This window comes from Alterluteimonas muca, from assembly GCF_021191595.1.
Classification (GTDB): domain Bacteria; phylum Pseudomonadota; class Gammaproteobacteria; order Xanthomonadales; family Xanthomonadaceae; genus Luteimonas; species Luteimonas muca.
Map to the genome: position 1 here is coordinate 55,745 of NZ_JAIWPS010000013.1, position 55,810 is coordinate 111,554.

Genomic DNA, 55,810 nt, shown 5'->3' on the forward strand with positions numbered 1-55,810 from the left:
TCGCCGACACCGCGGCGGCCGAAGGCGACAGCGGCTCCACGCCGTTCTTCTTCAGCGTGCGCCTCGACCGCCCCGCACCCGCCGGTGGCGTGCGCGTCGATTACGCCACCGCAGACGGCAGCGCCACCCTGGCCGACGACGACTACCTGGCCGCATCGGGCACGCTCGAGTTCGCCGAGGGCGACACATCGCAGACCGTGGTGGTGCAGGTGCGCGGCGACACCGTCACCGAGCCCGACGAGACCTTCGTGGTCACCCTGTCCAGCCCGGACGGCGCGCAGCTGCAGCGTGGCGAGGCCACCGGCACCATCCTCAACGACGACGTCACCCGGCTGGCGATCCATGCGATCCAGGGCGCCGGCGCGCGTTCGCCATACGAGAACGTCGCGGTCGCGACCGAAGGCATCGTCACCGCGCGCAGGAACAACGGCTTCTTCCTGCAGACCGCCGACGGCGAGGACGACGGCGACCCGGCCACCTCCGAGGGCGTGTTCGTGTTCACGTCCACCGCGCCGCCGGATGCGGCCGCGGTCGGCAACCGCGTGCTGGTGCAGGGCACGGTGATCGAATATGTGCCGTCTGCCGACCCGTTCCAGCTGCCGCTGACCGAGATCACCGATGCGCGCGTGGTGCAGCTTTCCAGCGGGCATCCGCTTCCCGCACCGGTGCTGCTGACCACCGCGCTGCCGCGTCCGGACGGCGCACTGGACCAGCTCGAACCCTACGAGGGCATGCGGGTCAGCGCGGCCGACTTCACCGTGGTCGCGCCCACCGGCGGCAACGTCAACGAAGCCCAGGCCACGGCCACCAGCAACGGCCGCTTCGCGGTGGTGGTGACCGGCACGCCGCGGCCGTTCCGCGAGCCGGGCCTGCCGCTGATGGACCCCGACCCGCTGGGCAGCAGCGCGCCGGCGATCCCGCGCTGGGACTTCAACCCGGAACTGATCGCCGTCAACAGCAGCACCATCGGTGCGCCGACCGCGAACCTCGCCGCCGGCTGCCGCATCGTCGACGGCAGCCTCGTCGGCCCGCTGGACTACAGCTTCCGCCGCTACACCATCTATCCGGAAGCCGAACTGTCGGTCGCCTGCGATGGCGCCGACCAGCCGCGTCCCGCACTGCTGCCGGGCCCCGACCACGCGACCTTCGCCACCTACAACCTCGAGCGCTTCTTCGACACCGGCAACGACCCGGCGATCGGCGAGCCGGTGCTCACCGCCGAGGCCTTCGAACGGCGCCTGCGCAAAGCCTCGCTGGCGGTGCGCGGCTACCTGCACCTGCCCGACATCCTCGGCGTGACCGAGGTCGAGAACCTGTCCACGCTGCAGGCGCTGGCCACGCGCATCAACGCCGATGCCATCGCCAGCGGCCAGGGCGATCCCGGCTATGTGGCCTACCTCGCAGAGGGCAACGACGTCGGCGGCATCGATGTCGGATTCCTCGTGCGCGTTGCCGACAACGGCGCAGGCGTGCCTCGGGTGGACGTGCACGCGGTGGTCCAGGAGGGCGCCGATGCCGTGCTGGCCAATCCCGATGGCAGCACCAGCCTGCTCAATGACCGCCCGCCGCTGCGACTGGACGCCACGATCCGCTTCGCCGACGGCCGTGCGTTGCCGGTGACCGCGATCGTCGTCCACCAGCGTTCCCTGAGCGGCATCGAGGACGACACCGGCGGTGCCAGCGGCTGGATCAGCACAGGTGCACGCGTGCGCGCCAAGCGCCAGGCGCAGGCGGAATTCCTCGCCGGTCTGGTGCAGGGCATCCAGCAGGCGGATCCGGCGCGCGGGCTGGTGGTGCTGGGCGACTTCAACGCATTCGAGTTCAACGACGGCCATATCCATGCGATGGGCGTGGTCACCGGCCAGCCCAGCCCCGATGGCGAGACCGCGGTGGATGGCGACGGCGTGGACCTGGTCGACCCCGATCTGCGCAACACCACCCTCGATGCCGATGCGGCCCAGCGCTACTCGTTCGTGTTCGACTACCAGGCGCAGACACTCGACCACATCCTGGTCAACCGCGCGCTGCTGGAGTCGCCTGCGGTCGCCGGCCATGCGGTCAGCCACGCGCGCATCAATGCCGACTTCCCGGAGATCGCCCGCAACGAAGCGGACACCCCGACGCGCCTGTCCGACCACGACCCGACGCTGCTGCTGGTGCGGATGGCACCGGTGCAGCACGCCGACCTCGTGGTGACCGCCGAGGCGGACGCGACCGAAACCGCGGTCGGCCGGACCATGGCATTCGCCGCAACGCTCGCCAATGCCGGTCCGGATGCGGCGCAGTTCGCCGGCATCGGGTTCGCGGTCGATGCAGGGCTCGCTGATCTGGAGATCGATGCACCCGCAGGCTGGAGCTGCGACGCCCCGGAACAAGGTGCCACCGGGACCACGCTGGCCTGCACCATCGACAGCCTCGGCGCCGGCGCCGATGCGGTCTTCGGCCTCGCCGCCACCGCACCCGCCGACGCACTCGGCCGCGAGCTGACCCTGGCGGTGGCGGCGACTTCGCAGACCGCGGACCCGGAGGAAGAGAACAACAGCGCCAGCGCGACGACGCGCATCGTCGAGGATCCGCAGGCCGCACCCGGACTCGCCAATGGCGTGCCGGTCACGGGGCTTGCGGGAGATGCGGGCGATTCGCTGCTCTACCGCATCGAACTGCCGCCCGGCGCACGCAACCTGCGGGTGATGAGCTACGGCGGCAGCGGCGACGTGACCCTGCTGCTGCGCCATGGCGAGCCCGCGACCACCCAAGCCTGGGATGCGCGCTCCGCACGGCCGGGCAACAACGAGGCCGTGCAGGTCGCGGCGCCGGCGGCGGGCGTCTGGTATGTCCGCGTCGAAGGCATCCGCGACTTCGCAGGGCTTGCCCTTCGCGCCAGTTGGCAGCAACCGTAGGCCGCCCGAGCAAACCCTGCCCCTCTCCCGCACGCGGGAGAGGGGTCTCGACGCATCAGTCCCGGAACAGTCGCGGCACCCAGCGCAGGTACAGCAGCATCCCCAGCAGTTCCACCAGCGACTGCGTCACCACCACCACCGCCGCGATCGACCAGCCCTGCGGCAGTGCCAGCGCCAGCGGCAGCACCACGAACGAGTTGCGGGTGCCGAGGCTGAAGCACAGCGTGCGGCCGTGGCGGGCGGGCAGGCGCAACATCCGCGCCAGCGCCTTGGCGATCAGCGCTGCACCCAGCAGGTAGGCCGCGAACAGCGGCACCAGCAGAGGCAGGGTGTCGGCCGCGGCCCGCACCGTCGCCGCCTGCGAGGCGGCCACCAGCAGCACCACCACGGCCAGCAGCGGTACCGGCCACCAGGCCAAACGTTCGCGCAAGGATTCGCGCGCCGGTTGCCGGCCGATCCAGCGCTCGGTGGCGAATGCGGCGGCCAGTGGCACCAGCACCACGCCTGCGGCCGACCATGCCGATGCCGCCGGCACCCCCTGCAGCGACGGCACCCCGGGCAGCCCCCACAGGTAGAGCGGCAACAGCAGCAACTGCAGCAGCAGGTTGAGCGGGGTCACCGCGATCGCCCGCGAGGTGTCGCCGCCGCCCATCTGCGCGAAACCGATGAACCAGTCGGTGCAGGGCACCAGCAGCACCAGCGCCACGCCCAGTCGCAGCGCCGGGTCGGCCGGCAGCAGCTGCACCAGCGCGAACACCAGCAGTGGCACCAGCAGGAAGTTGCCGGTCACCACCGCGACCAGGAAGCGCCGGTCGCCGAAGGCCGCCCGCAGCTGCAGCAGCGGCACCTGCGCGAAGGCGGCATACAGCAACAGCACCAGCGCCGGCCACAGCAGCAGTTCGCCGGATGCACGCACTTCCGGGAGCACGCCGCCCAGCACCAGGCCGGTGGCAATGGCGGCCAGATAGATCCACACCTGGTGGCGTTCGAGTTGCAGGCGGGTCATTGGCGCTCCGGTTCTCTGAATGCGTGCCGGCGGGGGCCGGAGGCGCGCCACGCCCGTGCGATGCCATTTCAGGCCGCGCCTGTCATGACGCGTTGCGCAACGCGAGTTTACGGCGCACTGGCTATCATCTCCGGCCCCGTGAAGTGTGCCGAGACCCTTTCGCATGACTGTCGCCGCCACCTTCGAGATCGAGTACCTGCAATACCTGGGCCCGGACGGACGTTTCGTCGCCGAGCCGCCGGCCGATCTCGCCGATCCACAGCGCATCCTCGAGCTGTTCAAGGAAATGCTGTTCGTCCGTACCTTCGACAGCAAGGCCATCGCCCTGCAGCGCACCGGCAAGCTCGGCACCTACGCCGCCTGCCTGGGCCACGAAGCCACCCATATCGGCATCGGCGCCTCGATGCGCCCCGAGGACCTGCTCGCACCCAGCTACCGCGAATATGGCGCGCAGTTCATGCGCGGCGTCAAACCGCGCGACGTGCTGATGTACTGGGGCGGCGACGAGCGCGGCAACGATTTCGAGATCCCGCGCCACGACCTGCCCTGGTGCGTGCCGATCGCCACCCAGTGCCTGCACGCGGCCGGTGCCGCGCTGGCATTCAAGCTCCGCGGCGAGCCGCGCGTGGCGGTGACCTGCTGCGGTGACGGCGGCAGCTCCAAGACCGACACCTACGCCGCGATCAACTCCGCCGGCGCCTACGAACTGCCGTTCGTGCAGTGCATCGTCAACAACGGCTGGGCGATCTCGGTGCCGCGCACCGCGCAGACCGGCGCGAAGACGCTGGCGCAGAAGGGCCTCGCCGGCGGGCTGTACTGCCTACAGGTGGACGGCAACGACCTGTTCGCGGTGCTGGAAGGCATGCGCCGGGCGATGGACCGCGCCCGCAACGGCGAAGGCGGCACCGTCATCGAGTTCATGACCTACCGCCTGCACGACCACACCACTGCCGACGACGCACGCCGCTACCGCGACGACGCCGAGGTCAAGGCCGCGTGGGAGAAGGAGCCCTTCATCCGCCTGCGCAACTGGCTCACCGCGCAGGGCATGTGGGACGAGGCGCAGGAAAAGGCCTGGGCCGAGGAATGCGGCAAACGCGTCGACGCCGAGATCAACGCCTACCTCGAATCGAAAGTCCAACCGGTCGAAGCAATGTTCGATTATCTCTACGCCGATCCACCCGCCGAGCTGCTCGCCCAGCGCGAGGACGCCATTGCCCGGGAGCAGCGTCGATGAGCGCCGCCAACGCGAACGCCGCCGATGCGGCGAACCCGATCACCCTGATCGAGGCGGTCACCCAGGCGTTGGCCTGGGAGATGCGCAACGACGATTCGGTGGTGGTGCTGGGCGAGGACGTCGGCGTCAACGGCGGCGTGTTCCGCGCCACCGCCGGCCTGCATGCGCAGTTCGGTTCCAGCCGGGTGATCGACACCCCGCTCGACGAGACCACCATCGCCGGCCTGACCGTCGGCATGTCGCTGCAGGGCATGAAGCCGGTGGCCGAGGCGCAGTTCGACGGCTTCGTCTACCCGATGCTCGACCACATCATCTGCCACGCCGCGCGGTTCCGTACCCGCACCCGTGGCCGCCTGCACTGCCCGATGGTGCTGCGCGTGCCGTGGGGCGGCGGCATCCGTGCACCGGAGCACCACTCCGAGGCCAACGAGGCGATGTTCACCAACGTCCCCGGCCTGCGCGTGGTGATGCCGTCGTCGCCGGCGCGCGCCTATGGGCTGCTGCTCGCGGCGATCCGCGACCCCGACCCGGTGATCTACTTCGAGCCCAAGCGCATCTACCGCCAGTACAAGGAACTCGTGCCCGACGACGGCGAGGCGCTGCCGCTGGACGTGTGCTACGTGCTGCGCGACGGCACCGACGTCACCCTGGTGACCTGGGGCGCGCAGGTGAAGGAGGCTCTCGAGGCTGCCGACCAGCTGGCTGCCGAAGGCATCAGCGCCGAGGTCATCGACGTCGCCACGCTGAAACCCCTCGACTTCGACACCATCGCCGAATCGGTCACCCGTACCGGCCGCTGCGTGATCGTGCACGAGGCGCCGCGCACCGCGGGCTTCGGCGCCGAGATCGCCGCGCGCCTGGCCGAGGACTGCATGTACGACCTGCTGGCACCGGTCGAGCGCGTCACCGGCTACGACACCCACATCCCGCTGTTCCGGCTGGAAATGAAGTACCTGCCGACGACCGCGCGCGTGGTCGAGGCGGCAAAGCGGGTGATGGCGGCAGGCTGACGCCACACTTGCGGCGCGACGGCCGCGAGCGGTGGCTGCGTTGCGTACCCTTCTCCCGCCCGCGGGAGAAGGTGCCCCCGAAGGGGCGGATGAGGGCAACTGCCGCTCGCTCCTGCCCTCACCCCCTGCCCCTCTCCCGCGCACGGGAGAGGGGTTGTTCTTTCGCGTCACACAATGTTCCTGCGAGGACCGACATGGCTGACACCAAATCCTTCAAGCTTCCCGATCTCGGCGAAGGCCTGCCCGATGCGACCATCGTCGAGTGGGCGGTCAAGGTCGGCGACATCATCCGCCTCGACGAGCCGCTGGTCTCGATGGAGACCGCAAAGGCCGTGGTCGACGTGCCGTCGCCGGTCTCGGGCAAGGTGTTGAAGCTCGCCGGCGCGCCCGGTGACGTGATCGAGACCGGCGCGGTGCTGGCCGAGTTCGAGATCGACCCGAACCTGCCGCAACGCGCGGAAGGCCAGGACACCGGCCACCACCATGGCCCCACCCCCGGCAAGGGCGTCGGCACCCAGGATCCGGCGCCGGACGACCGCGTGGTCGCCTCCAGCGAGGGCGGCGCGATCGAAGCCACCGACGAACCGCAGCCGGAAGCGAAATCCGAGCCGGGCGCGCGCGCCGACAGCGGCACCGTGGTCGGTGCGATGCATTCCTCGGACGCGGTGGTTGCCGAACAGGCGAGCTCGGCCGGCGGCGTCAAGGCAATGCCGGCTGTGCGTGCGATGGCGCGCAAGCTCAAGGTCGACATCAGCCGCGTGCGCGCTACCGGCAGCGACGGCGTGGTGACCATGGCCGACGTCAAGCAGGCCGCCGCCAACGGCAGCGCGCCGATGGGTAGCGCCCGCGCAGCTGAGGGTGAGGGCAATGCCGCGTCGTCGCCCTCATCCGCCCCGCGGGCACCTTCTCCCGCAGGCGGGAGGAGGGACGCCGACCAGCGCACCGCGATGTCCGCCTCCGGCAAGCCGATGCGCACCCAGCCGCCGTCGGTGTCCGCCAGCGGCCAGCCGGAGCAGCTCAAGGGCGTGCGCCGCAACATGGCGCGGGTGATGGCCGATGCCCATGCGAAAGTCGTGCCGACCACGCTGGTGGACGATGCCGATCTGCACGGCTGGATCGGCAAGCAGGACATCACCGCACGCCTGGTGCGCGCGATCTGCGCCGCGTGCAAGGCGGTGCCCGCGCTCAATGCCTGGTTCGACGGCGACAGGCTGGTGCGCACCATGCACCCGCATGTGGATATCGGCATCGCCGTGGACACCGACGACGGCCTGTTCGTGCCGGCGCTGCGCAATGCCGACGTGCTCGACGCCGCCGGCGTGCGTTCGGCGATCCAGCGCCTGCGCGCGCAGGTCGAGGACCGCAGCATCCCGGCCAGCGAGCTGTCGGGCTACACCATCAGCCTGTCCAACTTCGGCATGTTCGCCGGCCGCTACGCGACCCCGGTGGTGGTGCCGCCGACGGTGGCCATCGTCGGTGCCGGCAAGCTGTCGCAGGACGTGGTCGCGGTGATGGGCGGCATCGAGGTGCACCGCCGCATGCCGATCTCTCTGACCTTCGACCACCGCGCCTGCACCGGTGGCGAGGCGGCGCGCTTCCTGCGCGCGCTGCTGGACGACCTCGCCCTGCCGAACTGAGGCCACGGCCGGCTTCCGCCACGCGCGGGGAGCCGGCGCCACCGCCCGTCGCACGCCCATCCGCCCGGTCCCGCGCCGGGCGCATGCTGTGGCTCCATCCATGCGGAACCGCCGTCATGCCGCACCACAGCCGCCTGTCCACGTTCGTGCTCGACTGCGAGGTCGACGACCTCGCGCCCCACGTCGCCTTCTGGTCGCAGGCGCTCGGCAAGCCGGTGCGAAGCGCCGACGAGGATGGCGACGGCCGCTACGCGACGCTGGCCACCGCCGACGACGAGCCGATCCTGCTGCTGCAGAAGGTCGACCACGCATCGCGCATCCACCTCGACATCGAAAGCGACGACATCGACGCCGAGGCCGACCGCCTGGAGGCACTGGGCGCCAAACGGATCGGCTTCGTCAAACGCTGGTGGGTGATGGAGGCCCCGAGCGGCCACCGCTTCTGCGTGATCCGCCCGCAACGCGAGACGTTCGGGCCACACCTCAACCGCTGGGGCTGAGCGCGCTGCGGCCTGCAGCGCATGTCGAGGGCCGCTCCGCCATGGCGGCCGGTACGCATGACCGGCACTGCCTGCGACCTGCCGCGCGATGCGCCGGGCGATGCCTGGCGCACGTCCTGCTCAGGCGGATTGCGCGCTGGCGAGCTGGCGGTCCAGCCAGACCGCCAGGCCCTGGGCGTTGAGTTCGATGTCCATGCCGAGCAGTGCCGGAATCACCTGCGCCGCGTCCTTGACGCCGTGCCGGCGCGCGCGCTCGACGTACAACGCCTCCAGCCCTTCGACCAGCCGCGCCTGGCGGTCGGGCGCCTGCGCCAGCGGGCGTGCCAGCGCGACCATCGCATCGACCTGCGCGATGAGGTCGGTGCCCAGGCGCTGGCAGTCGCCGACGCCGCCGAAGTGCGTCAGGTACACCCGCGCCGGCGCCTCGGCCAGCATGCGGCGCACCGAGGCCTTCATCGCGTCCGGATCGAACTGCACCGGGGAGCTGGTCGGGATCACGAACGCGCCGCGCGCGGTATCCAGTTCGCGGTAGGAGATGCCGAACACGTCGCCGCTGAACCAGCTGCGCGCGCGCGCGTCCCACACCGACAGATGGTGCAGCGCGTGGCCGGGCGTGTGCACGCAGGCCAGCGTGCGCCCGGCCAGCTCGACGCCGTGGCCATCGCCGGCGGCAATCACCCGTTCGGCAGGCACCGGGATCAGCGCGCCATAGCTGCGCTCGAATTCGTCGTCGCCGTAGACGGCACGTGCGCTGGCGGACAGGCGCGCCGGGTCGATCATGTGCGGTGCCCCGCGCGGGTGCACCACGAGGCTGGCATTCGGCAGCTCCCGCATCAGGCCGCCCGCGCCGCCGGCATGGTCGAGATGCACGTGGGTCAGGATCACCACGTCGACCGCCTCGCGCGCAACGCCACGGGCGTCGAGCGCCGCCAGCAGCTGCGGCACGCTGCGGCTGGTGCCGCTGTCGATGAAGGCGGCGCGCCCGGCCTCCACCACCAGGTAGGCCGCGCAGAAGGCGGCGCGCTGGTAGCCGGTATCGATGGTCACGATGCCGTGCGGTTCGCTCATGGCGCACCCTGTCGCAGGAACACGCGGCAAGTGTAGGCAGCCGGGCGCCGCTCCGGGATTGGGCTTTGGTCGCAGGGGATCGCGTCGCCCCCTAACGGCGCCGCCGCAGCCAGGCCGCGCGCACGAAGAACGCCAGTGTCATCACCGCCAGGTACACGCCATACCCCACCGCGGTGGCGAGGATCTGCTGCCAGATGCCGCCATAGGTGGGATCGGCGGTGTGGAACGACCAGTGGATGCTGTAGACGAACGCCACCACCGACAGCGCGATCGCAACGACGTCGAACACCCGCCGCGCAACGCCACGCGGCTGCCGCGGATACGCCCAGAACAGCACGCTCAGGATCAGAAACCACGGCAGGAACAGGATCAGCGCGAGGTTGATCTCGACCAGCGCGTTCATGCCGCGGCCGCCGCCTCGCGCAGGCGTGCCAGCGCATCCTCGAGCGCATCGATGGCAAGGCCCTCGCCCAGCGTGCCGATGACCTGCCCGTCCAGCAGCACCGAGCCGGCGTCAACGCCCGTCGACAGCGCCGCGTCGCCACGCCTGAGCCGCGCGATCAGCTGCCCGGCATCGCGCGGCGCATCGAAACGCGCACCCTGCAGAAGCAGTGCATCCCCGTCGACCAGCTTGAACGAGAAGCCGGTGTCCTCGCGGTACTGCTTGAACACCGGCAGCGCGCGGGCCGTCTCCGCTGCGGGCTCCGCATCGCTGCGCACGGCACCAGCCGACAGGTCACGCAGGCCGACCGCATGGCGCAGCTGGGCCAGCAGCGGTGTCGCGTAGCGCTCGCGCAGGCGTCGCGCGCCATCGCGCAGGATGTCCTCGATATCGCCCGGACGCGCCATCAGCGTGTTGTAGCGCTCGCGCAGGGGTGCGATCTCCGCGTCCACGCGCTCGAACAGGCGCTGCTTCGCATCGCCCCAGCCGATGCCGTCGGCATAGGCCTGCGCGAAGGCGGCGGTTTCCTCTTTCGAGGCGAACGCCTGGTAGAGCTGGAACAGCGCGGAGCCTTCGGTGTCCTTCGGCTCGCCCGGCGCGCGCGAGTCGGTGACGATCGAGAACACCAGCTTGCGCAACTCCTCCCGCGGCACGAACAGCGGGATGGTGTTGCCATAACTCTTGCTCATCTTGCGGCCGTCGAGCCCCGGTAACGTCGCCACCTGCTCGTCGATCACCGCTTCGGGCAGGGTGAACCAGTCGCGGCCATAGACATGGTTGAAGCGCTGGCCGAAATCGCGCGCCATCTCGATGTGCTGGATCTGGTCGCGGCCCACCGGCACCCGGTCGGCATTGAAGATGAGGATATCGGCGGCCATCAGCACCGGGTACATGAAGAGCCCCGCGCTGACGCCGGCATCGTCGTCCTCGCCGTCGGCGCGGTTGCGGTCCACCGCCGCCTTGTAGGCGTGCGCGCGGTTGAGGATGCCCTTGCCGGCCACGCAGGTCAGGAACCAGGTGAGCTCGGTGATCTCGGGAATGTCGCTCTGGCGGTAGAACCACACCGTCTGCGGATCGAGCCCCGCGGCCAGCCAGGTGGCGGCGATTTCCAGCGTCGAGCGCTGCGTCATCGCCGGGTCCTGGGCCTTGATCAGACTGTGCAGGTCGGCGAGGAAATAGAAGCTCTCGGCACCCGGCGCGCGGCTGGCGGCGATCGCGGGGCGGACCGCGCCCACATAGTTGCCCAGATGGGGCGTGCCGGAGGTGGTGATACCGGTAAGGACGCGGGTGGCGCGGATCGCGGACATCGGCGGAAGGCCAGGCATTGCGGAAAGCGGCAAGTCTACCGGCCCCTCCGGCGCCTTGCCCCCGGCGCGGCCGGCACAACGAAAAAGGGACCGGCCGGAGCCGGTCCCTGTTTTGCATGCGGTCGCTTACAGGGTGCGTTCGAAGTCGCGCACTTCGTCCTCTGCGCGCTGTTTCTCCCAGCCGTACTTTTCCTGCAGCTTGCCGGCAAGGTACTTGCCGTCGCCTTCGGCGACGTCGAAGACGTCGTCGGTGAGGTCGCCCCAGCGAGCCTGGGCCTTGCCCTTCAGCTGCGTCCACTTGCCCGAGATGATGTCCTTGTTCATGGCGTTGCCCTTTTCAGTGTTGTGGTGACGCCTCCACATTCGCCCAGTCAGAATTAAATCGGGGTCAACGTTTCGTTCGCTTTCGATCAGGTCGATGAACGTGCAGACAGCAACCCCGGCGCATGAATCGCGGGTTTGAAGCGCTCGGATCGCGCAAATGAAAGAGCCGGCTTGCGCCGGCTCGATCAGTGACACGGTTGCGGGTTCGATCAGTCGCGGCCGGTGCCGCCGGTGTTGTCAGCCGCATCCTCGAGCTTGCCGCCGACCTTCTGGACGTCCTGACCGGCGCCCTTCATGGTGTTGCACGCCGTCATCGTACCGACGGAGAAAAGGGCGAACAGCAGCAGGGCAGTAAAACGCTTCATGGAAGTCTCCTGGCGGAATGGGGTGGGTCGCCGGATGCGGCCCGTGGCGCCAAGTAAGCGCAGGCAGCCGTGAACGCCACGTCGACTCCACCCGATCCGCGCCACTGCGCCGCTATCCTGTTCAGGCTCTCGCCGGCGCCGCGCCCGCCTGGCCCACGAGGATCAGTCGCGCATCAGGGTGGACTTGCCGAACAGGCTCTCCACCAGGTCGACCGCGAGTTCGGCGGTGCGGTTGCGTTCGTCCAGCGCAGGGCTTACCTCGACCACGTCCAGCGAACCCATGCGCCCGGTGTCGGCGATCATTTCCATCACCAGCTGCGCCTCGCGGTAATTCAGTCCGCCCGGCACCCGGGTGCCGGTACCCGGCGCGATGCTGGGGTCGAGCACGTCGACATCGAAACTCACGTGCAGATGGGTATCGTCGTCGAGGTCCGCCAGCGCGGCTTCCATCGTGCGCTTCATGCCGACCTCGTCGATGTAGCGCATGTCGTAGATGTCGAGCCCGTGCTCCTTGACCATGCGCTTCTCCTCCTGGTCGACCGAGCGGATGCCGACCTGGGTGATCTGCGCGGGAGTGATCGCCGGGACATGGCCGCCGATGCCGGTCAGCACGTCCGGGCCGATGCCGCACAGGCAGGACACCGGCATGCCGTGGATGTTGCCCGAGGGGGTGACCTGGCTGGTGTTGAAGTCGGCATGCGCATCGAGCCAGAGCACCCGCAACCGGCGCCCGGTCGCGCGGCAGTGCGCGGCCACCGCGGCAATCGAGCCGATCGCAAGCGAATGGTCGCCGCCCAGCACCACCGGCATCCGCCCGGCCTCGAGTTCGCGCAGCGAGGCCTGCATCAGCGCCTCGTTCCAGACCACCACGCCCGCCAGATGCCGGTAGCCGTCCATCGGCGGTTCCACCGGGTTGGGCGGCCCGGCGAGGTTGCCGCGGTCCTCCACTTCGATCCCGCGCGAGCGCAGCGCCTGCGCCAGTCCGGCAATCCGCAGCGCGTCCGGGCCGAGACGGGCACCGAGGTGGCCGGCGCCGATGTCGGTGGGGACGCCGATCAGTGAAACCGGAGGAAAGGTGCGGCGCATGCGGATCCCCTGTGCGTGGACGGACCCGGAACGGGCGCCCACGCGCCCGCCGGGCGGCGCGAGTCTAGCATCGCCCCCCGGCGCGCCTTCCGACGGTCACGTCGGAGCGCCGCTACGCAGGGCGGGAGAATGGGAACCGGCTGCCCCCTGTGCGGGGGCATGGCCACGTGGAGCGTGACGGCTTCCCCGACCTGAATGGGGGAAACCCCGGCCATCGCCTGCTGCATGCACGCAGCCATGACGGCACGCGTCGCAACGTTGGCCCATGAAATCCCGGTCCCAGATCGATACCGAACTCCGGCACCTGCAGCAGCGGCTGCAGGCACTCCGCGCGGACTTGCCACCCGACGAAGCGCGTGAAGCATTCGCACGCGAGGCCGAACCACTGACGGCCGACCCGCCCGCCGAGCTGGACGCCTACATCCAGGGCCGCATCCACACGATGCTGGTGGAGGCCGGGCTGATCGAGGACGAATCACCGACCGGGTGAGGCCAACCCGCGGCAGATCAGCCCACGTCCGTTGACAGATTTTTAACAGCGCCGTCCCTAGGGTCGGCACCCCTGATGGGGGGTTCCAATGCGGTCCAATGCAGTTTCGCCAGCCGATGAGCTCGGTGACGAGTCACGGCAGTTCGCGCTGTTGCTGGACTCCGTCACCGACTACGCCATCTACATGCTCGATCCGCGCGGCTATATCCGCACCTGGAACCGCGGCGGCAGCCGGATCAAGGGCTACGACGCCGCCGACGTGATCGGCACGCACTTCTCGCGCTTCTATACCGCCCGCGACGTCGAGCAGGGCCTGCCGCTGCGCAACCTCGAGACCGCGCGCCAGGATGGCCGCTTCGAAGCCGAGGCCTGGCGGGCGCGCAAGGACGGGTCGCGCTTCCGCGCCAGTGTGGTGATCGACCCGATCTTCAAGGACGACCAGCTGCTGGGCTACGCCAAGGTCACCCGCGACATCACCGAACGCTACAAGGCCGAGCGGCGGCTGCAGGAGGCGCAGCAGGCGCTGATGCAGGCGCAGAAGATGGAGGCCATCGGCAAGCTGACGCTCGGCCTCGCGCACGACTTCAACAACCTGCTGACCGTGGTCGTCAACAGCCTGGACCTGATCGACGCGCGCACCCGTGACGAGGGCATCGGCCGTTATGTGCTCACCGCGATGCGTGCCGCCGAGCGCGGCGTGCTGCTGACCCGGCAGCTGCTGACCTTCGGCAGCGGCCAGACCCTGGCACTCGAAACCACCGACCTCAACGAACTGCTGCGCGAGAACATCGAACTGCTGCAGCGCGCGGCCGGCGATGGCATCGAGGTGCGGCTGGCACTTGCCGACGAACCGCTGGTGGCCGACATCGACCGTGCGCAGTTCGAAGCCGCGGTGCTGAACCTCGTCAGCAACAGCCGCGACGCGATCCTGCCCTCGCCCGGTATCATCGCGATCAACCTGTCCTGCCGGCAGACCCGCGATCCCGCCTCGAGCCACGCAGGCACGCGCCCGTTCCTGACGGTGGAAGTGGTCGATGACGGCCCCGGCATCCCGGCCGAGCATCACCAGCGCGTGTTCGAGCCGTTCTTCACCACCAAGGAAGTGGGACAGGGCAGCGGCCTGGGGCTGAGCCAGGTCTTCGGTTTCGCGTCGCAGTCCGGCGGTTTCGTCCATCTGCGCAGCGAGCCGGGGCAAGGCACCGCCGTCACCATCCACCTGCCGGCACGAGAACACTGATGACCCGGGGCAAGATCCTGTTCGTCGAGGACGAAGCCGACCTGCGCAACCTGATCGCGGAAGTGCTGGCCGACCTCGGGTTCGATGCCGCCACCGCCGCCGACGGGCATGCGGCGATCGCCCTGCTCGAAGGCGGGCAGCGCTTCGACCATGTGATCTCCGACGTCAGCATGCCCAATGGCATCAGCGGTCTCGATGTCGCCGCCGCCGCGGCGCGCCTGCAGCCGGAGGCCAAGGTCACGCTGGCCTCCGGATACCAGCGCGCGCAGCTGCCGCCACTGCCGGCCGACGTCGGCTTCCTGCCCAAGCCCTACCACGTGCGGCAGCTGCTGCAGGTGCTCGACGCCGGCGGCCCCTGACGCGAGCGCACGAAAAAGGCGACCTTGCGGTCGCCTTTTCATGAGCTGGTGCCGCTTGTCCGAATCGAACGGACGACCTACGGTTTACAAGACCGTTGCTCTACCAACTGAGCTAAAGCGGCGGAAGACGGGCGACGGGCGCAATGCGGCAGCCGGCGCGGCGCGATTCTAGCAGCCGTGGTGGCCAGCGGCCGCGCACCGGTCCCGGATCAGGGCCATGCCGCGCAGTCCAGCGCCGTCGCCTGTTGTGCCGCCGCGGCACGTTGCGCCCGGTCAAGGGCGAAACCGGGTTCCACTTCGATGTCGAGCCAGCGGCGGCCATCGGTACCGCCGAGCGGCTCCGCCTGCGCGGGAAAGCCCGCGGCCTGCAGCGTCGCGGCGTGGCGGCGGGCGCTCTCCTCGCTGCCGAAGCGGCCCAGCGCCACGGCATTGGCATCGTTGCCACCGAGGATGAAGTGATCGGTGAACCCCGCGGCGGCCAGTCGCGCGGTGACCGCCTGCGCCGCGGCCCGGTCGGCCTGCGCGGGCAGCAGCACCCGCCAGCCGCGTGCGCTGCCTGCGGCCGGCACGTGCACGGCGAGCCGGCGCACGTCGGCGGCCAACGCGTCGCGCGCGCGGGCCACGGCCGCCTGGTCGGCGAACGGGCCGAGTCGATGACAGCTGGTCGCTGTCGTGCCCGTGGCGGCGTCGCCACCGGCGCTGTCATCCGAGGCCCGCTCGACCAGCGGTGCGCCGGCAGCCGGTGCCGCGTCGGCGGCCTGCGCCGCGGTTCCGCGAACCTGCGGCGTCGCCTCGGCCAGCAGCTGCAGGCGCGGAACACCGACGGGCGGCTCCGGTGCCGGGTGCGGGGCCGGATCCGGGCGCAACAGCCACCACAGCCCGACGCCGAGGTTGAGGGCGATCAGCAGGACGACAGTTGCGCGCGCGAACATGCGCGGATTCTAGGCCGGATTGCCGCCACGCTGCCGCGTCATTCAGCGCGTGCCCAGCGGGCCATGCCTTCCAGCACCAGGGTCGGCGCGGCGATCGCATCGCCGATGCCCGCGAGCACGGTCGCGGCACCGCCGCCATGCACGAGCACCGTCGGCGTGGTGCCGGCAAGGGCAATGGCGTCACGGCGGCTGGCCTCCACCAGTGCGCACGCCGCACCCTCGCAGCCGGAGGCCAGCGCATCGGCGGTGTCGTCGGCGAATGCGACCGCCTGCCCGCCCTGCAGCGGCAGGTGCGGCGCGCGGCGATGCAGGCTTTCGCGCATCAGTGCCGGCGACGGCGCGATGCGGCCACCGCGGTGGCGGCCATCGCGATCGAGCAGGTCGATGGTGAGCGCGGTGCCGACGCCCACCAGCAGCCACGGCCCCGGGCCACGCGCATGCGCACCGATCAGGGCCAGGAAACGGTCGACGCCCAGGCGCTGCGGGTCCGCGTAGGCGATGCGCATGGCGGCGAACTCCGCCTGCGTCTGCACGCGCGACACCCGCCCGCAGCGGCCGCCCAGCGCCGCCAGCAGCGAGGCGCGTAGCGGCGCCGGTGCGACGCTGGCCAGCACCGCGGAATCGATCCGTGCCGGCAGTGCGGCGGCCCAGTCGTCGCGCAGCGCGCGGCCGTCATGGGCGACCGCGAAACCCTCGCCGACGCGGCCGTCCTCGAGCGGCGCACATTTGAGCCGCGTGTTGCCGAGGTCGAACAGCCACTCAACCATGTGCACGCCTGCGCAGGCTGACTTCACCGGCGTGCAGCTCGCGCTTGCCGGCATCGGTATCCACCCGCAATGCGCCGTCGGCGGCGATGCCCAGCGCGGTGCCGGTGGTCACGCGGCTGCCATCGTGGATCTCGACCGGCATGTCGCGCAGCGCATCGAAGGTACGGTAACGCGGCAGGAACGGCGCCAGGCCCTCGCGGCCGAAGGTCTCCAGCGCCGGCAGCAACCGCGAGATCACGCCGGCGGCAAGCGCGTTGCGCAGCGGCGCGGCCACGCCCAGCCGGCGCAGGTCGGTCCAGGGCTGATCGATGGCCGCAGCGGCGTCATCGGGCATCGCGACATTGACGCCGATGCCGATCACCGCGCGCACCGGGCCGGCATGCTCGCCACCGCCCTCGATCAGCAACCCGCCGAGTTTCCGCAGTCCGTTGCCATCCTCCACCACCAGGTCGTTCGGCCACTTCAGCCGTGCCGGCACGCCCAGCTGCGCCACCGCCTCCGCCACGCAGACACCGGCCACCAGGCTCAGCCCGCCCAGCCGCGCGAGCCCGCCGTCGAAGCCCAGGGCAACCGACAGGTAGAGGTTGGCCGCCAGTGGCGATGCCCATTCGCGCCCGCGCCGGCCGCGGCCGCCGGTCTGGCGCTCGGCAAGCAACACCGCGGCGCCGCGCGCCGGCAGCGGCTGGCGCAGCAGTTCGCTGTTGGTGGAATCCAGCGTCCACGCGACCTCGAGCGTCGCCAGCAGCGCACTGGCCGGCGCGGTCAGGCCGGCACGGATGGCGTCGGCATCCAGCAGGTCGAGCGGCGCGGCGAGCGCGTAGCCGCGGCCGGCCCGGGCGTCGATGCGCAGGCCGGCGGCACGCAGTGCCTCGATGCGTTTCCACACCGCCGCGCGGCTCAGGCCGTACTCGCGCGCGAGCACGTCGCCGGACACGGGTCCTGCGGCGAGGCGTTGGAGAAGTGCACGCTCCAGGCTCAATCCGGCTCCATCGCAGGCCGCGGCGGCGCCACGGTGGCCGGGCAGGATGCCCAGCCTGCACACGCGGCGCAACCGCGCTATAGTCCGGGGTCGACCCTGCCCCGCAACGGCCGCCCCATGCTCCTGCGAATCGCACTGATGCTGCTGATCGCCTCCGCCAGCGTCCCGCTGCTGGCTGCCGAAGGACGCCAGGCTCCCGGCCGTGACGGCTGCCCGGTGGCCGAGGACGATCCCACCAACCCGCGCCCTGCCGCCGAGCGCCTGCCCGCAGGCCCGGCCGACGCCGCCGACCGCGGCGGTGCCGGCAATCGCGGTGGTTCCGAAGGCGGCGCACGCATGCCGCGCTGGCACAGCTTCCTCCCGGGCATGTTCCGCTGACCGGAACGCGGTCGGCACTGCACCGCTGACATTGCTGCAACGCCGATGACACGCTGGCTGCAGCGGCTGCGGCCGCGTCCGGAAGCGCCACCCGCGGCGGCGTGGAACACCGTGCGAAGCCGCGCCACCCTGGTTGCCCGCCTTGACCCGGAACGCGACCAGCGCCTGCGCGAACTTACCGGCGAATTCCTGCATCGCAAGACGATCACGCCGGTGGCCGGCCTGGCCCTGGACGACGGGCAGCGCACGCTGCTTGCCGCGCTGTGCTGCCTGCCGCTGCTGGAGTTCGGCGGCGAAGGCCTGCACGGCTGGTCGCAGCTGATCGTCTACCCGGATGCGTTCCGGGTGAACCGCACCCATGTCGATGCCGCGGGCGTGCTGCACGAATGGGAGGACGAGCTGATCGGCGAGGCCTGGGAAGCCGGCCCGCTGATCCTGTCGTGGGCGGACGTGGAATCCGACCTCGACACTCCCGATGCGGGCTTCTGCGTGGCGGTGCACGAGATGGCCCACAAGCTCGACGCGCTCGATGGCGTGCTCGACGGCACGCCGGCACTGCCGCGTGACTGGCAGCGCGATTGGGCGCGCGATTTCCAGCAGGCCTTCGACGGTTTCGTCGCCCATCTCGATGGTGGCGGCGAGAGCGGGATCGACCCCTACGCCGCCGAAGCGCCGGAAGAGTTCTTCGCGGTATGCAGCGAATACCACTTCAGCGCACCCGCGCTGCTGCGCGAGGAGCTGCCGACGGTGGCCGCGCACCTGCAGCGCTTCTACGGCCCTTCCCCGCTCGCCTGAGCCCGCCTACAGGCCCGGCGGGAACACCACCTCGAAGCGCGTGCCGCCCAGTTCCGGCGACGGGCCGACGCGCAGTTCGCCGCGATAGCTGCCGACGATGTCCTGCACGATCGCCAGGCCGATGCCGTGGCCCTGCACACGCTCGTCGCCGCGCACGCCACGCTGCAGCACATGGGCGATGCGGTCGGGCGCGATACCGGCGCCGTCATCGTCCACCGCCAGGGTGATGCCCGGGCGGCGGTCGGGCTGCGGCTCACCCGACTTCACCGTCAGCAGCACCCGGCCCTTCGCCCACTTGAAGGCGTTCTCCAGCAGGTTGCCCAGCAGTTCCTGCAGGTCGCCCGGCTCGCCGTGGAAGCGCGCCACCGGATCGATGTCGAACTCGCAGATCACCCCCTGCGCCGCGTAGATCTTCTCCAGCCCGCGCACGATCTCCTCGGCGTAGGGCTCGATCTCCACCGGCGCCGCGAACAGCTTGTGGCCGCTGGATGCCGCGCGGCCCAGCTGGTAGCCGACCAGGTCGTTCATCCGCCGCAGCTGGATCTGCAGTTCGTCGCGCAGCTCCTCGTCGCTGGCGCCGGCTTCCAGCCGCGTGCGCAGCACCGCCAGTGGCGTCTTGAGGCTGTGCGCGAGGTCGGACATCGTGTTGCGCTGGTGCTCGAGGTTCTGCCGTTCGCTCTCGATCAGCGCGTTGATGCTGTCGGTCAGCGGTTCGAGTTCGCGCGGGTGCAGTTCGCCCATGCGGTTGGCCTGCCCGCGCTGCACGCGCTTGAGTTCGCTGATGACCTTGCGCAGCGGGCGCAGGCTCCAGCGCAGCACCAGCGCCTGCAGCATCAGCAGCACGATGCCGGCGACGCCGAGATAGCGCCACAGCGCCTGCCGGAACACCTGCACCTGGCGCGGCAGCGTGCCGGCGTCCTCGAGGATGTACACCGTGTAGGGCAGCTCGGTCTCGACGCCACCGCTCTCGCGCACCAGCGCGAAGCCGCGGCCGTAGCGGATCACTTCGCCGGGCTGGTCGGCGCTGTCGCTGATCGGCAGCGGGCCGTCGATCTTTTCCTGCCCCGGTTCCAGCAGCTCGAGTTCCGGCAGCCGCGGCCCGTGCGCGGAGCCGGACATCCACGCGCTGCCCTCGAGCACGATGGCCGCGTAGGTGCCGCTGCCGGGGCGTTCGAAACGCTCGTCGGGCGGTGCGTCGGGCGGGATGATGCTGTTGTCGCGCGCGAACTCGACATCCCCGGCATAGGTGAGTGCGAAGCCGCGCAGGCGGTCGCGCTGGCCCTGGCTTGCGACGTCGACGAAAGCGCTGTCGAGCGCATAGCCGGCCAGCGCAAGGAACGCGACCAGGCCGAGGCTTGCGGCCAGCATCTGCCGCGACTGCAGCGAGCGTGGCCGCCACGCCAGTGCGCGCCGGGGGCGGGTAACAGGACTCATGGATCAGTGCAGGATGCCACGCGGCTCGCGCGCGGCACGGCCCACGCACCGGGACGCGCCCGGTACGCGATCAGCCTTCGTTGCTGCGCGGGATCGCAAACCGGTAACCACGACCACGCACCGTCTCGATCGGCTTGAGGGTGCCGTCCGGGTCGAGCTTCTTGCGCAGGCGGCCGATGAAGACCTCCAGCACGTTGGAGTCGCGGTCGAAGTCCTGCTGGTAGATGTGCTCGGTGAGGTCGGCCTTCGAGACCAGTTCGCCCGCATGCATCATCAGGTACTCGAGCACCTTGTACTCGTAGCTGGTGAGGTCCACGTTCTGCCCATGCACGCTGACGGTCTGCGCGGCGAGGTCCAGCGTGACCGGGCCGCATTCCAGCGTCGGCTTGCTCCAGCCGGCGGCGCGGCGCACCAGCGCGTTGATGCGCGCCAGCAGTTCCTCGACATGGAAGGGCTTGACCAGGTAGTCGTCGGCGCCCTGCTTGAGGCCATCAACCTTGTCCTGCCAGCTGGAACGCGCGGTCAGGATCAGCACCGGGAACTGCTTGCCCTCGTCGCGCAGCGCCTTGATCAGCTCCATGCCCGACATCTTCGGCAGCCCGAGGTCGATGATGCCGACGTCGAAGGGCACCTCGCGGCCCATGTACAGGCCTTCCTCGCCGTCCTGGGCGGCATCGACGGCATAGCCTTCGCGCTTGAGGCGGGCAGCGAGGGTTTCGCGCAGGGGTGCTTCGTCTTCGACGAGGAGGATACGCATCGGTCGAACTCCGTGTCAGGAGGGTCGGGAGGGAGACCCTATGCGTTCAAGTATCTGAACTCAATCGTCGCGGCTGCGTGTACGCGGCCGTGCCGCCGTTCCACGCTGCTGCGGATCGTCCTCGTACACCCGGACCCGACCCCGATCGTCCATCACCTTGATGCGGTTGATCTCGCGCCCGTCCATGTGCATGCGCTCCGCACTCAGCACCTGGCCGCGGGCCTCGCTGCGCACGCGGCGGATGGAGTCGCCCATCGCATCCTGTCCCCGCGGCCACTGGCCCTGTTGCTGTGCCGCCCGGCCGTCACGCGACTGCGCCTGCGCGCCCCCGGCAGCCGCCATCGCAACGGCGATCAGGCAGGGCAACGCGAGACGAAGCGGGACAGGCATGATCGAGCATCCGGGAAGCGAAGGAACGGCACCGCGCAGTGCAGCGCACGGGAGCCAGTCTCGAAGCCATGCAGTGAATCCGTCCTTAACTTTTTCGTCAACACCCTGACGATGTTCAGGCGCGCGTGACAGAACCCGCGTGGCCACGTCGGCAGGCCGGATTATGCGTTCAGGCAGCTTCGGCGCCGGCCTGCCAACCCGTCGCGGCGAGCGCGCGTTCGACCAGCGCCCAGTCCGCGCCGGGCCGGTGCGCACCCTCGCTCAGCACCTGGCGGAACTGCCGCCCCCCGGGCTGGCCCTGGAACAGGCCGAGCACGTGGCGGACGATGTGCTTGAGTGCCACGCCGGCGGCAAGCTGCGCCTCGACATACTGACGCATCGCCACGAGCAATGCCGCGCGCGAACGCGGCGCGCGTCCCGACAGCGTGCAGTCGAGCCGATGCAGCAGATAGGGGTCGTGATACGCGGCGCGGCCGAGCATCACGCCGTCCACGTGCTCGAGGTGTGCGAGTGCGGAGACTTCATCGGCGATGCCGCCGTTGAGCAGCACGACGAGATCGCCAAGTTCGCGCTTGAGCCGGTACGCCCAGTCGTAACGCAGCGGTGGCACCTCGCGGTTTTCCTTCGGGCTCAGGCCTTTGAGCCACGCATTGCGCGCATGCACGATCACCTGGTCGGCGCCGGCCGCGGCCACCGTATCGACGAATGCACGGAAGCGTTCGTACTCGCTGTCGTCATCGACACCCAGGCGGCACTTCACCGTGACCGGGATCGCATGGCCCGACGCGGCCACCGCCTCGCGCATCGCCGCGACGCACTCGGCCACCAGCGCTGGCTCGCGCATCAGGCAGGCGCCGAAGCGCCCCGCCTGCACGCGGTCGGACGGGCAGCCGCAGTTGAGGTTGACCTCGTCGAAGCCGTGCCCGGCGACGATCGCCGCCGCCTGTGCAAGCAGCGCGGGATCGCTGCCACCCAGCTGCAGCGCGACCGGATGCTCGACCGGATCCATCGCCAGCAGCCGCGAGCGGTCGCCGAGGATCACCGCGTTGGCATGCACCATCTCGGTGTACAGCAGCGCGCCGGGCGCAAGCAGCCGGTGGAACACCCGGCAATGGGTATCCGTCCAGTCCATCATCGGCGCAACTGAAAGACGAAGAGAGGCCGCATAGCGCAATTTCTCGCGCTGATCCAATGAGTTACCCAAGTTTTCGGGATGCTCAGTTGCGGTCATGATCGGTCAATTTCGGCTGTTTCCGGGTTTGAAGTGTAACGCGTGGTGCAACACAAAGACCGTTGTTACACTCCAGGCATGGGCTCAATCCTCACCCGCCGCCGGAAGAACGGATCGCTAGGTTACACGGCCATCATCCGCCTCAAGCGCGATGGCAAGACCGTCGTTTCGGAGTCGGCCACCTTCGACCGGCGCCAATTGGCCAACGAGTGGATGCGTCGGCGCGAAGCCGAGCTGGACCAGCAGCGCGCACGCGGCGAACCGCTGGGCAGGGGCTCCACCGTCGCCGAGCTGCTGGCCTGGTACGGGCAAAACATCAAAGAGCTGACGCCTTGGGGTCGCACCAAGGAAGCGGATCTCAGACGCCTGGCGGGATACGAGATCTCCAAGAAGAATGCCCTGCGCCTGACGGCAGGGGATTACATCGCGCACGTCGAAGCTCGCCGGCGAGAGGGGGCCGGCCCAGCCACCGCTAACAATGACCTGATCTGGCTGCGCGGGGTCTTCCGCACCGCCCGCGCGTCACTGGGCCTGCCGATCAACCTGCAGTTGCTCGAGGACGCCTCGCACGAGCTGAGGCAGCGCCGAGTCGTCGCCAAGCCGAAGCAGCGCCAGCGCCGGGTAACGCCTGCGGAAGAAAAGGCGTTGCTCGACCACTTCGCTGTCCGCGACGTGCGCGCGGAGATCCCAATGGCCGACATCATCCGCTTCGCGCTGGCGACCGCCCGACGCCAGGAAGAGATCACCCGGCTCAAATGGGCCGACCTCGATCGCGACAAGGGCATCGCCTGGCTGGACGACGTGAAGCACCCGCGCAAGAAGGTCGGCAACCGCCGCGCCTTCCGCTTGCTGTCCGAAGCCTGGGAGATCATCGACCGGCAGCCCAAGGTCATGGCGGAGGGGCCGGACGGGAAGCAGACGCCGGATCCGCGCGTGTTCCCTTACAACCCGAAGTCGATCGGCGCCAACTTCACCCGTGCCTGCCGGCTCCGCGGCCTGGAAGACCTCCGCTTCCACGACCTGCGCCACGAGGCGACATCCCGGCTGTTCGAGCGGGGCTATGACATTCCGGAAGTTGCTCAGTTCACCCTGCATGAATCGTGGACGACCCTGAAGCGCTACACCCATCTTCGGCCAGAGCACGTCGAGGAACGCCCGGCGAAGGCGTCCAGCTGACTCACTTGCCGTTTATATCAATACGGATATACTCATGCCCGTCAAGCCAATCGAGTTCCTCGGAGACTCCCTGCGTAGCCTGCGGGAGTTCCCGGATGACGCGAAGCGGGACGCCGGATACCAACTGGATCGTGTGCAGCATGGATTGCAGCCCGACGACTTCAAGCCCATGCCGACGATCGGCAAGGGCGTCGAGGAGATCCGGGTGCGGGACGACAGCGGCACGTACCGCGTCATCTACACCGCCCGATTGGCCGACGCGGTCTACGTCCTCCATGCCTTCCAGAAGAAGACACAGGCCACGTCGAAACGGGACATCGAGTTGGCGAAGCAACGTTTTGTCCTCCTGAGCAGGAAGTGACCATGAGCAAGACCACGACCAAGCCCGACCGATTCGCCAGCGTCTGGGATGCGCTTGCAGACTCCGCCGAGGAAGCAGCCAACCTGAAGGTGCGCGCCGAACTCATGCGCAAGATCGCAGCACTCGTGCAGGACAAGGACTGGACGCAAGCCGTGGCTGCCGAACAGTGCGGTATCAGCCAGCCGCGTATCAATGACCTGCTGCGCGGCCGTATTGGCCGCTTCTCGCTCGACGCGCTGGTGAACATCGCGGCCGCCCTTGGCCAGCAGGTGCATGTAGAGCTGGAAGCCGCATAGTCCTCATGGAGTAGTCGCAATGAACAAACACGCCTCCGAAGAAGTCCAGATCGAGCTGCACACCACAGAGCCACCGGACGGATCCGGCATCACTTCGCGGTCGCCTATCGATGAGTTGGTCGCCGGCATGATCCGGACGATGGAGGAGATCCAACGTGATCCCCTCCTCCATCACCGGCTCAGCCAGCGGGGCTTCTGATGTCCCAGCGCCCTATCCAACTGGGTCCCGATCCAAATCGCTCGTACCTGGAGCGATGGAACGAACTCCATCCGGACCGCTACGGAAGGCCGGACACCTACGACGAGTCCGACGGCGCTTGGCTCCAGCAGAATGGCGAAGGCGACGGCAGCACCAGCCCTACCACCGGAGGTCTCCTCGAGACTTTCCTCGGCTTGGTCATCCTCGTCTTGGCGCCACTTGCGGGAGGGATCGCAACTGTTCTGCTCTATCGGTTGACCGGGCCTGACGATCTCACGTCTGGATGGGTGTTCGGCTATGTCGCAGCATTCCTTGTCAGCACCTTGGCCGCTGCCCTCCTCGTCTTCTCGCTCGACACACTGGCGAGCATCGCGGCAATCCTGGGCCAGCGGGTCCCTGTGGAACTGGAAGCGACATAGCTCTTTGCCCGGAAGCCAACGGAGGATGCAGGATGAAATCGCACACGCCGGCACGCCGCATTTGCAGTCAAGTTTTTCTCGTGCTTGTAGCGCTGGGAAGCGCGGCTTGTAGCGCGCGGTCGGATCGTCTTACCGTTACCAGCATTTCAGCAGAGGAAGTGGCATCCAGCGCCCAAACCGCGGACATTGTCGCCACCGCGATTCTGGAAGACGTTCGTCACGAGAATTATCCAGACACGATGGATGGGACCATGGTGTGGAGAGTCACACGTTGCCATTCGGGGACTTGTGTTGCGGGAGAGCAACTGAAGACCCGTTTTAGCGGTCCGTTCTCCACGAGCGGAGAGTTCTGCGCTTTGCCAAACGGATGTCTGAAGCGCAAATCGCTGGAGAGCTACCGGGATGAAATCTTCTTGGTCACCTTCACGCGCGCACCGTATTTGCAACAGGTGGCAGCGAGGCAAGGAACTCCACAAGAGGGCTATCTCAGCCTCAATCGCGGTTACTACCTCATTAGCCAAGGCGCGCTTTATCACAACGACAAGCACAGATTGATCAATGCACGCTATGAGGAAGTCAGGAGCCTGCTAACAGAAGAATGATGAAAGGCACCTGCGCTCCGCCAGCGACGATGATCGACACCAGCGAAGAAGAGTCGTTGGCTAGCTGTTTTCCAGGGAAAGAGGAGACCGGTTGCCGCGTGGCCCCAGACGGTGCCCCGATCTCACAGGTAGTCTGGCGGGACGCGGCAGTGTTCGCTCTCTGACCGGGAGAAGCGCGCGTCCGGGCCGGCGTCATCAATGAGCGCCCAACACCGCTTGAGCGCATCCCAGACCTGCTTCCGCGTCATCCCGCGATCGTTCGCGAGGTTGTCGATCACCCAGGGCCGCACTCGGGAATGATGCGCGCTCGATGGCGTCCCGACGCTCATGATCGTCCCTTCGCCGCACGCGGAGCGAAGCGCCTGCACCCCGGCGTCTCGCTCATCGACGCCCCGCGGCCCAGCCCAGGTCATACGTTCCCCGATACGCGGAAGCGGCTGGTCGGTGCCCGGCGCCTGCAGGGCCAGGTAGCCCGCGTCGTCGCGCACCAGCGCGATGTCGCGGTCGAAGATCACCAGCGCTTCCTCCCCGCCCCCCTCCTGCGCGGCGAGGCGAAAGCAGCCGTCGCGCAAAATGACACGCCCGGAGTGCAGCGCAAGCGTGGTCACCGCAGGCACCCGGTCGTGCCTGGGCACGAGGCGCACCAGCGGCGCAAGCGCGGGATCGAGCGCATCCGCGTTCGGCGACGGGGTGAAGACCAACTCGATCTGCGCAGGCAACCGCCAGCCCTCGGCACGGGCGATCGACCGGAATGTCGCTTCGTCGACCTGCAGGTCGAACCGCACCACGCCGTCGAACTCGTACACGTTCCCGACGCCCAGCCGGTGCGGAGCAAAGCGTGCGTTCCATTCATCGGCCAAGGGCTGCAGCTCCGCGGCGGGGCGACCGCCGTCGATCGCGGCGAAGCGCGGATCGTCCGTGTAGCGGGCCAGCGTGGCGACCGCATCGGTCTGGAACTGGAACGCGAAGCGCGGCGCCGGATCGCGGATGACGCGAACCCCGATGTAGTTCCGCCCTTCCTGTTCCTGCAGTTTTCGCGCCAGGGCCATGGCGGCCTGGCGTGCGTCCTCGGGAGGATTGGCGTGCAGTTCCATTGCCATTGCCGTGGCCGTGCTCATTCGCTCCCGGTCCGATGGCGGCGGCGCATCCGCATACGGCACCGGCGGCGCCGTCAGAACGGTGGCGAAGCCCGAAGCCTCGATGGTGGGCCGGACAGGCCACCGCTCTCCCTCTCGGTCTGAAATGCGGGCGCATGAGGTAGCGGCCAGCATGGCAAACAGGATCAGCGGGATTGCGCACGCAAAAAACGGCAAGGTCGAAGGCTGCCTGCGGCTTGGGTAGTGTTGGGGGCCGGATTCGTTCACGTCAGGCATGTCTGGGGACGCCGGAGGGAGAACGTGCAGCATGGCCGGGTGGGGTTGGTTGTGGTGTCTGCAGTCGGCGGATGCAGGAAGGCCATCGAAGCGCGACGGTCAGCGTCGATCCTCGACCGCAAATCAATGGTGGGAGCTAAACGCGGCAGCGGCACTGCCTCGCGCAGGCCGCGACTTGGCACTTCTTCGAGTGGGCCAGGGCCAAGTTACGAGAGACCATAGGTCACCTCAGGGCAGCGCAGGTGCAACGCAACCCTCAACAAAGGATCTAACTTATTGATAGAGAAGAGATTCTCTGCAATATCCGTCCAGTCCATCATCGGGGCGACGGACAGGCGCAGGGTGGCCGCATCGTGTGACGGGCCGGGCGCGGGCGGGACGGGGCTGGGCATCGGTGTGCAGGTGCAGCGGCGTTGCATTTTCACCGTTCTCGACGCGCGGGTCGAATCGCAGCGGCGTCGCCGTGGACGCTGCGTGCAGTGTCGGCATGCTATGCAGCGTGGCCCTGTTGCGGATGCTGCGCATGACCCTGCTGCTCCTTGTCGTCGGCCTTGTGGCATTGGCCCTGGGCGCCGAACTGCTGGTGCGCGGGGCGAGCCGGCTCGCACTTGCCACCGGTCTTTCGCCACTGGTGATCGGCCTGACCGTGGTCGCCTTCGGGACCAGCTCGCCGGAACTCGCCGTCAGCATCGGCGCGGCGCGCGACGGCAGTGGCGACATCGCGCTGGGCAACGTGGTCGGCAGCAACATCACCAACGTGCTGCTGATCATCGGCGTGGCGGCGCTGGTGGCCCCGCTCGTGGTGGCGCGGCAGCTGGTGCGGGTGGACGTGCCGCTGATGGTGGTGGCCTCGGTGGGCGTGCTGCTGCTGGCCGGTGATGGCGTGCTCGGGTCCGGCGATGGCGTGCTGCTGGTGACCGCGCTCGTGGCCTACCTCGTGCTGCAGATCCGGCTCGGCCGACGCGAGCCGCAGGCCGCGGGCACCGCGCCGGAGCCCGTCCGCGCCCGCGGCATGAGCACGCGCATCCGCGACCTGGCGTTCGTGGCCGCGGGCCTGCTCCTGTTGATCGTGGGCGCCGGCTGGCTGGTGGACGCGGCGACCGTGATCGCGCGCCGGTTCGGCCTGAGCGAACTGGTGATCGGGCTGACCGTGGTCGCGGTCGGCACGTCGCTGCCGGAGATCGCCACCTCGGTGCTGGCGGTGATGCGCGGCCAGCGCGACCTCGCGGTCGGCAACGTGGTCGGCAGCTGCCTGTTCAACCTGCTCGGGGTGCTGGGGATCACCGCGCTGGTGGCGCCGGACGGCATCGGCGTGGGCGCCTCCGCGCTGCACTTCGACATGCCGGTGATGCTGGCCACGGCCGTCGCCTGCCTGCCGATCTTCTTCACCGGCCACTGCATCAATCGCTGGGAGGGCGGGCTGTTCCTCGCCTACTACGTCGCCTACACCGCGTACCTGCTGCTCGATTCCGCAGGCCACGCGGCGCTGCCCGCCTACAGCGCGATCATGATGCTGTTCGTCGTGCCGCTGACGGTGGCGACGCTGGCCGTGGTCGGTACCCGCGCGATCTTCACCCAGGGTGCCCGCCGCGGCTGATCGCGCGCCACGCGCTCAATCGCGGCGCCGCCGTGGCCGCCAGATCGCTGCGTCCACGCCGGCGCCGAACTCGGGAAAGCGGCCGGCGTCGAATTCGGGCGTACGCCCGGCGCGCAGCTGGCTGTCGTAGTCGCGGGTGAGCTTCACCACCACCCCGGACAGCAGCACGATCGCCACCAGGTTGATCGAGGCCATCACCGCCATCGAGGCGTCGGCGGCATCCCACACCACCTGCACGCGCGAGAACACGCCCCAGCTGATCACCGCCAGGGTCACCAGTCGCAGCACCAGCAGACCGCTGCGGCCGCCGCCGAGGTACAGCAGGTTGGTCTCGGCATAGGAGTAGTTGCCGATGATCGTGGTGAAGGCGAAGAAGAACAGCGCCACCGCGACGAACACCACGCCGAAGTCGCCGAAGAACACCCCGACGGCGCGCTGGGTCAGCAGCACCCCGTCGCCCTCGCTGCCGAGCACGCCCGACAGCAGGATCACGAAGCCGGTGGCGCTGCAGATCAGCAGGGTGTCGATGAACACGCCCAACGACTGCACCAGGCCCTGGCTTGCGGGGTGGTGCGGCACCGGCGTGGCCGCGGCGGCGATGTTGGGCGCGCTGCCCATGCCCGCCTCGTTGGAATAGAGGCCGCGCTTGACCCCCTGCAGCATCGCCACCGTGATCGCGCCGAGTATCCCGCCGGCCGCGGCATCGAGGCCGAACGCACTGCGCAGTACCTGCGCCAGCACCGCCGGGACCTCGCCGAGGTTGGTCACCACCACCCAGCCGGCGAGCCCGAGATAGGCCACCGACATGAACGGCACCACCCATTCCGCCACCCGCGCCACCCGGCGCAGGCCGCCGAAGATGACCGCCGCGGTCAGCACCACCAGCACGCCGGCCACCACCAGCGGCGACAGCCCGAAGGCCTCGCCCATCGACTGCCCGATCGCGTTGGCATGCACGCTGCTGAAGACCGCGCCGTAGGACACCAGCAGCGCCACTGCGAACGCCACCCCCATCCAGCGGCGTCCGAGCCCGAGGGTCATGTAGTACGACGGACCGCCACGGTACTGGCCCCCGGCATCGCGCACCTTGTAGAGCTGCGCCAGGCTGCTCTCGGCGTACGCGGTGGCCATGCCGACGACGGCCGTGCACCACATCCAGAACAGTGCCCCCGGCCCGCCGAGGGAAAGCGCGATGGCCACCCCGGCGAGGTTGCCGGTCCCCACCCGCGAGGCCAGGCTGGTGGCAAGTGCCTGGAACGGCGAGATGCCGCTGGCATCGCCGCCGCGGCCGGGGCGCACCAGGCTCAGCATGTGAGCGAAGCGGCGCAGCTGCAGCAGGCGCAGCCGCACGGTGAAGAACACCCCGACGCCCAGCAACCCGTACACCAGCAGGTAGTCCCAGAGCACGCGGTTGATGACGCCGACCACCGGCGAGAGCAGGGTTTCGATCAGCGTGGCGGGTGCGGACATGGACGTGCCGGATGCAGGCGGACCGGCGATCGTAGCAACGCCGCAGGTGCGCCGTTCGCAACGCAGGCGCTCTGCCTGCGGCGGCTGTCCGGCGGCAGCACCCTGCACGGTCTAGAATCCGCGCCTGACTCGGCGGTGGGAGCGCGCATGAAGGTTCTGGTCATCGGTTCGGGCGGGCGCGAGCACGCACTGGCCTGGAAGCTCGCGCAGTCGCCGCGCGTCGACGAAGTGCTGGTGGCGCCGGGCAACGCGGGCACCGCCACCGAGGACGGGTGCCGCAATGTCGACGTGGCCGCCACCGATATCGACGCACTGCTGGCGTTGGCGCGCGACGAAGGCGTCGCCTTCACCCTGGTCGGGCCGGAGGGCCCGCTGGTGGCCGGCGTGGTCGACCGTTTCCGCGACGCCGGCCTGCGCATCTTCGGACCGACCGCGGCCGCCGCCCAGCTCGAGGGCAGCAAGGCGTACGCGAAGGACTTCCTCGCCCGCCACGGCATCCCCACCGCGCACTACGCGGTGCATACGCATGTCGAGGAGGCGCTGGAATACGTGCGCGAGCGCGGTGCGCCGATCGTGATCAAGGCCGATGGCCTGGCCGCCGGCAAGGGCGTGATCGTGGCGATGACGCTGGAGGACGCCGAGGCCGCGATCACCGACATGCTCGGCGACTACGCCTTCGGCGCCGCCGGCTCGCGGGTGGTGATCGAGGAGTTCCTCGACGGCGAGGAAGCCAGCTTCATCTCGATGGTCGATGGCCGCACCGCGCTGCCGATGGCCACCAGCCAGGACCACAAGCGCGTCGGCGACGGCGACACCGGGCCCAACACCGGCGGCATGGGTGCGTACTCGCCGGCGCCGGTGGTCACGCCGGAGGTGCATGCGCGGATCATGCGCGAGGTGGTCGAACCCACCGTCGCCGGCATGGCCGCCGACGGCGCGCCCTTCACCGGCTTCCTCTATGCCGGGCTGATGATCGACCGCCACGGCGCGCCGAAGGTGATCGAATACAACGTGCGCTTCGGCGACCCGGAAACCCAGCCGGTGATGCTGCGTCTGCAGTCCGACCTCGCCGAACTTGTGGAGGCCGCGATCGACGGCCGCCTCGACGGCGCCGAGGCCAGGTGGGACCCGCGTCCGTCGCTGGGCGTGGTGATGGCCGCCGAGCACTACCCCGGCAAGCCGCGCACCGGCGATGTCATCAACACCTGGGACGTGCCCGAACCCGAGCACACCAGGGTCTTCCACGCCGGCACCGCGCTCGAGGGCCAGCACGTGGTCACCGCTGGCGGCCGGGTGCTGTGCGTGTGCGCGCTCGGCGACACCGTCGCCGATGCCCGGGAGCGCGCCTATGCCGCGATCAGCGGGATTTCATGGCACGGCGAATTCCACCGCCACGACATCGGCTGGCGCGCGATCGAGCGCGAGCGTGCAGGTGGCTGAGGCACGGCCGGGCTGACCCGGCTTCGATTCGCAGCGGAGGCGGACGGCGGGATCAGGGACGCAGGTCCCCACACTCCCGCTGCCGGTCCGCGGAAGCCGCACCCCGGCCGGCGGATCACCCCGCCTCGTCGTGTTCCACCGCCAGCAGCGCCAGCGAGCGGCCTTCCGCGGTCCATTCGCCACCACCCGGCAGGCGCGGCCCGCGGCCGCCGGTGGTGGTGTCGAGCAGCATCCGCCAGTGCACCGAAGCCACGTCCGGCAGCCGGAACACCACCGCCTCTTCCGCGGCATTCACCAGCAACAGCAGGCTGGCCGCAGTACCCGGCACGCGCAGCCCGCTGACCGGCGCGCGGCCGTCGAGATGCATCATCAGCGCGCGCGCATGCGGCGCATTCCAGTCGTCGTCGCCCATCGCCTCGCCGTCAGGGCGCAGCCAGCGCACGTCCTGGACATCGAGCTCGGGGTCGTAGCGACCGGTCAGGAAGCGGTTGTGGTGCAGCAGCGGGAAGCGCTCGCGCAATGACAGCACGCGCTGCACGAACGCGGTCAGTTCCTGCCCCTGCGGCCGTGCGGCGGCGTCCCAGTCCAGCCAGCTGATCTCGTTGTCCTGGCAATAGGCGTTGTTGTTGCCGTGCTGGGTCTGCCCGAACTCGTCGCCCGCCAGCAGCATCGGCGTGCCCTGCGCCAGCAGCAGGGTGGCCAGCAGGTTGCGCTGCTGGCGTAGCCGCAGCGCCTCGATGCCGGCATCCTCGCTCGGCCCTTCCACACCGTAGTTGGCCGACAGGTTGTGGTCGTGGCCGTCGCGGTTGTCCTCGCCGTTGGCTTCGTTGTGCTTGTGCTCGTAGCTGACCAGGTCGCGCAGGGTGAAGCCGTCGTGCGCGGTGATGAAGTTCACCGAGGCACTCGGGCGGCGGCCGTGGTGGTTGAACAGGTCAGCGGAACCGGTGATGCGGGTGGCGAGCTCCGGGAGCTTGCCTTCTTCGCCGCGCCAGAACGCGCGCACGGTATCGCGGAAGCGGTCGTTCCACTCCGCCCAGCCGGGTGGGAAGTTGCCGACCTGGTAGCCGCCCGGGCCGATGTCCCAGGGCTCGGCGATCAGCTTCACCCCGCCCAGCACCGGGTCCTGGCGCACGGTGTCGAGGAAGCTGCCCGACGGATCGAAGCCGCTGCGCTCGCGACCGAGGATGGTGGCGAGGTCGAAGCGGAAGCCGTCGACATGCATCTCCTGCACCCAGTAGCGCAGCGAATCGGCCACCAGCCGCAGGGCGCCGGCACTGGTGAGGTCAAGCGTGTTGCCAGTACCGGTGTCGTTGATGTAGTGGCGCGGGTTGTCGGCGAGCCGGTAGTAGCTGGCGTTGTCGATGCCGCGGAACGACAGCGTGGGCCCGAGTTCGTTGCCTTCGGCGGTGTGGTTGTAGACCACGTCGAGGATCACCTCCAGCCCTTCGGCATGCAGGCGCGCGACCATCTGCTTGAATTCGTCGATGCTGCCGCTGGCGAGGTAGCGCGGCTGCGGTGCGAAGAAGCACAGGGTGTTGTAGCCCCAGTAGTTGCGCAGCCCTTTTTCCTCGAGGTAGTGGTCGTCGGCGAACGCGTGCACCGGCAACAGTTCCACCGCGGTGACGCCGAGGTCGCGCAGGTGGCGCACCACGGGTTCCTCGCGCAGCCCGGCAAAGGTGCCGCGATGGGCCTCGGGCACGTCCGGGTGGCGCATGGTCAGCCCGCGCACATGGCTTTCGTAGATCACCGTGCGTGACCACGGGCGGGCCGGCCGGCGGTCCTCGCCCCAGGTGAACGAGGGGTCGATCACCGCGCACTTCGGGATGTAGGCGGCGCTGTCGCGGCGGTCGAAACTGAGGTCGGCGTCGCGATGCCCCAGGGTGTAGCCGAACAGCGCCGGCGCCCACTTCAGCTCACCGACCAGGCGCCGTGCATAGGGGTCGATCAGCAGCTTGTTCGGGTTGAAACGGTGCCCGGCATCGGGCGCGTAGGGCCCATGCACGCGGTAGCCGTACAGCTGGCCCGGCCGCGCGTCGGGCAGGTAGCCATGCCAGACCTCGTCGGTGTACTCCGGCAGCACGATGCGCTCGCACTCGCGCCCGCGCGCATCGAACAGGCACAGCTCCACCTTCGTGGCATGCGCGGAATACAGCGCGAAATTGACGCCCAGGCCATCCCAGGTGGCGCCGAGCGGATACGGGCGGCCCTCCTGGATGCGCGAACGGGTGGCGAATGATTTCTTCGACATGGGCTGGTCAGTGTCCGGACGGTTCTTGCGGTGCCGGTGGCTGGCCGGCCGCGGCGATCTCGGCATCGACCAGGCGCTCGGCCATGCCCCAGTGGCGCTCGGCCTGGGCCTCGGGGCGGCCTTCGGCCTCCCAGATCTCGCGGGCGAGTTGTTCGACGCGCGCGCGCCGGGTATCGGGATCCATTGCGGATGTCTCCATCTAGGAATGAGGCGGGTCGACCAGCACGGCGATCGGCCCATGCCGGCGCAGGCGCGCAGGCGGGAGCCCAGCATCACCCACGTCCAGTCGTGCCCCGGTCAACAGGTGCTGCCAGCGGCCGGGGGGCACGTGGAACGCGGTCTCCGGCCAACGCGCCTGCAGGGCGCCTGGCGTGCCCGCCGGCGGACGCACCGGCACCAGCACGCACAGCCGGGTATCGCCGTGCGTGCGCACGAAGCCGATCCAGCCGTCGGCCACGGCCAGCGGCCGGTAGTCGCCATCGGCGAACAGCGCCGGCCATGCACGGCGCAGGTCCAGCAGCCGCTGCAGCAGACGCGCCTTGACCGCGCCGTCGCGCCAGTCGCGCAGCAGCGCCTGCCAGTCGCGCGCATCATCGAGCCACGCCTCGCGCAGGCGGTAGTCCACGGGCCTGCGGTTGTCGGGATCGACCAGCGACAGGTCCCAGCCTTCGGTGCCCTGGTACAGGTCGGGAATACCGGGAAGCGTGAGCCGCAGCGCCACCTGCGCGAGGCCGAGCACGGCGCCGGCCGGGGCGATGGCCCCGGCGGCGTCCTGCAGGCGCCCGCGCAGGGCCAGCCCGCGTGGAGCGGTCAGCACGGCCTCCAGGAACGATCCGGCGGCTTCCTCGTAGCCGGGCTGCGGATCCACCCACGAGGTGCGCCGCTTGGCCTCGCGCATCGCCTTGGTCTGCCAGCCCGCGACCCGTTCATGCCAGTCGCGCAGCCCGGCACGGTCATCGGCCGCCAGCCCCAGCGGCCACGCGCCGACCAGCGTCTGCCAGAGCATCGCGCGATCGGCGCCGTCGGGGGCGTCGCCCGACAGCAGTGCGGCGGCCTCGCGTTCCAGCGCCTCCACGGTGCGCTCCCACCAGGGCGCGCGTGCGGCCAGCACCGCCAGCCGCGCCCGCATGTCCTCGCCCCGCTTGTGGTCGTGGGTCGCGGTCGCCAGCAGCGCGCGGGGCGGCCGCGCGGCGGCGGCGGCATGGAAGGTCCCGGCGGCAATGCCCAGCTGCCCCGGCAGCGGGTGGCTGCCGACCTCATTGCGCGACAGCAGTACGCCGTGGCGGTAGAACGCGGTGTCCTCCACCGACTTGGCGTTGAGCGGCGCCGACAGCTGCTCCACGCGCTGCCGCAGCTCGCGCTGCGCGCGCTGCTGCGCCGGCGTGCCGGACGCCTGCAACAGCCAGCCGCGCAGCAGCCCCACCGCGGTGCGCTGCAGTTCGCCACCCGCATCCGATGCCCGCGCGCAGGCACGCTCGACCAGCCCGGCATCGCCGCCCTCGAGACCGCCCGCGCCCGCATAGGTGCGATACACCGGGAACACCTCGAGGATGCCGCGCAGGGCCTGCGCCCAGGCGGAGGGCGGGAGCTCGCGCGCCATCGCATCATGGCGCGCACAACGCAGCAGCACGCGCAGGGTGCGGTCGAACTCGGCCTGCAGCGGGCCGGCCAGCACCTCGCCGCGGGCCTGCAGTTCCTCGGTGGCGAAATCGCCAGTGCGCCCGCTGCGCGCACGCCACAGCTCCACCAGCGCAGCCTCGCCATCGGGGTCGTGCAGCAGGCCGCCGGCCTGGTCCATGAAGTCGTAGCCGGTGGTGCCATCGCAGGGCCAATCCGCGGGCAGGCTCTCGCCGGGTGCGAGGATCTTTTCCACCCACAGCCCGAGCGTGCCCGGCGCCAGCCCGCGCGCACGCCCGGCGCGGTCCAGCGCGCGGCGCAGGCGCCGCACATAGCCACCGGGATCGGCCAGGCCGTCGACGTGGTCCACCCGCAGCCCATCCACCAGGCCTTCGGACACCAGGCGCAGCGGGAGTGCATGCACGGCGTTGAATGCCGCCGGCACCTCCATGCGCAGCGCCACCAGCGAGGTGATGTCGAAGAAACGCCGGTAGTTCAACAGTGCGTTGCCGCCGCGCCACCAGGCCAGCCGGTATGGCTGTGCGGCAACCAGCTGGGCGAGCGCGTCGTCGCCGTTGCGGGCGCCGGCGTTGATCGATGCCACCCAGCGTCGACGCGCCCCCGTATCACGCGGCACCCGGCGCGGCGCCACGCCGAGCGGCCAGCGGGTGCCGTGGTGGTCCAGCGCCCAGCTGCCGTCGCGCTGCAGGGCCAGCGTCAGCACGCCATCGGCCAGCGCCTGCGCCAGGCTGCGGTCGAGCACCGGCAGCCACAGCCGGCCCGCGCGACCGGGTGCGTCCCATTCGATATCGAACCAGCGCGCCCAGGGGCTGCGCCGGCCGCGCACCACCACGTCGCGCCACCAGGCGTTGTCCAGATGCGCGGCCATGTGGTTGGGCACGATGTCGAGCACCAGGCCCATGTCGTGCGCGTGCGCGGCGCGCGCCAGCGCACGCAGCGCCGGCTCGCCGCCGAGCTCGGGCGAGACGGTGGCGGGATCCACCACGTCGTAGCCATGGGTGGAGCCGGCCACCGCGCGGGTGATCGGCGACAGGTAGAGATGGCTGATGCCCAGGCGCGCGTAGTACGGCACGCTGGCCGCGGCGTCGCGCAGGGTGAAGCCCGCATGCAGCTGCAGGCGCGCGGTGGAACGCAACGGGATCACGCTGCGGCTCCCTGCCGGCGTCCGGCACTGATGGCCGCCACCGCCGCCTGCCAGGCCGCATCGGTGCGTTCCGGCAGGCGCCGCCGCCAGTTGGGATGCGTCTCCACCACGCCGGGCAGGTTCGGCTGCCCGCGCAGTCCAAGCATATCCTCGGCAGGCACCAGGACCAGCGGTGACGGCGTGGTCGCCACGTGCCGCAGCGCTGCAACCGTGGGGTCGCCATCGGTGGTGCCGCCGGCCGCGACGATCGCGCGGTCGAGCGCGGCCACGTCCGTGCGACGTTCCCGCATCGCCCGGCGCCGGCCGTCGGCATCGAGCAGCCCGCAGCGGCGGCGCCAGGACAGATCGCGCCCGATGCGCCAGCCCGCCAGCGTCGGCAGGTCGTGGGTGGTGGTCATGGCCACGGCGTCGTGCCGCCACTGCGCGGGTGGCAGGAAGCCGCCGTCGTCATCGCGGGTGAACGGCAGCACGTCGATCCCGAGCACGCCACGCGCGGCCAGCCGCTGGCGGAACCCCGGCGGCACCACGCCCAGGTCCTCGCCGATCACGATCGCCCGGTGCCGCCACGAGGCCAGTGCGAGCAGGTCCAGCAGCTCGCGCATCGGATAGCGCAGGTATGCGCCGTGGGTCGCCTCGGCACCGGTGGGCACCAGCCACATCCGCTTGAGGCCGAGGATGTGATCGATGCGCACGCCGCCACGGTCGCGCATGACGCAGTCGAGCAGGGTACGGAACGGTGCATAGCCCGAGCGCCGCAGGGCCGCCGGCGCGTAGGCACCCAGCCCCCACACCTGGCCCTGCGCGTTGAATGCATCCGGCGGGGCGCCCAGCAGCAGCCCGTCGAGCACGGCGTCCGCCTGCGCCGCGGCCTCGCTGCCCGCCGGGTCGAAGCCCACCGCGAGATCGGCGACCAGGCCGATGCCCATGCCCTGCCCGCGCGCCTGCGCCTGCAGCGCCGCCCAGCTGCGCGCGGCCAGCCACTGCGCGAACACATGCAGCGACGGGTCGCCATCACCGAAGGCACGTGCCGCCCACTGCGTATGCGCGTGCAGGGCATCGCCACCGGCGGCCGCGAAGCCGGCAATGGCGTCGGCGTGCGACCCGGCATGCGCCGCATGCAACGCGCGCAGCCAGCGCCACTTCACCGCCGCGCCTTCCGGCCAGTCGACCAGCGCACCAGCAGCGAGCGCGTCGAAGCGCCCGGCAAGACCCGCACGCTCGAGGCACGACTGCGCCGCAGCCACGCCCAGCACCGCGGCGGGGTCGGCATGCAGCGGGTCCAGCCAGCGCCGGTCCGCGGGCGAGTACGGGCTGTAGTGCGGGCCCGCGGGCATCGCCGCATGCAACGGGCTGAGCGCCACTGCGTGCGCACCATATCGCGCGGCGCGCGTCAGCCATGCGTCCGCGCCGCCGGCGTCGCCGATGCCGGCATCGCGCGGCCCGCGCGCCGAGTACACCTGCAGCGCCACGCCCCAGGCGCGCGGCGCCGCCGCACCCAGGGCATCGGCGACACCGAAGCAGCGCGCCGGTGCCACCACCAGGCTGCGCTCATCGTCATCGCCGAATTTCCACTCCCCCGGCTGCGGCGGCGCCGGCACGGTGCCGTCCTCGGCCACGCGCAGTTCCACCCGGTCGCCGTCCTCGTGGACGAGCTCCACGCGGCCCCCGGCACGCCCCAGCGCCACCGGTTCACCGGCACGTGCGGTGACCAGCGGCGGCGCCTGCGTCGAGCGTGCATTGAGCTCCGCCTGCGCCTCGCGGCACTTCGCGGGGGTGCGTGCGTGGATGCCAAGCGCGTCCAGCACCGCCACCAGGGTGTCGTCGCCGACGCGTTGCGCGACGCCGTCGGCGTCGGTCCAGTCGACGATGACCCCGGCGGTATCCGCCAGCGTGCGCAGGTCCGGGTCAGCCATTGCGCTCACCCTTGAGCCAGCAGGCGAGGAAGCCGTCCGGGGGCAGGCTGCCGGATCCGGTCTCGGGGACGTTCTCGGCATACACGACCGTGCCGCGATCCGCCGGCAGCGGCAACGCCTGCTCGCCGAAATTGGCGAAGACCTGCCAGCGTCCGCCGGGCAGCCGCCAGTATGCCGCGATGGCGCCGGGCTGCAGCACGTGACCACGACCCTCGCCGGCCCCGGCCGCCAGCCACTGCCGGCGCACCGCCAGCAGCGCCTGGAACCACGCCGCCCAGCGCGCGCCCTCACCCCGATCGGCATCGGCGATGTCACAGGCCGACGCGCGGAAGGTCGCCTCGTCGTTGGGATCGGGAATACGTGCACGCCGCTCCGGATCGGCGAACGCCGCGAAATGTGCGAACTCGCGACGCCGGCCCTCGCGCACCTGCGCGTCCAGCGGTGGTGCGAAATCGGTGAAGAACAGGAACGGCTCGCGTGCACCCCAGGGCTCGCCCATGAAAAACAGCGGGACCATCGGCGTCAGCGCGGTGAGCGCCAACGCCGCACGCAGCCGCGATTCCGGGACCTGGGTGATCAGGCGATCGCCGAGCGCGCGGTTGCCGATCTGGTCGTGGTTCTGCGCGAACACCACGAAGCGCTCCGGCGGCAGGTGCCCGCTCGGCATGCCGCGGGCATTGCCGCGGTGATCGGCCTGGCCCTGGTAGGCGAAGCCCTCGCCGAGTGTGCGCGCCAGATGCGCGGCAGGGTCATCGGCGAAACCCGCGTAGTAGCCCTCCTCCTCGCCGGTCAGCAGTACATGCAGGGCGTTGTGGAAGTCGTCGTTCCACTGCGCGGTGTAGCCGCGCTCGAGCAGGCCGGCATCGTTGTGCTCGTTCTCCAGCACCAGGTGCACATGGCGACCCTGTGCCGTGGAAGCCGCCACGTGCTCGCGCAGCGTATCGAGGAAGGCGGCAGGTTCGATGGCGTGCACGGCGTCCAGCCGCAGGCCGTCGAACCGGTATTCGTCGATCCACATGCGCGCATTGGCGAGGAAGAACTCGCACACCGCCGGCTGGCGGAAATCGATGGCCGGGCCCCACGGGGTGCAGATGTCGTCGCGGAAGAACCCCGGCGCGATGGCGTGGAGATGGTTTCCCTGCGGCCCGAAATGGTTGTAGACCACGTCGAGCAGCACCATCAGCCCGAGCCCATGCGCCTCGTCCACCAGCGCCTTGAGCGCTTCCGGCGTGCCATCGGCCGAGGTTGGCGCGAACGGCATCACGCCGTCGTAGCCCCAGTTGCGCCGGCCCGGACGCTCGGCCACCGGCATCAGCTCGATCGCGGTGATCCCCAGCGCTGCCAGCCGTGGCAGCTGTGCACGCACGCCGTCGTAGCCACCGCAGACACCAACGTGCAGCTCATAGATCACCGCCTCGCGCCAGGGGCGGCCCCGCCAGCTGCCGTGCTGCCAGCGGTAGCCGTCGCCGGCAAGCGTGGCGCTGGGGCCATCGACGCCCTCGGGCTGCCAGCGCGACGCCGGGTCCGGCACCGGCTCCGCGCCATCGATGCGGAACCGGTAGCGGGTGCCGGCAACGCATGCGATGTGCACGGCGTGGAAGCCATCGGCGTCGCGCGCCATCGGATGCACGTCGCCATCGGCCAGCACCAGTTCCACGCGCGATGCGGCCGGCGCCCACAACCCGAAGCGGTAGCCGTCGCCGACCTGCCACGCGCCCCAGCGCGGAACCATGTCGGCGTCGCGGCCGGTCATGCCTCGGGCACCAGGTAGACCGTCGACAGCGGTGGCAGCAGCAGCGCCAGCGACTGCGCATGCCCGTGCATCGCCAGCGGCCGCGTTTCGACGCCGCCTACATTGCCTTCGTTGCCGCCGCCGTAATACCGGCTGTCGGTGTTGAGCACCTCGCGCCAGCGCCCGGCGACCGGCACGCCCACGCGGTAGTCGCGGCGCACGACCGGGGTGAAGTTGCTCACCGCCAGCAACGGCGGTGCGTCGCCGTCGGGATCCAGTCGCACGAACGCGAACACGCTGTTGCGGTCGTCGTCGCCGACGCTCCAATCGAAGCCTTCGGCGCGGTGGTTGCCGCGGTACAGCGCCGGCTGCGCGCGCAGCGTGCGGTTGAGATCGGCCACCAGGCGCCGCACGCCGTCGTGGCCGGGATGTTGCAGCACCGGCCAGTCGAGGCTGCCGTCGTGGTGCCATTCGTGCGGCTGGCCGAACTCGCCACCCATGAACAGCAGCTTGGCGCCCGGGTGCGCCCACATGAAGCCGTAGTAGGCCCGCAGATGGGCAAGCCGGGCGGAGTGGTCGCCGGGCATCCGGTGCAGCAGCGAGCCCTTGCCGTGCACCACTTCGTCGTGCGAGAGCGGCAGCACGAAGCGCTCGGAGAATGCGTACACCAGCCCGAAGGTCATCTCGCTGTGGTGGTGGCGCCGGTGCAGCGGGTCGCGCCGCAGGTAATGCAGGGTGTCGTGCATCCAGCCCATGTTCCACTTGTAGGTGAAGCCGAGACCGCCGGCCTGCGTGGGCGCGGTCACGCCCGGCCATGCGGTGGATTCCTCGGCGATCGTCATCACCCCCGGGAAGCGGCTGCGCACGGCGTCGTTGAAGGCGCGCAGGAACGCCACCGATTCGAGGTTCTCGCGCCCGCCATGCGCATTGGGAATCCACTCGCCATCGGCGCGGCTGTCGTCGCGGTAGAGCATCGATGCCACCGCATCCACGCGCAGGCCGTCGATATGGAAGCGCTCGATCCACTCCAGCGCGCTGCCGATGAGATAGGCCGCGACCTCGTGACGGCCGTGGTTGTAGATCAGCGTGTGCCAGTCCCGGTGCACGCCCTCGCGGGGATCGGCGTGTTCGTAGAGGGCGGTGCCGTCGAAGCGCTGCATCCCGTGCGGGTCGTCGGGAAAGTGCGCCGCGACCCAGTCGACGATCACCCCGATGCCGGCGCCATGGCAGGCATCGACGAAGCGCGCGAACGCGGCCGACTCGCCATGCCGCGCGGTCGGCGCGAACAGCCCCAGTGGCTGGTAGCCCCAGGAGCCCCCGAACGGATATTCCGAGACCGGCAGCAGTTCGATATGGGTAAAGCCCAGTTCGCGCACATACGGCACCAGGCGCGCGGCAAGCTGGTCCCAGTCCAGCAAGGCGCCGTCGGCATCGCGTTGCCAGGAGCCGGCATGCAGCTCGTAGATCGACAGCGGTTCGGCATCGTGGTCGCGGCGTGCACGCGCCGCCAGCCAGGCCCCGTCGCTCCACGCGAACGGTTCGGCATCAGCGACCACGGACGCGGTGCCCGGCAGCGCTTCGCTGCGGCGCGCGACGGGATCGGCCTTGTCCGGCAGGACCTGCCCGTCGACGCCGGTGATCCGGAACCTGTAGCGGCTGCCAGCCACCACGCCCGGCAGGAACAGTTCCCACACCCCGCCGTCATGGCGCAGCCGCATCGGATGGCGGCGCCCGTCCCAGCCGTTGAAATCACCGACCACCGCCACCCGTCGCGCATTCGGCGCCCAGACCGCGAAACGCACGCCGTCGACGCCGTCACGGGTGTCCGGATGCGCGCCCAGCAGACGCCGCAGCGCCTCGCCATCACCGCGCGAGAACGCCTGCAGGTCGTGCGCATCCGACACCGGCCCGAAGGCGTAGGGATCGGCGGTCTCCCGGATCGCGTCGGGCCATTCGATGCGCAGCCGGTAGCGGCACGCGGACGGCAGCACGGCCTCGTACAGGCCTTCCGGGCCGGCGTGCATGGCCGCCAAGCGCTGTCCCCGGGCGTCGACGACGTCGACCGAGCGCGCGCCGTGCGCCAGCGCACGGATCACCACCCGGCCATCGGCCAGGCGATGCGGGCCCAGCCACGCGAAGGGATCCGCCGGCTCGCCGCGCGCGAGCGCCAGCAGCGGTGCGGGCCACGATGCGTCCACCTCTCCTGATCCGGCCTGCGCAGGTTCGACCGCATCGCAGGCAGCAACGTAGCCGTCGGCGCTCATGCGGCCTCTGCCAGCGGTGCGGCGCGCTCGTACAGCGCGAGGTATTCGCGCCCGGCCTCGTCCCAACCGGCCGGTCGCAGCATGGCCGCACGACGCATCGCCGCCATCAGCCCGGGCATGCGCCAGGTGCGGAACGCCCGCGCCACCGCGCGCCGCAGGCCGTCGGTGGTGGCCTCGGCAAAGAGGAACCCGGTGACGCCATCATCGACGGTATCGATCAGCCCGCCGGTGGCATGGGCGATCGGCAGGCAGCCGAAGCGCTGCGCATACATCTGGCTCAACCCGCAGGGTTCGAAACGCGATGGCATCAGCAGGAAATCCGCGCCGGCGAACATGCACCGCGCCAGCCCCTCCTCGAAGCCGATGAACGCGCCGACATGGCCCGGGAAGCGCAACGTCAGTTCGCGCACCTGCTGTTCGATATGGCGCTCGCCACCGCCAATGATCACGATCTGCCCATTCGCGGCGGCGATCTGCGGTGCCACCTCGCAGATCAGGTCCAGCCCCTTCTGGTGAACCAGCCGCGACACCACCGCGAACAGCGGCCCGCCGGTCTCCGGCAGCCCGAAGGCCTGCCGCACCCAGCGCGCGTTGCGGGTACGGCCACCGCATTCGTTGACGCCGAAACGTGCCTCCAGGTGGCGGTCGGTGCGCGGATCCCAGCTGTTGTCGATGCCGTTGACGATGCCGGTCAGCGCGCCTTCCGCCGCGCGCCGCGCCAGCAGCGCGTCCAGCCCGCAGCCCAGCGTGGGTGCGGTGATCTGCGCGGCGTAGCTGACGCTGACGGTGGTGATATGGGTGGCATGCACGATGCCGGCCTGCAGGAACGACAGCCGGCCGTGGAATTCGATGTCCTCCAGCGCACCCGTCGGCACCCCCAGCGTGCGTGCGAGCGCGGCCGGGAACAGGCCCTGGTAGGCAAGGTTGTGGATGGTGAGCAGGCACGGCGTATCGCCGCCGTTCCAGCGCACGTAGGCCGCGGCCAGCGCGCTTGGCCAGTCGTTGAGATGCAGGATGCGCGGGCACCAGTCGAGCCCCGCCTGGCCGGCGGCGATTGCCGCCGCCGCGTGCGACAGCGTGGCGAAGCGCACTGCGTTGTCGGCCCAGTCGAGGCCGTTGGCATCCACATACGGGCTGCCCTCGCGTGCGAAGAGTGCGCCGTTGAGCAGCACGTAGACGATCAGCCCGTCCTCGCGCCGGGCCTGGGCGACCTCGCACGCCGGCAGGCCGGCATGGGCCGGGATGCGCCCGATCCGCTGCAATGCGCCGGCGCCGGCCAGCACCGCGGGATAGCCTGGAATCAGCACGCGCACGTCGCACCGCTCGCGCAGCGCCCGCGGCAGCGCCGCGGCGACGTCGCCAAGGCCACCGGCCTTGACGAAGTCACTCATCTCCGAGACCACGAACAGGCAACCATCGCGCAGCGGCGCGACCGGGCGCGTCGGCATCAGCCGTGCAAAACGCCCACGCGCATCGCGCGCGCGCCGGGTACGGGTGGACGCAACTGCCGTAGGGAACGGAGCCGGGGATCGGGGGACGTCAGCAACCATGAAAACCGCCTGGGGGGAAAGACGGATGGACGGCGACACTCCCTCCTGCCTTCGGGACCGGAAGCAGGGGGAGAGCCGGGGTTCTCGGGGGGTGCCGCGGGTACACGGCGCCGTGGATGGAATATGGAAAGCGGGTAATCAACTTTCCGTGAAAACGACGCGGCGTTTCGATGACAGCCCAGGCCCGCGCCGAACGGCTCCGGACCCTTCGCACCGGCACCCTGCTCGCGGCTGCATCCGAAGCCGGACGCGACACCGGACAGGTCGATCGCGGACCATCGAACGACGCTGTGGTGACGCGGGTTCCGCCGCCCCCACCTGCTAGGCTCCCGCGCGACGCCCGAGGAGCCCGCATGGCCCATTCCCAGTTCGACCTGCTGCGGCAGCGCCGCTTCCTGCCCTACTTCACCGTGCAGGCGCTGGGGGCCTTCAACGACAACGTCTACCGGCAGGCGATCATCGGCCTGCTGATCTTCCTCGGCGCGAGCACGCAGGAGCGCGCGCTCTACGCGATGCTGGCGCCGGCGGTGTTCATCCTGCCGTACTTCCTGTTCTCGGCCCTGGCCGGCCAGATCGCGGAGAAGCTGGAGAAGCAGCGCCTGATCGTGATCACCACGACGATGGAGATCGCGATCATGTCGCTGGCCGCCATTGGCTTCCTGGTCCAGAACATGCCGCTGCTGCTGGTGGCGCTGTTCTGCACCGGGGTGCAGTCGACGCTGTTCGGGCCGGTGAAGTACTCGGTGCTGCCGTCGATCCTCAAGCCCGAGGAACTGACCGGTGGCAACGGCCTGGTCGAGATGGGCACGTCGATCTCGATCCTGCTGGGCATGATCACCGGCGGGCTGATCTTCCAGCTGGCCGGCAGCCACGGACCGCAGGCGGCGGCCGGCGCGATCGTGGCGCTGGCGGTCATCGGCAACCTGATGGCGCGGCGGATCCCGCGCATCGATGCCGGCGACCCGACGCTGCGCGTGCGCTGGAACCCGGTACCGGTGTCGCTCGAGGTCATGCGCATGGCACGCCGGCAGCCGGCGGTGCGCAACGCGATGCTCGGCGTGTCGTGGTTCTGGTTCTTCGGCACGCTGATCACCTCGCAGCTGCCGGCCTACGCCGAGGTCCACCTCGGCGGCGCCGCCGGCTCGGCGACGCTGTACGTGTTCGCGCTGGCGCTGTTCTCGATCGGCGTGGGCGCCGGCTCGCTGCTGTGCGAGAAGCTGTCGGCACGCACGGTCGAGATCGGCCTGGTGCCGGTGGGTGCGTTCGGCATGACCGCCTTCGTGCTCGATCTCTACTTCGCCCGGCCCGGGCTGGCGCCGGTGGGCGGGCTCGACCTGGCCGGGTTCCTGCGGCAGCCCGGCAGCCTGCGCCTGGTCATCGACCTGCTGGGCATCGGCATGTTCACCGGGGTGTTCGTGGTGCCGCTGTTCGCGCTGATCCAGAGCCGCACGCCGATCAACGAGATGTCGCGGGTGTTCGCCGCGCTCAATATCCAGAACTCGGGCTTCATCGTGCTGGCGGCGGTGGTCGGTCTGGTCACCCAGGGCGTGCTGGGCTGGACCATCCCGCAGCTGCTGCTGGCACTGGCTGTCGCCAACCTGCTGGTGGCGGTGTGGATCTTCACCATCGTTCCCGAATTCATGATGCGCTTCCTGAGCTGGGTGCTGGTGCGCACGCTCTACCGGCTGCGCCTGCACGGCATCGAGGCCCATGTGCCGGACGAGGGCCCGGCACTGCTGGTGTGCAACCACGTCAGCTACATGGATGCGCTGATCCTGGCCGCCAGCGTGCCGCGGCCGGTGCGCTTCGTGATGTACCACCGCATCTTCGCGATCCCGGTGCTGTCGTGGATCTTCCGCACCGCGAAGGCGATCCCGATCGCTCCGGAAAAGGAAGACCCCGCACTCATGCAGCGCGCGTTCGACGCGATCGATGCCGCGCTGGCCGACGGCGAACTGGTGCTGGTGTTTCCCGAGGGGCGCCTGACCGCCGATGGCGACATCGCGCCGTTCCGCAGCGGCGTCGAGCGCATCCTCGCGCGCCGCCCGGTGCCGGTGGTGCCGATGGCCCTGCGCAACATGTGGACCAGCATGTGGAGCCGGCACGACTCGCGGATGCGGCGCATGCGCCTGCCGCGGCGCCTGCGCGCACGCGTGGAGGTGGTCGCGGCCGCGGCGGTGGAGGGCAGGCAGGTCACCGCGGCCTCACTGGAGGCGCGGGTTCGCGAGCTGCGCGGGGCTGCGGCGTAGGCTTCCGGATGGATGCGGCCGGCACGGATGACCCGACCGTGGGTCCGCGGTGCAGCGCCATTGCCTCAAGGGCGCCGTTGCCGGTGTCCGCATGCCGCCAAACGCCCGGATCGAAACGCTAGTCGCGCAGCGCACCCTCGCGATGCCAGTGCGCGATCAGCCAGCGCGCGATCGAGATATGCGATGACAGCAGCAGACCGTCGTCGCCGCCACGGCCGTCCAGCGCCGCGCCGATCTCGTCACGGCTGAACCAGCGCGCGTCCTCGAGTTCGTCGTCGTTGGGGCGTGGCTCGTCGGGCTCGGCCAGCGCCTCGAAACCCAGCATCAGCGAGGACGGGAACGGCCACGGCTGCGATCCGAGGTAGCGCGCGCGGCGCACGCGCACGCCGGACTCCTCCCGGACTTCGCGGGCGATGGTCTGCTCGAGGGTCTCGCCGGGCTCGACGAACCCGGCCAGCACCGACCATCGCCGCGGCGCCCAGCCCGGCTGGCGCCCGAGCAGCAGGCGCTCGCCGTCCGACACCGCCACGATCACCGCCGGATCGGTGCGCGGATAGTGTTCGGCGCTGCAGGCGGTGCATACGCCCAGCCAGCCTGCGCGCAGATAGGCCAGCCTCGCGCCGCAGGCCCCGCAATGCCGGTGCCGGCGCCGCCAGTGCAGCACCGCGCGCGCCTGCGCGAACGCGGTGGTCTGCAGCGCGGGCCACTGCGCGGCCGCGCTGCGCAGGTCGATCCAGGTTCCGCCCGGGGTATCGGGCACGTCCGCGGCATCGCAGGCGAACCAGCCGCGGCCATCTGCATCGAGGCCAAGGAACACCGCGTGCTGCCAGGCCTCCTGCCGCAACGTGGCCGGGTCCGGCATCCACGGCGTATCGCCCTCGCCCACCGGGGCGCGACCGTCGTCGTCGACCACGATGCAGCGCGCCGCCGCCTGCAGGGCCTCCAGCGCTGCGGGCTGCAGGCGCAGGTGTTCGGCGCGGTCCAGCGGCGCAGCAACAAAGGCATAGGCGGGCACGGGCCCGTCGACCGCAACAGTCATCGACACATCCGGCAGCACGCGATATCGCGCTGCCGGAGTTTAGGCCCGAACAGGATGCAGGCGTCGCCAGCGCGGCGACCGCGTGGACGGATCAGACGGTGAAGCTGCTGCCGCAACCGCAGGTGGACTTCGCGTTCGGATTGCGGATGGTGAACTGCGCACCGTGCAGACTCTCGACATAGTCCACCGACGCTCCCATCAGGTACTGCAGGCTCAGCGGATCGACGACCAGGGTGACGCCATCGGTGGCGATCGCCAGGTCGTCCTCGGCCTGTTCCTCGTCGAACTCGAAGCCGTACTGGAAGCCGGAGCAGCCACCACCCTGGATATAGACGCGCAGTTTCAACGCGGGATTGCCCTCGCCGTCGATCAGCTCGCGCACCTTGGACGCGGCGGCAGTGGTGAAATCGATCGGGCGCGACAGCGACTGATAGCCGGGGGCCTGGGGGAGCGGCATGGGTTCCATGCGCACAAGGATGGGGGCCGCAGGAGGCGGGTTCAAGCGTCGGTGGCGGAACGCGCTGTCGCCTCGCTCCACGGGAACGACTCTTCGACCGCACGCCCGCCACGCGGCTGCAGGCGCACGGTCACCCGGGTCGGGGTGAAACCCTGCGGCAGCACGATGTCGCCCTGGACCTGCTGGAAAAAACGGAACGAATACGGCAGCGCGGGGGCATCCTCGCGCTGGCGCAGGTCGTCCCAGTCCAGCTGTTCCAGCCGTCCGTCGCGGGTGCCCTCCACGGCCAGCCGCAGCTCGCCCTCGCTGGATGCATCGCGGTTGAGGTTCTGGGTGAGCGTGGCGGTGTAGTGCCAGACGCTGTCGGTGCCGGGCGCCAGCCGCAGTTCGTGCACGGTCAGGCCGCGGCGCTGCGCGGTGGCACCGACGAAGCGTTCATAGAAGGCGACATCGGCGCGCAGCGCGGCGATTTCCTCGTCGCGTTCGGCAAGGGTGCCCTGCAGCTTGAGGTTGGCCTCGCGGCTGATCTGGTCGGAGCGCGTGAGCGTGGTGACTTCCTGTTCGAGCGCGGCGATGCGCTCGCCTGCATCCGGGCCGGCCACCCCGCCACCACGCAGGCCTGCCCACAGCCCCCACGCGCCGAACAGCAGCGACGCGGAGACCACCGCCGCCAGCAGCGGACCACGCGGCAGTGGACGCTTCGCGGCACGGCCCCGCTCGGCGGCGGCACCGGAACCCGGGGTAGACACCGGTCGGGCCGGCGGAAGCTGCTCGGGGTCGTTCATGTTGAATGGATATAGCGGCGGTGATGAGGCCGGTCAAGGAAATCGCGGACCCGGGGTGGGCGCGTGTTCAAGGCGATGAAACATCGCCCGGCGCCGTTCGCGCGCAATGGCGCCGCGCTGCCTACACTTCCCCTGCACTCCCGAGGACCCACGCATGTCGGAACCCCAGCTGTTCGCGATCGGCATCCTGCTGGCCTGGCTTGCAGGGGTGCGCGTGTACCTGACCGTGTTCGGCGTTGGCATCGCCGGCGTGCTCGGCTGGCTGGACCTGCCACCGGCGCTGGAAGCGGCGCAGTCGCCGTGGGTGCTGGGGGTCGCGGGCGTCCTTGCAGTCGTGGAGTTCCTCGCCGACAAGATTCCCGGCGTGGATTCGGTGTGGGATCTCGTGCACACCCTGGCGCGGGTGCCGGCGGGTGCGTTCCTCGCTGCGGCCACGCTGTCGCCCGATGGCGAGCTCGGTGCCGGCATGCTCGCCACCGGCGCGGGCGTGGCGCTGGCCAGCCACCTGCTCAAGAGCGGATCGCGTGCGTTGATCAATACCTCGCCCGAGCCGCTGAGCAACTGGACGGCATCGGCAACCGAGGACACCGTGACCGTCGGTGCGCTTGCGCTTGCCATCACCAACCCGTGGCTTGCCCTGGCCCTGGTGCTTGGGCTGGCCGCGTTCGCGATCGGAGGCCTTGTGTGGCTTTGGCGCAAGCTCTTCCGCAGGGCCCGTGCACGCAGCTGACACGATGCGACCGCTGCATGGGTCGGGCACCGGCGGCTCGGGCATAATCGGCCGCCGCGCCGGGGACCGGGCGCGCGTTTGCCTTTCAACGGGATATGGCCGCAGAGTCTCATGATGGAGAGGGCTGACGACATCCGACGCGCCGAGTTTCCGCCGGCCGGCTTCTGGCGCCGGTGGGCGGCCGATGCTCCTGCGGCAAAGCTGCCGGCCGACGACGACAGCGAAACCGCCCGCACGCGCGCGGAGATCGCCTCGGCCGCGGCACGTGCCGGGCAGTCCGGTTCGAACGAGGCACCGTACCGGGTGATGATCGTCGAGGACGACCCCAGCCAGGCGCTGTTTGCCGAAAGCATCCTCAACGGTGCCGGCATGCAGGCGCAGGTGGTGCCCGACCCCGGGCTTGCCATCGCCACGCTCGAGGTGTTCCAGCCCGACCTGGTGCTGATGGACCTGCACATGCCGTCGATCGACGGCACCGAGCTCACCCACATGATCCGCAGCCACGGCGCGTTCGCGCAGACGCCGATCGTGTTCCTCACCGGCGACCCGGATCCCGAACGCCAGTTCGAGGTGCTCGAGCTCGGCGCCGACGACTTCCTGACCAAGCCGGTACGGCCGCGGCACCTGATCGCCGCCGTGCAGAACCGCATCCGCCGCGCCCGCCAGGCGCAGGCGCCGGCGACCGAGGGCCGCCACCCGCTCACCGGCCTGCTCACCCGCAACCGCATGCTGCAACGGCTGGCCGCTGGGATCCCCGGCGAGGGCAACGGCGCGCTGTTCTTCGTCGAGCTCGAAGGCATCGCCGCGCTGCGCGATCGCATCGGTTATGCCCTGCTCGAGTCGGTGCTGGTGGAGGCGAGCCGGCATATCGCCGCGCTGAGCGAAGGCCATGCCGCGGCGCGGCTCAACGACAACACCTTCCTGGTCCACGCCGACGTGGCGCCGGACGACCTGCTGGCCTGGGCGCGCGAACTGCGGGACGGCCTGGCACGCCGCGAATTCAGTGCGGGCGAAGAGGCCATCCGCCTGCGCGGGCGCATCGGTGCGCTGTCGCTGGCCGACGGCTTCCAGGATGCCGGCAGCGCGCTGGCCGCCGCCGAACACGCGCTGCGGCTGGCGCGGCTGGAGCCGATCGGCATCGCGCGCTACGTAGCGCCCGACGTGCGTTCCACCGACCCCTCGCTGGGCGAACTGGTCGCGCATGCGATCGCCGAAGGCCGCATCGAACTCGCCTACCAGCCGATCGTGGCGGTGGCCGGCGGCGACGATCCCCAGTACCAGACCCTGCTGCGCCTGCGCGGCGGCGACGGCACCCTGCACACAGCGGCGGAAATCCTCCCCGCGGCGGAAGCGGCCGGGTTGCTGGAGGAAATCGACCGCCACGTGCTCGACCTGGCGCTGTCGACGCTGCAGGCGCAGCGCCAGCGCGGGCGCACGCTGCGGCTGTTCGTGTCGCAGTCGCCGCGCAGCCTGGGTTGCGACGGCTACGCGCCATGGCTGCTGGCCGAACTCGGTGCACGCGAGATCGACGGCGCGCAGCTGGTGGTCGACGTGCGCCAGGACGACGCCCTGGTACATGCGGTCTCGCTGCAGGAGTTCTGCGCGGCGGTGCAGAATTCCGGCGTGCACCTGTGCCTGTCCGGCTACCGCGTCGGCGCGGAATCCGACGCGCTGCTGGCGCAGTTGCCGCTTACCCATGTGCGGCTGTCGGCGCACTACTCGACGGGCTCCGGCGACCAGCTCGTGCGCGACGAGATGCGCGACGCCATCGAACGTGCACACCGCTCTGGACTGCAGGTGATCGGCCAGCAGGTGGAGAATCCGCAGGCCGCCGCAACGCTCTGGATGAGCGGCATCGACTACATCCAGGGCAATCTCGTGCAGGTCGCCGGCCGCGAGGTCGACTTCGATTTCCAGCACTCCGTGCTCTGAGGACCCAGGATGGTCATCCGCCCACGCACCTCCCTCCTGACAATGCGGTGGTTGGCGCTGGGCGCCACGGTCGCCACCGCCACGACGCTGCTGCTGGCGATCGCCGGCATCCCGGGACCCTGGCAGGGCGTCGCGATCGTGCTGGCGCTGCTTGCGGCGGGCGCCACCGCGGCCGTGGTCCACGGCGTGCAGCAGTGCCGGCAGGCGCTCGACGAGGCCGATGCGCTGGCCCGCCAGCATGAGCGCGAGCGCGAGGAACTGCAGTCGCAGCTGGAGCTGCATACGCAGCTCGAATCCCAGTTGCGCCAGGCCAAGCAGGCGGCGGAGTCCGCGGTGCTGGCCAAGGGCGAATTCCTCGCCACCATGAGCCATGAGATCCGCACGCCGCTCAACGGCATCGTGCCGATGCTCGACCTGCTGATCCACGCACCGCTCGCGCCGGAACACGCCGACCTGGTGCGTACCGCCTACACCTCGTCGCAGCAGATGCTGCGCATCGTCGACGACATCCTCGACTACTCCAAGCTCGAGGCGGCGAAGCTCGAACTCGAGATCACCAGCTTCAACCTGCGCGAACTGCTGGAAGGCGTGATCCAGATGATGGAGCGCCCGGCGCAGAGCAAGGGACTGCGCATCCACCTGCAGATCGAGGCCGGCGTGCGCCTGCCGGTGCGCGGCGACCCGGTGCGCCTGCGCCAGGTGCTGGGCAACCTGCTGAGCAACGCGGTGAAGTTCACCGAGCGCGGCTCGGTGTCTGTGACGGTGCGCCGCCTCGGCGAAAGCAGCGCGCAGCACCAGCTGCGTTTCGAGGTCCGCGATACCGGCATCGGCATCGCGCCGGTCGCGCAGTCACGGCTGTTCCAGGCCTTCAGCCAGGCCGACGCCTCGACCACGCGCCTGTACGGCGGCACCGGCCTCGGGCTTGCAATCTCCAAGCGCATCGTCGAGCTGATGGACGGCCATATCGGCGTCGACAGCGTGCCGGCGCAGGGCACCACGTTCTGGTTCGAACTGCCGCTGCTGAAGGTGCATGGCGACCTGCCCTCGCAGGAGCGCATGGCCGACGGCAAGCGCCTGCTGCTGCTGAGCGCGGACCCGCGCCTGCGGTTGCGGCTGTCGATGCTGCTGCCCAACTGGGGCCTGCGCGTGACCTCGGTGGAGACCACCCAGGAAGCGCTCAACCGCCTGCGCACCGCCGCCTCGCAAGGCGCGCCGTGGGCGTACTCGCTGGTGCTGGCCGACCTCGCCGGGATGCGCAATACCGCGCTCGCGCTGTATCGCAACCTCAACCGACAGGCGGTCTACGGCGAACTGGAACTGATCGCGCTGTACGGCGACGACCCGGTGCCCGACGAGATGCAGGCCGGCGTGACCCTGCTCAGCCGCCAGGCCCCCGACGCCGACCTGCGCGCCGCCCTGCTCGGCCCCGGCGATCCCTCGCTGCGCGAACGCATGGACATGGAGATCGACCTGTCCGCGACCCGGGAACCGACGATGTCCGCACCCGCCTCGCCCGCGCCAGCTGTGCCGACCGTCGCGGCGGCGGCCGACACGCCGTTGCGCACGCCGCGCGTGCTGCTGGTCGAGGACAACCCGGTGAACCTGATGGTGGGCCAGCGGCTGCTGTCGATGCTCGGGATCACCTGCGACACCGCCGGCAATGGCGAGGCCGCGCTGATGCGCATGGGCACCTCGCGCTACGACGTGGTGCTGATGGACTGCCAGATGCCGGTGATGGATGGCTACGAGGCCACCCGCCGCTGGCGCGGGATCGAGGCCGCCGAAGGCGTCAACCGCCACCTGCCGATCATCGCGATGACCGCCAACGCGATGGCCGGCGACCGCCAGCGCTGCCTCGACGCGGGCATGGACGACTACCTGCCCAAGCCCGTCACCCGCAGCGAACTCGAACGCTGCCTCTACCACTGGTGGAACCCCAACCAGCCGGAGCCCGCGATGGACCCGGGCGCCGGCCTCGGCGAGTTCGTCGCGTCGGGCGATCTGGTCGGTGACGACGCAGCCGGGGATCCCGGAAGTCAGGCGGCAGCGAGTGCGCCGCCGGTGCCCGCGACGCATCCGGCCGGGGATCTGCCGTCGCCGGTGGAGGCACCATTGGCCGCCGCGATCGCGCAGGCGACCGCTGAAACACCGGCTCCACGGTCGCCGGCAGGCCTGGAAGAAGCCGCGCCATCCGACACCGTCGCCGCGCAGCCGACGACGATGCCCGTCGCGATGCAGGACGCGCCGGCGGGGGTGTCGTATCCGCTGGCTCCGGCCGCGTCCCTGCCGTCAGGAAGTGCCGCGCCGGCCGCGGCGGCACCTGCCGACCCGGCACCGTTGCCGGCATCGGCGTTGGCCGCGGACCGCACCCTTGCATCGACCGGAACGCCGGTCTCCACGCCGACATCCACGCCCACCGCAGCTCCGGCGGGCCCTGCACCGCCGGCCATCGCCGCAGCCGCGCCAGCGCGCGACCCGGCACCAGCGCCCGCGGCGACACCGCCCGAGCTGCCGCCGGTTATCGACGAGGACGTGCTCGAGGAACTGCGCACCATGCTCGGCGACGAGGTCGATCACCTGATCGACGTGTTCCTGGAGGACACGCCGCGGCTGATCGCGCGGCTCGAGGCGGCGGTCGACGGACCCGACTACGACGCCCTGCGCGATACCGCGCACTCGCTCAAGTCATCGAGCGCCAACCTCGGCGCGATGCTGCTGTCGGCCAGCGCCCGGCGGATCGAGGCCGGCGCGCGCGCCGGTACGCTCGAGCGCCCGGCGGTTGCGGTGGCGATGGTTGCCAACGAGTTCGCGCGCGCACGGGCGCGCCTGCGTGCGGGGCGCGCCACCACCGCCTGAGGCGGCTCAGTCGTCCATCTGTTCCTGCAGGTAGTTCTGGATGCCCACCCGGCCGATGAGGTCGAGCTGGGTCTCGAGCCAGTCGACGTGCTCTTCCTCGTTCTCGAGGATCTCGACCAGCAGCTCGCGGCTCACATAGTCCTGCACCTGCTCGCAATGCTCGATCGCCTCGCGCAGCAGCGGGATGCCATCCAGTTCCAGCGCCAGGTCGCACTCGAGCATTTCCTGCACGTTCTCGCCGACGCGAAGCTTGCCCAGGTGCTGGAAGTTCGGCAGGCCCTCGAGGAACAGGATGCGCTCCGACAGCCTGTCGGCGTGCTTCATCTCCTCGATCGACTCGTCGTACTCGTGCTTGGCCAGGCGCGGGAAGCCCCAGTGGCGAGCCATCTTGGCGTGCAGGAAGTACTGGTTGATCGCGGTCAGCTCGTTGTAGAGCGCCTTGTTGAGGTACTGGATGACCTTGGGGTCGCCTTTCATGGCGGGCTCCGGACGCGGGGACGGCGCCTACTCTAGCCGCGCGCTCCGGCCGGCGACGGAACGCGAATCACATGCATCCGCCATAACGCGGACACCCCGTCGGGGACGGGGTGCCGGTTGCTCGCTGCGGGTGGAACCTCAGGCCGCGCGGGCGATGCCGGGCAGCGGAAGCACTTCGGGTTCGTGTCGCCGATGCGCCTGGGCGAGGAGTTCGCCGGCCATCTCCACGCAGCTGCCGCAGGTGGCGCCACAGCCGGTGCGCATGGTCAGTTCATGGACGCCGGTGCACCCGGCAGAAGCGGCGGCCGCGATGTCGCGGTCGGTAACCCCGTTGCAGATGCACACGTACACGGTCGGCGGCACTCGATCGATGGACTGGGCGTATTCCACGCCAAACGAGAATGATTGTCAATCGATCATTGAGAACATGACGCATTCAGCGAAGCCCGTCGCCCCCGCGTTGCCCCTGGTTCTGCCCTCCGCCGGTGCCCGGCCGCGTCCGTGGACGCTGCTTGTTGCGACGTGGCGCATGCCGAGGCGCCGGCGCCAGGCCCATGTGTGGCACCGCCTGTGGCCCCGCGACCTGGCGCGCGAACGGCGCGAGGTGGCGCAGCGCGCTGACGTAGACGCCGCGCTTGAAGGTCACGACGTGGTCGAGCGGATACCAGAAATCCACCCAGCGCCAGTGGTCGAATTCGGGCTTGTCGCAGAGATCCAGGCGCAGGTCGCTCTCCTGCCCCGCGAACTGCAGCAGGAACCACACCTGCTTCTGGCCGATGCAGACCAGGCGGTCATTGCGGCGGATCGCCCGCGGCGGCAGCCGGTAACGCAGCCAGCCCGGCGTCGCGCCGAGCACCGCAACGTGTTCGGGCAGCAGGCCGGTTTCCTCGCGCAGCTCGCGATACATCGCCTCGAGCGGCGTCTCGTCGGAATTCATCCCGCCCTGCGGGAACTGCCAGCCGTCATGGCGCGTGCGCCGGGCCCAGAAGACCCGACCGTCGGGATGCATCAGCACGATGCCGACATTCGGTCGATAACCGTCCGGATCGATCACGATGCGGACTCCAGATTCACTGCGATCGACTCTGCCATGCCGGGCATGAAGCGACAAGCACGACGGCCGGGGCGTTGACGCGAGGCCGTGCGCAGTGGAGAATTCCGCGTTCGCCGGCCACCAGGCCGGGCATCCATTGGCTATGTAGCTCAGACGGTTAGAGCGCGAGACTCATAAT

General features: G+C 70.2%; 51 protein-coding genes and 2 tRNA genes (2 of these 53 cut by a window edge). 23 read left to right on the plus strand and 30 right to left on the minus strand.

Annotated elements, in window-relative coordinates; all coding sequences use genetic code 11:
• Positions 1-2,900 carry the 3' portion of a Calx-beta domain-containing protein gene (locus LDO11_RS13940; protein ID WP_232142064.1) on the plus strand. Its footprint begins 670 nt before the window's first position, so the window shows 2,900 of its 3,570 coding nt (coding positions 671-3,570); its start codon lies beyond the left edge, outside the window; it ends in the stop codon at positions 2,898-2,900.
• Positions 2,901-2,955: 55 nt separating this feature from the next.
• Here LDO11_RS13940 and LDO11_RS13945 read toward each other — a convergent pair whose 3' ends face one another.
• On the minus strand, positions 2,956-3,906 hold the full coding sequence (locus tag LDO11_RS13945) for an arsenic resistance protein (RefSeq protein WP_232142065.1): 951 nt from the start codon (positions 3,904-3,906) through the stop codon (positions 2,956-2,958).
• A gap of 163 nt (positions 3,907-4,069) precedes the next feature.
• Here LDO11_RS13945 and pdhA point away from each other — a divergent pair, with 163 nt between their 5' ends.
• The 4 genes from pdhA (at position 4,070) to LDO11_RS13965 (ending at position 8,290) form a co-directional block, all read left to right on the plus strand.
• A complete protein-coding gene (gene pdhA / locus LDO11_RS13950) occupies positions 4,070-5,143 on the plus strand; it encodes a pyruvate dehydrogenase (acetyl-transferring) E1 component subunit alpha (RefSeq protein ID WP_232142066.1) in 1,074 nt (357 codons plus the stop codon).
• The gene (locus LDO11_RS13955) at positions 5,140-6,153 is read left to right on the plus strand and encodes an alpha-ketoacid dehydrogenase subunit beta (RefSeq protein ID WP_232142067.1); all 1,014 of its coding nucleotides are present in this window, start codon (positions 5,140-5,142) and stop codon (positions 6,151-6,153) included. The genes pdhA and LDO11_RS13955 overlap by 4 nt, the downstream gene beginning before the upstream one ends.
• A gap of 194 nt (positions 6,154-6,347) precedes the next feature.
• Positions 6,348-7,790: a dihydrolipoamide acetyltransferase family protein gene (locus LDO11_RS13960; RefSeq protein WP_232142068.1), complete on the plus strand. Its 1,443-nt coding sequence runs from the start codon at positions 6,348-6,350 to the stop codon at positions 7,788-7,790.
• Between the two features lie 116 nt (positions 7,791-7,906).
• The gene (locus LDO11_RS13965) at positions 7,907-8,290 is read left to right on the plus strand and encodes a VOC family protein (protein ID WP_232142069.1); all 384 of its coding nucleotides are present in this window, start codon (positions 7,907-7,909) and stop codon (positions 8,288-8,290) included.
• 120 nt (positions 8,291-8,410) lie between these two features.
• Here the strand turns inward: LDO11_RS13965 and LDO11_RS13970 are convergent, their stop codons facing one another.
• From LDO11_RS13970 to rocF, 6 genes are all read right to left on the minus strand, one after another.
• Positions 8,411-9,358, minus strand: coding sequence for an MBL fold metallo-hydrolase (locus LDO11_RS13970; RefSeq protein WP_232142070.1), 948 nt, complete (start codon positions 9,356-9,358; stop codon positions 8,411-8,413).
• A 91-nt stretch (positions 9,359-9,449) separates the two neighbouring features.
• Entirely contained in the window at positions 9,450-9,761 is a 312-nt protein-coding gene (locus tag LDO11_RS13975) for a hypothetical protein (RefSeq protein WP_232142071.1), read from the minus strand.
• Positions 9,758-11,107, minus strand: a complete 1,350-nt coding sequence (locus LDO11_RS13980; RefSeq protein ID WP_232142072.1) for a tryptophan--tRNA ligase — start codon at positions 11,105-11,107, stop codon at positions 9,758-9,760. The genes LDO11_RS13975 and LDO11_RS13980 overlap by 4 nt, the downstream gene beginning before the upstream one ends.
• Before the next feature lie 126 nt (positions 11,108-11,233).
• Positions 11,234-11,431 carry a CsbD family protein gene (locus LDO11_RS13985; protein ID WP_129135062.1) on the minus strand — a complete coding sequence of 66 codons (198 nt, stop codon included), beginning with the start codon at positions 11,429-11,431 and terminating at the stop codon, positions 11,234-11,236.
• 209 nt (positions 11,432-11,640) lie between these two features.
• Positions 11,641-11,796 carry an entericidin A/B family lipoprotein gene (locus LDO11_RS13990; RefSeq protein ID WP_232142073.1) on the minus strand — a complete coding sequence of 52 codons (156 nt, stop codon included), beginning with the start codon at positions 11,794-11,796 and terminating at the stop codon, positions 11,641-11,643.
• Positions 11,797-11,958: 162 nt separating this feature from the next.
• Positions 11,959-12,882, minus strand: coding sequence for an arginase (gene rocF, locus LDO11_RS13995; protein ID WP_232142074.1), 924 nt, complete (start codon positions 12,880-12,882; stop codon positions 11,959-11,961).
• 265 nt (positions 12,883-13,147) lie between these two features.
• Between rocF and LDO11_RS14000 the strand changes: the two genes are divergently transcribed.
• From LDO11_RS14000 to LDO11_RS14010, 3 genes are all read left to right on the plus strand, one after another.
• Positions 13,148-13,372 (plus strand): hypothetical protein, encoded by a 225-nt coding sequence (locus LDO11_RS14000; protein WP_232142075.1) that lies wholly within the window; start codon positions 13,148-13,150, stop codon positions 13,370-13,372.
• An 88-nt stretch (positions 13,373-13,460) separates the two neighbouring features.
• On the plus strand, positions 13,461-14,609 hold the full coding sequence (locus tag LDO11_RS14005; protein ID WP_232142076.1) for a two-component system sensor histidine kinase NtrB: 1,149 nt from the start codon (positions 13,461-13,463) through the stop codon (positions 14,607-14,609).
• On the plus strand, positions 14,609-14,968 hold the full coding sequence (locus LDO11_RS14010) for a response regulator (RefSeq protein WP_232142077.1): 360 nt from the start codon (positions 14,609-14,611) through the stop codon (positions 14,966-14,968). The genes LDO11_RS14005 and LDO11_RS14010 overlap by 1 nt, the downstream gene beginning before the upstream one ends.
• 46 nt (positions 14,969-15,014) lie before the next feature.
• On the opposite strand, the gene LDO11_RS14015 is transcribed toward LDO11_RS14010, so the two are convergent.
• The 4 genes from LDO11_RS14015 to birA all read right to left on the minus strand — a co-directional run bounded on the left by LDO11_RS14015 (position 15,015) and on the right by birA (position 17,640).
• A tRNA-Thr gene (locus LDO11_RS14015) sits at positions 15,015-15,090 on the minus strand.
• Positions 15,091-15,177: 87 nt separating this feature from the next.
• On the minus strand, positions 15,178-15,900 hold the full coding sequence (locus tag LDO11_RS14020) for an SPOR domain-containing protein (protein WP_232142078.1): 723 nt from the start codon (positions 15,898-15,900) through the stop codon (positions 15,178-15,180).
• Positions 15,901-15,938: 38 nt separating this feature from the next.
• Positions 15,939-16,667 carry a type III pantothenate kinase gene (locus LDO11_RS14025; protein ID WP_232142079.1) on the minus strand — a complete coding sequence of 243 codons (729 nt, stop codon included), beginning with the start codon at positions 16,665-16,667 and terminating at the stop codon, positions 15,939-15,941.
• Entirely contained in the window at positions 16,660-17,640 is a 981-nt protein-coding gene (gene birA, locus LDO11_RS14030; RefSeq protein ID WP_232142122.1) for a bifunctional biotin--[acetyl-CoA-carboxylase] ligase/biotin operon repressor BirA, read from the minus strand. The genes LDO11_RS14025 and birA overlap by 8 nt, the downstream gene beginning before the upstream one ends.
• A gap of 123 nt (positions 17,641-17,763) precedes the next feature.
• Here birA and LDO11_RS14035 point away from each other — a divergent pair, with 123 nt between their 5' ends.
• Both LDO11_RS14035 and LDO11_RS14040 read left to right on the plus strand, forming a co-directional pair.
• Positions 17,764-18,024 carry a hypothetical protein gene (locus LDO11_RS14035; protein ID WP_232142080.1) on the plus strand — a complete coding sequence of 87 codons (261 nt, stop codon included), beginning with the start codon at positions 17,764-17,766 and terminating at the stop codon, positions 18,022-18,024.
• Positions 18,025-18,069: 45 nt separating this feature from the next.
• Positions 18,070-18,819: a M90 family metallopeptidase gene (locus LDO11_RS14040; RefSeq protein ID WP_232142081.1), complete on the plus strand. Its 750-nt coding sequence runs from the start codon at positions 18,070-18,072 to the stop codon at positions 18,817-18,819.
• Positions 18,820-18,825: 6 nt separating this feature from the next.
• Here LDO11_RS14040 and LDO11_RS14045 read toward each other — a convergent pair whose 3' ends face one another.
• From LDO11_RS14045 to dusA, 4 genes are all read right to left on the minus strand, one after another.
• Complete coding sequence (locus tag LDO11_RS14045; RefSeq protein ID WP_232142123.1) at positions 18,826-20,202, minus strand: ATP-binding protein; 1,377 nt, start codon at positions 20,200-20,202, stop codon at positions 18,826-18,828.
• A gap of 121 nt (positions 20,203-20,323) precedes the next feature.
• Positions 20,324-21,010 carry a response regulator transcription factor gene (locus LDO11_RS14050; protein WP_100324350.1) on the minus strand — a complete coding sequence of 229 codons (687 nt, stop codon included), beginning with the start codon at positions 21,008-21,010 and terminating at the stop codon, positions 20,324-20,326.
• A gap of 60 nt (positions 21,011-21,070) precedes the next feature.
• On the minus strand, positions 21,071-21,400 hold the full coding sequence (locus LDO11_RS14055) for a hypothetical protein (protein ID WP_232142082.1): 330 nt from the start codon (positions 21,398-21,400) through the stop codon (positions 21,071-21,073).
• A gap of 169 nt (positions 21,401-21,569) precedes the next feature.
• Positions 21,570-22,631, minus strand: a complete 1,062-nt coding sequence (gene dusA, locus LDO11_RS14060) for a tRNA dihydrouridine(20/20a) synthase DusA (RefSeq protein WP_255683497.1) — start codon at positions 22,629-22,631, stop codon at positions 21,570-21,572.
• Positions 22,632-22,709: 78 nt separating this feature from the next.
• On the opposite strand from dusA, the gene LDO11_RS14065 reads away from it, so the two are divergent.
• From LDO11_RS14065 to LDO11_RS14090, 6 genes are read left to right on the plus strand one after another with little or no spacing between them, the layout of a single operon-like run.
• Positions 22,710-23,807 (plus strand): site-specific integrase, encoded by a 1,098-nt coding sequence (locus LDO11_RS14065; RefSeq protein ID WP_232142084.1) that lies wholly within the window; start codon positions 22,710-22,712, stop codon positions 23,805-23,807.
• Between the two features lie 34 nt (positions 23,808-23,841).
• The gene (locus tag LDO11_RS14070; RefSeq protein WP_232142085.1) at positions 23,842-24,168 is read left to right on the plus strand and encodes a type II toxin-antitoxin system RelE/ParE family toxin; all 327 of its coding nucleotides are present in this window, start codon (positions 23,842-23,844) and stop codon (positions 24,166-24,168) included.
• 2 nt (positions 24,169-24,170) lie between these two features.
• Positions 24,171-24,464 carry a helix-turn-helix domain-containing protein gene (locus tag LDO11_RS14075; RefSeq protein WP_232142086.1) on the plus strand — a complete coding sequence of 98 codons (294 nt, stop codon included), beginning with the start codon at positions 24,171-24,173 and terminating at the stop codon, positions 24,462-24,464.
• A 19-nt stretch (positions 24,465-24,483) separates the two neighbouring features.
• The gene (locus tag LDO11_RS14080; protein WP_232142087.1) at positions 24,484-24,663 is read left to right on the plus strand and encodes a hypothetical protein; all 180 of its coding nucleotides are present in this window, start codon (positions 24,484-24,486) and stop codon (positions 24,661-24,663) included.
• A complete protein-coding gene (locus LDO11_RS14085; protein WP_232142088.1) occupies positions 24,663-25,082 on the plus strand; it encodes a hypothetical protein in 420 nt (139 codons plus the stop codon). Before LDO11_RS14080 ends, LDO11_RS14085 begins: the two co-directional genes overlap by 1 nt.
• 32 nt (positions 25,083-25,114) lie before the next feature.
• On the plus strand, positions 25,115-25,684 hold the full coding sequence (locus LDO11_RS14090; protein WP_232142089.1) for a hypothetical protein: 570 nt from the start codon (positions 25,115-25,117) through the stop codon (positions 25,682-25,684).
• A gap of 122 nt (positions 25,685-25,806) precedes the next feature.
• On the opposite strand, the gene LDO11_RS14095 is transcribed toward LDO11_RS14090, so the two are convergent.
• Positions 25,807-27,048, minus strand: a complete 1,242-nt coding sequence (locus LDO11_RS14095) for a hypothetical protein (RefSeq protein WP_232142090.1) — start codon at positions 27,046-27,048, stop codon at positions 25,807-25,809.
• A 532-nt stretch (positions 27,049-27,580) separates the two neighbouring features.
• Between LDO11_RS14095 and LDO11_RS14100 the strand changes: the two genes are divergently transcribed.
• Complete coding sequence (locus tag LDO11_RS14100; RefSeq protein WP_232142091.1) at positions 27,581-28,654, plus strand: calcium/sodium antiporter; 1,074 nt, start codon at positions 27,581-27,583, stop codon at positions 28,652-28,654.
• 15 nt (positions 28,655-28,669) lie between these two features.
• On the opposite strand, the gene LDO11_RS14105 is transcribed toward LDO11_RS14100, so the two are convergent.
• Positions 28,670-30,124 (minus strand): alanine/glycine:cation symporter family protein, encoded by a 1,455-nt coding sequence (locus tag LDO11_RS14105; protein WP_232142092.1) that lies wholly within the window; start codon positions 30,122-30,124, stop codon positions 28,670-28,672.
• Positions 30,125-30,271: 147 nt separating this feature from the next.
• Here LDO11_RS14105 and purD point away from each other — a divergent pair, with 147 nt between their 5' ends.
• Complete coding sequence (purD, locus tag LDO11_RS14110; RefSeq protein WP_232142093.1) at positions 30,272-31,564, plus strand: phosphoribosylamine--glycine ligase; 1,293 nt, start codon at positions 30,272-30,274, stop codon at positions 31,562-31,564.
• A gap of 115 nt (positions 31,565-31,679) precedes the next feature.
• Here purD and glgX read toward each other — a convergent pair whose 3' ends face one another.
• Genes glgX through glgA form a run of 7 tightly spaced genes read right to left on the minus strand, consistent with a single transcriptional unit; the run spans position 31,680 to position 44,053 of the window.
• On the minus strand, positions 31,680-33,812 hold the full coding sequence (gene glgX / locus LDO11_RS14115) for a glycogen debranching protein GlgX (RefSeq protein ID WP_232142094.1): 2,133 nt from the start codon (positions 33,810-33,812) through the stop codon (positions 31,680-31,682).
• A 7-nt stretch (positions 33,813-33,819) separates the two neighbouring features.
• A complete protein-coding gene (locus tag LDO11_RS14120; RefSeq protein ID WP_232142095.1) occupies positions 33,820-33,996 on the minus strand; it encodes a DUF2934 domain-containing protein in 177 nt (58 codons plus the stop codon).
• A 15-nt stretch (positions 33,997-34,011) separates the two neighbouring features.
• Positions 34,012-36,594 (minus strand): malto-oligosyltrehalose synthase, encoded by a 2,583-nt coding sequence (gene treY, locus LDO11_RS14125; RefSeq protein ID WP_343226135.1) that lies wholly within the window; start codon positions 36,592-36,594, stop codon positions 34,012-34,014.
• Positions 36,591-38,507, minus strand: a complete 1,917-nt coding sequence (locus LDO11_RS14130) for a 4-alpha-glucanotransferase (RefSeq protein ID WP_232142096.1) — start codon at positions 38,505-38,507, stop codon at positions 36,591-36,593. Before LDO11_RS14130 ends, treY begins: the two co-directional genes overlap by 4 nt.
• A complete protein-coding gene (gene treZ / locus LDO11_RS14135) occupies positions 38,500-40,260 on the minus strand; it encodes a malto-oligosyltrehalose trehalohydrolase (protein WP_232142097.1) in 1,761 nt (586 codons plus the stop codon). Before treZ ends, LDO11_RS14130 begins: the two co-directional genes overlap by 8 nt.
• Complete coding sequence (glgB, locus tag LDO11_RS14140; RefSeq protein ID WP_232142098.1) at positions 40,257-42,503, minus strand: 1,4-alpha-glucan branching protein GlgB; 2,247 nt, start codon at positions 42,501-42,503, stop codon at positions 40,257-40,259. Before glgB ends, treZ begins: the two co-directional genes overlap by 4 nt.
• On the minus strand, positions 42,500-44,053 hold the full coding sequence (gene glgA, locus LDO11_RS14145) for a glycogen synthase GlgA (RefSeq protein ID WP_232142099.1): 1,554 nt from the start codon (positions 44,051-44,053) through the stop codon (positions 42,500-42,502). Before glgA ends, glgB begins: the two co-directional genes overlap by 4 nt.
• Positions 44,054-44,406: 353 nt before the next feature.
• Between glgA and LDO11_RS14150 the strand changes: the two genes are divergently transcribed.
• On the plus strand, positions 44,407-46,302 hold the full coding sequence (locus tag LDO11_RS14150; protein WP_232142100.1) for an MFS transporter: 1,896 nt from the start codon (positions 44,407-44,409) through the stop codon (positions 46,300-46,302).
• Between the two features lie 118 nt (positions 46,303-46,420).
• On the opposite strand, the gene nudC is transcribed toward LDO11_RS14150, so the two are convergent.
• The 3 genes from nudC to LDO11_RS14165 form a co-directional block, all read right to left on the minus strand.
• A complete protein-coding gene (nudC, locus tag LDO11_RS14155) occupies positions 46,421-47,341 on the minus strand; it encodes an NAD(+) diphosphatase (protein ID WP_232142101.1) in 921 nt (306 codons plus the stop codon).
• 91 nt (positions 47,342-47,432) lie between these two features.
• Positions 47,433-47,798 (minus strand): iron-sulfur cluster insertion protein ErpA, encoded by a 366-nt coding sequence (erpA, locus tag LDO11_RS14160; RefSeq protein WP_232142102.1) that lies wholly within the window; start codon positions 47,796-47,798, stop codon positions 47,433-47,435.
• 41 nt (positions 47,799-47,839) lie between these two features.
• A complete protein-coding gene (locus LDO11_RS14165) occupies positions 47,840-48,583 on the minus strand; it encodes a DUF6776 family protein (protein WP_232142103.1) in 744 nt (247 codons plus the stop codon).
• Positions 48,584-48,737: 154 nt separating this feature from the next.
• Between LDO11_RS14165 and LDO11_RS14170 the strand changes: the two genes are divergently transcribed.
• The 3 genes from LDO11_RS14170 (at position 48,738) to LDO11_RS14180 (ending at position 54,101) form a co-directional block, all read left to right on the plus strand.
• On the plus strand, positions 48,738-49,313 hold the full coding sequence (locus tag LDO11_RS14170; protein WP_232142104.1) for a DUF4126 domain-containing protein: 576 nt from the start codon (positions 48,738-48,740) through the stop codon (positions 49,311-49,313).
• A gap of 111 nt (positions 49,314-49,424) precedes the next feature.
• Positions 49,425-51,245, plus strand: a complete 1,821-nt coding sequence (locus LDO11_RS14175; RefSeq protein ID WP_232142105.1) for an EAL domain-containing protein — start codon at positions 49,425-49,427, stop codon at positions 51,243-51,245.
• Between the two features lie 42 nt (positions 51,246-51,287).
• Positions 51,288-54,101: a hybrid sensor histidine kinase/response regulator gene (locus LDO11_RS14180; RefSeq protein WP_232142106.1), complete on the plus strand. Its 2,814-nt coding sequence runs from the start codon at positions 51,288-51,290 to the stop codon at positions 54,099-54,101.
• 6 nt (positions 54,102-54,107) lie between these two features.
• Here LDO11_RS14180 and bfr read toward each other — a convergent pair whose 3' ends face one another.
• The 3 genes from bfr to LDO11_RS14195 all read right to left on the minus strand — a co-directional run bounded on the left by bfr (position 54,108) and on the right by LDO11_RS14195 (position 55,632).
• Entirely contained in the window at positions 54,108-54,578 is a 471-nt protein-coding gene (gene bfr, locus LDO11_RS14185) for a bacterioferritin (protein ID WP_100324339.1), read from the minus strand.
• Between the two features lie 138 nt (positions 54,579-54,716).
• Positions 54,717-54,929: a (2Fe-2S)-binding protein gene (locus tag LDO11_RS14190; RefSeq protein ID WP_232142125.1), complete on the minus strand. Its 213-nt coding sequence runs from the start codon at positions 54,927-54,929 to the stop codon at positions 54,717-54,719.
• Positions 54,930-55,014: 85 nt separating this feature from the next.
• Complete coding sequence (locus LDO11_RS14195) at positions 55,015-55,632, minus strand: RNA pyrophosphohydrolase (protein ID WP_232142107.1); 618 nt, start codon at positions 55,630-55,632, stop codon at positions 55,015-55,017.
• Between the two features lie 138 nt (positions 55,633-55,770).
• Here LDO11_RS14195 and LDO11_RS14200 point away from each other — a divergent pair.
• Positions 55,771-55,810: transfer RNA gene (locus tag LDO11_RS14200), tRNA-Met, on the plus strand; it runs 37 nt beyond the window's last position.

Excerpts from the sequence above, each read along its gene's own strand:
- LDO11_RS14035 (WP_232142080.1), top strand. The coding sequence starts at position 17,764 with ATGCTCCTGCGAATCGCACTGATGCTGCTGATCGCCTCCGCCAGCGTC.
- LDO11_RS14130 (WP_232142096.1), bottom strand. The coding sequence starts at position 38,507 with ATGGCTGACCCGGACCTGCGCACGCTGGCGGATACCGCCGGGGTCATC.
- LDO11_RS14180 (WP_232142106.1), top strand. The coding sequence starts at position 51,288 with ATGCGGTGGTTGGCGCTGGGCGCCACGGTCGCCACCGCCACGACGCTG.
- LDO11_RS14090 (WP_232142089.1), top strand. The coding sequence starts at position 25,115 with ATGAAATCGCACACGCCGGCACGCCGCATTTGCAGTCAAGTTTTTCTC.
- LDO11_RS13965 (WP_232142069.1), top strand. The coding sequence starts at position 7,907 with ATGCCGCACCACAGCCGCCTGTCCACGTTCGTGCTCGACTGCGAGGTC.
- LDO11_RS13970 (WP_232142070.1), bottom strand. The coding sequence starts at position 9,358 with ATGAGCGAACCGCACGGCATCGTGACCATCGATACCGGCTACCAGCGC.
- purD (WP_232142093.1), top strand. The coding sequence starts at position 30,272 with ATGAAGGTTCTGGTCATCGGTTCGGGCGGGCGCGAGCACGCACTGGCC.
- LDO11_RS14010 (WP_232142077.1), top strand. The coding sequence starts at position 14,609 with ATGACCCGGGGCAAGATCCTGTTCGTCGAGGACGAAGCCGACCTGCGC.
- LDO11_RS14070 (WP_232142085.1), top strand. The coding sequence starts at position 23,842 with ATGCCCGTCAAGCCAATCGAGTTCCTCGGAGACTCCCTGCGTAGCCTG.
- LDO11_RS14000 (WP_232142075.1), top strand. The coding sequence starts at position 13,148 with ATGAAATCCCGGTCCCAGATCGATACCGAACTCCGGCACCTGCAGCAG.
- LDO11_RS14170 (WP_232142104.1), top strand. The coding sequence starts at position 48,738 with ATGTCGGAACCCCAGCTGTTCGCGATCGGCATCCTGCTGGCCTGGCTT.
- LDO11_RS14065 (WP_232142084.1), top strand. The coding sequence starts at position 22,710 with ATGGGCTCAATCCTCACCCGCCGCCGGAAGAACGGATCGCTAGGTTAC.
- LDO11_RS13960 (WP_232142068.1), top strand. The coding sequence starts at position 6,348 with ATGGCTGACACCAAATCCTTCAAGCTTCCCGATCTCGGCGAAGGCCTG.
- glgB (WP_232142098.1), bottom strand. The coding sequence starts at position 42,503 with ATGAGCGCCGACGGCTACGTTGCTGCCTGCGATGCGGTCGAACCTGCG.
- LDO11_RS14080 (WP_232142087.1), top strand. The coding sequence starts at position 24,484 with ATGAACAAACACGCCTCCGAAGAAGTCCAGATCGAGCTGCACACCACA.
- LDO11_RS14025 (WP_232142079.1), bottom strand. The coding sequence starts at position 16,667 with ATGGTTGAGTGGCTGTTCGACCTCGGCAACACGCGGCTCAAATGTGCG.
- LDO11_RS13990 (WP_232142073.1), bottom strand. The coding sequence starts at position 11,796 with ATGAAGCGTTTTACTGCCCTGCTGCTGTTCGCCCTTTTCTCCGTCGGT.
- LDO11_RS14020 (WP_232142078.1), bottom strand. The coding sequence starts at position 15,900 with ATGTTCGCGCGCGCAACTGTCGTCCTGCTGATCGCCCTCAACCTCGGC.
- rocF (WP_232142074.1), bottom strand. The coding sequence starts at position 12,882 with ATGCGCCGCACCTTTCCTCCGGTTTCACTGATCGGCGTCCCCACCGAC.
- LDO11_RS13985 (WP_129135062.1), bottom strand. The coding sequence starts at position 11,431 with ATGAACAAGGACATCATCTCGGGCAAGTGGACGCAGCTGAAGGGCAAG.
- pdhA (WP_232142066.1), top strand. The coding sequence starts at position 4,070 with ATGACTGTCGCCGCCACCTTCGAGATCGAGTACCTGCAATACCTGGGC.
- LDO11_RS13975 (WP_232142071.1), bottom strand. The coding sequence starts at position 9,761 with ATGAACGCGCTGGTCGAGATCAACCTCGCGCTGATCCTGTTCCTGCCG.
- LDO11_RS14085 (WP_232142088.1), top strand. The coding sequence starts at position 24,663 with ATGTCCCAGCGCCCTATCCAACTGGGTCCCGATCCAAATCGCTCGTAC.
- LDO11_RS14005 (WP_232142076.1), top strand. The coding sequence starts at position 13,461 with ATGCGGTCCAATGCAGTTTCGCCAGCCGATGAGCTCGGTGACGAGTCA.
- LDO11_RS14100 (WP_232142091.1), top strand. The coding sequence starts at position 27,581 with ATGACCCTGCTGCTCCTTGTCGTCGGCCTTGTGGCATTGGCCCTGGGC.
- LDO11_RS14120 (WP_232142095.1), bottom strand. The coding sequence starts at position 33,996 with ATGGATCCCGATACCCGGCGCGCGCGCGTCGAACAACTCGCCCGCGAG.
- glgA (WP_232142099.1), bottom strand. The coding sequence starts at position 44,053 with ATGGTTGCTGACGTCCCCCGATCCCCGGCTCCGTTCCCTACGGCAGTT.
- LDO11_RS13945 (WP_232142065.1), bottom strand. The coding sequence starts at position 3,906 with ATGACCCGCCTGCAACTCGAACGCCACCAGGTGTGGATCTATCTGGCC.
- LDO11_RS14040 (WP_232142081.1), top strand. The coding sequence starts at position 18,070 with ATGACACGCTGGCTGCAGCGGCTGCGGCCGCGTCCGGAAGCGCCACCC.
- LDO11_RS14175 (WP_232142105.1), top strand. The coding sequence starts at position 49,425 with ATGATGGAGAGGGCTGACGACATCCGACGCGCCGAGTTTCCGCCGGCC.
- LDO11_RS14055 (WP_232142082.1), bottom strand. The coding sequence starts at position 21,400 with ATGCCTGTCCCGCTTCGTCTCGCGTTGCCCTGCCTGATCGCCGTTGCG.
- LDO11_RS14150 (WP_232142100.1), top strand. The coding sequence starts at position 44,407 with ATGGCCCATTCCCAGTTCGACCTGCTGCGGCAGCGCCGCTTCCTGCCC.
- erpA (WP_232142102.1), bottom strand. The coding sequence starts at position 47,798 with ATGCCGCTCCCCCAGGCCCCCGGCTATCAGTCGCTGTCGCGCCCGATC.
- LDO11_RS14050 (WP_100324350.1), bottom strand. The coding sequence starts at position 21,010 with ATGCGTATCCTCCTCGTCGAAGACGAAGCACCCCTGCGCGAAACCCTC.
- bfr (WP_100324339.1), bottom strand. The coding sequence starts at position 54,578 with ATGAAAGGCGACCCCAAGGTCATCCAGTACCTCAACAAGGCGCTCTAC.
- treZ (WP_232142097.1), bottom strand. The coding sequence starts at position 40,260 with ATGACCGGCCGCGACGCCGACATGGTTCCGCGCTGGGGCGCGTGGCAG.
- LDO11_RS13955 (WP_232142067.1), top strand. The coding sequence starts at position 5,140 with ATGAGCGCCGCCAACGCGAACGCCGCCGATGCGGCGAACCCGATCACC.
- LDO11_RS14075 (WP_232142086.1), top strand. The coding sequence starts at position 24,171 with ATGAGCAAGACCACGACCAAGCCCGACCGATTCGCCAGCGTCTGGGAT.
- LDO11_RS14165 (WP_232142103.1), bottom strand. The coding sequence starts at position 48,583 with ATGAACGACCCCGAGCAGCTTCCGCCGGCCCGACCGGTGTCTACCCCG.
- glgX (WP_232142094.1), bottom strand. The coding sequence starts at position 33,812 with ATGTCGAAGAAATCATTCGCCACCCGTTCGCGCATCCAGGAGGGCCGC.
- dusA (WP_255683497.1), bottom strand. The coding sequence starts at position 22,631 with ATGACCGCAACTGAGCATCCCGAAAACTTGGGTAACTCATTGGATCAG.
- nudC (WP_232142101.1), bottom strand. The coding sequence starts at position 47,341 with ATGACTGTTGCGGTCGACGGGCCCGTGCCCGCCTATGCCTTTGTTGCT.
- LDO11_RS14105 (WP_232142092.1), bottom strand. The coding sequence starts at position 30,124 with ATGTCCGCACCCGCCACGCTGATCGAAACCCTGCTCTCGCCGGTGGTC.
- LDO11_RS13980 (WP_232142072.1), bottom strand. The coding sequence starts at position 11,107 with ATGTCCGCGATCCGCGCCACCCGCGTCCTTACCGGTATCACCACCTCC.